A 55,708-nucleotide genomic window follows, 5' to 3' on the forward strand; every position below is an offset into this window, starting at 1 on the left:
CAACCATAGAATCTCCCACATTGGTTTTGCGTTGGCAGTTAGATCAGCGGCTCATCCGGCTTCCTGTTCTTCCAGCCGTCATTGCCCGGCAGCAGCAGATTCAACGCAATCGCTACCACCGCACACAGGGCGATGCCCTTCAGGCCAAAGTCATCCGGGCCAGTGCCGGTGCCTACCAGCACACCGCCAATCCCGAACACCAGGGTCACCGACACAATCACCAGGTTGCGCGCTTCGCCAAGGTCGATCTTGTGGCGGATCAGGGTGTTCATCCCCACTGCGGCAATCGAGCCGAACAGCAGGCACAGAATCCCGCCCATTACCGGGACTGGAATGCTTTGCAGCAGCGCGCCGAACTTGCCGATAAACGCCAGGCTGATGGCAAACACCGCCGCCCAGGTCATGATCTTCGGGTTGTAGTTCTTGGTCAGCATCACCGCGCCCGTCACTTCCGCGTAGGTCGTGTTGGGCGGGCCGCCGAACAGGCCGGCAGCGGTGGTGGCGATCCCGTCACCCAGCAGGGTGCGGTGCAGGCCAGGCTTCTTCAGGTAGTCGCGACCGGTCACGCTGCCCACCGCAATCACACCACCGATGTGTTCGATCGCCGGGGCCAGGGCCACCGGGACGATAAACAGGATCGCCTGCCAGTTGAATTCCGGTGCGGTGAAGTGGGGCAGGGCGAACCACGGTGCGGCGGCGATCTTCGCGGTGTCGACTACGCCGAAGTAGAACGACATGGCGAAACCCACCAGCACGCCGGAGATGATCGGCACCAGGCGGAAAATGCCTTTGCCGAACACCGCCACGATCAGCGTGGTCAGCAGCGCCGGCATCGAGATCAGCATGGCGGTCTGGTAGTGGATCAACTCACTGCCGTCACCGGCCTTGCCCATCGCCATATTGGCCGCAATCGGCGCCATGGCCAGGCCAATGGAAATGATCACCGGCCCGATCACCACCGGCGGCAGCAGCCGGTCGATGAAACCGGTGCCCTTGATCTTCACGGCCAGGCCCAGGAAGGTGTAAACGAAGCCGGCCGCCATCACGCCACCCATGGTCGCCGCGAGGCCGAACTGGCCCTTGGCGAGAATGATCGGGGTGATAAACGCAAAGCTCGACGCCAGGAACACCGGTACCTGGCGCCCGGTAACCACCTGGAACAACAAGGTGCCCAAGCCTGCGGTAAACAGGGCGACGTTTGGATCGAGACCGGTGATCAGCGGCATCAACACCAGCGCGCCAAATGCTACGAAGAGCATCTGTGCGCCAGACAGGATCTGGCGCCAAAGCGGGTCGTTGAACTCATCCTGCATGGTCACGCGTCCTTCTGCTTGGTACCGAAGATCTTGTCGCCGGCATCGCCCAGGCCCGGGATGATGTAGCCATGTTCATTCAGGCGTTCATCGATGGATGCGGTGTAGATCAACACGTCCGGGTGGGCTTTCTCGACGGCGGCGATGCCTTCGGGAGCGGCCACCAGCACCATGGCGCGGATGTCCTTGCAACCGGCTTTTTTCAGCAGGTCGATGGTGGCAACCATGGAGCTGCCGGTGGCGAGCATCGGGTCGATGATCATCGCCAGGCGCTCGTCGATTTCCGGTACCAGTTTTTCCAGGTAGGTGTGGGCCTGCAGCGTCTCTTCGTTGCGGGCCACGCCTACGGCGCTGACCTTGGCACCCGGGATCAGGCTGAGCACGCCTTCGAGCATGCCGATACCGGCACGCAGGATCGGCACCACGGTAATCTTCTTGCCGGCGATTTTCTCGACCTGGACGGGACCACACCAACCGGCGATCTCGTAGTTTTCCAGGGGCAGGTCTTTGGTCGCCTCGTAGGTGAGCAGCGCTCCGACTTCCTGAGCAAGCTCACGGAAGTTCTTCGTGCTAATGTCGGCGCGGCGCATAAGGCCGAGTTTATGTCGGATCAGCGGATGGCGGATCTCACGGATGGGCATGGGGAAAGGCTCCGGCGGCGGGCAAAAAAACCGGCCTAGATTAATCTATCCGAGGGTGTTGTCCTATAGACATCTAGTACGTTAGTCCATTAAGGCTTGAACGTTGCGCCTCACATGCGTACCTTTGCCCGCTTTTCTTGCCACAGCACCCCCTTGGAGAGCGCCATGTCCGCTGATCTCGAGCATATCCGTCAAATCATGCGCGAGGCTGACTGCCTGTACACCGAAGCGCAAGTCGAAGAGGCCATCGCCAAGGTCGGCGCGCACATCTCCCGTGAAATGGCCGACACCAACCCGGTGGTCTTTTGCGTGATGAACGGTGGCCTGATTTTCGCCGGTAAATTGCTCACCCACCTGCAATTCCCGCTGGAAGCGTCCTACCTGCACGCCACTCGCTATCGCAATGAAACCAGTGGCGGCGACCTGTTCTGGAAAGCCAAGCCGGAAGTCTCGTTCATCGACCGCGACGTGCTGATCATTGACGACATCCTCGACGAAGGTCACACCCTGGGCGCGATCATCGACTTCTGCAAACACGCCGGCGCGCGCAAGGTGCACACTGCCGTGCTGATCGACAAGGACCACGACCGCAAGGCCCGTCCGGACCTGAAAGCCGATTACGTGGGTCTGCCGTGCATTGACCGTTACATCTTCGGTTACGGCATGGACTACAAAGGCTACTGGCGCAACGCCAATGGGATTTACGCCGTTAAGGGGATGTAATCAATGGCCAGCTTTCTTGATCAAACGCTGTTTGCGGAGCTGGCCGAGAAAGCGGCTGGCAGCCCTCGTGGCCGGCATCACCACAACTTTCATCAGATGGAAGAGCCATGCCATCGCATGGCTGTCGGCATGCAGCCCAGCACCTATGTGCCGCCTCATTGTCATTTGAGTGCCGATAAGGCGGAAACCTTGCTGGTGCTGAAGGGCAGCCTGGGCTTGTTGATCTTCAGCGAGACCGGCGAGGTGCTGGCCAAGCGCGTGATGCAGGCGGGCGGTGAGTGCCAGGGCGTCGATTTGCCGCCCGGGGTGTTTCACGGCCTGGTGGTGCTGGAGCCAGATACTTTGATGTTCGAATGCAAAGCCGGACCGTATCGACCGGTGGGAGAGGGTGAGCTGGCCAGTTGGGCTCCCCGTGAAGGCGACGCTGAAGTGGCTGAGTATCAGCGCTGGATGCTTGCCCAGTTCGATTGAGCTAAAGTGCTGGGCCATCTTCCACGGAGCGGCCCATGCGCCTTTTGATCCGCAGTTGCGCCGCCCTGGCGCTGACCCTCAGTTTGCCCCTGGCGGCTGCTCCGGTGCCGCTGCACAGCCAATTCCTGCCGCCCGACGACCTGACCCTGCGCGCCGAAACCCCGGACCAGCAGCAATTGCTGCAAGTCACCGAGTATTCGGTGGTGGTGGGTAACCAGCGCCAATCCACCCAGCAGCCGATCCCGGTGACCTCGCCGTTGATGATCCGACTCAAGGGCAAGTCCCTGAACAAAGGCGCGACCATCGCCCAGGTGATCCTCAATTTCGATGCCGAAAGCAAAAGCCTGAAAAAGCCGGTGTTCGACGATAAAAGCAAAACCCTGACCTTGTCGTACCCGATGACCCAGTATCGGGTGATCGTCGATCTGCTGCGCAACGACACGGTCTATGTGCAGTTCCTCAGTTACGCCAACGGCCATATCTGGGCCGATTTGCACACCGGGGCGGTGCGCGCCAAATAATCCAGCCGACGCGCATTCGGCGGTGTAAATACAGTCAATGTGGGAGCTGGCTTGCCTGCGATAGCGGTGGGTCCGTTGGCCCATCTGTTACTGATGCACCGCTATCGCAGGCAAGCCGGCTCCCACATTGGTTCGCGTAGCTTTCGAAGCCGCGGTGCCGCAGGTAAACTGCTTTTCCCGTGTAAATGTCTGCAGGCTGGAGTCGGTAATGCGTAAAGATAAGAAACAGGTGATTGGTGATGAAATCGGCGACGAGCAAATCAAGCTGTTCCTGGATTTCGAGCCGGTAGACGCCACTTCGCCGTCCCTGCACAAACTGATCAAGGCCTACCGCGGCCTGCGTATCGACGACTTCGAACGCTTCCTGGTTTTCTTCAAGGAAGCCGGCCTGGACCTCGATGGCAAGGACGAGCATGGCCTGACCTTCGTTGAAGTGATCAAGGACCAGCGCAACGCCGCCGAGTACATCGAGCTGATCGAACAAGCTCGCGGCTGATTGTTGCGGACGAAAAAAAACGCCCCGTTAGGGGCGTTTTTCGTTCCCACGCTCTGCGTGGGAATGCATCAACTGACGCTCTGCGTCACGACGCTCAAGCGTAGCTTTCGGTCTCGCTGCTCTGCTCAACCAGTTCCAGGCTGATGTTGTTCTGCGTGTTGATCTTGCGATACAGCTCGGCATCGGTCTCCAGGACCTTTTCCCGAGCCGGGAAGATCTCGTGCAGCTTGGCGGCCCACTCACCGGCCGCTTTCGTCGGGAAGCAGCGTTCGATCAGTTCCAGCATGATCGACACGGTCACCGAAGCACCTGGAGACGCGCCGAGCAGGGCGGCCAGCGAACCGTCCTTGGCCGCAACCAGTTCGGTACCGAATTGCAGCACGCCGCCTTTCTTCGGGTCTTTCTTGATGATCTGCACCCGTTGGCCGGCCACTTCCAGGCGCCAGTCTTCGGCTTTTGCCTCAGGGTAGAAGCGACGCAGGGATTCCAGGCGCTGCTCCATGGACTGGCGCACCTCGCTGACCAGGTACTTGGTCAGGTCCATGTTGTCCCGGGCCACGGCCAGCATCGGGCCGATGTTGCCGGCACGAATCGACATGGGCAGGTCAAGGAACGAGCCGTGCTTGAGGAACTTGGTGGTGAAACCGGCGTATGGCCCGAACAGCAGGGATTTCTTGCCGTCGACCACACGGGTGTCGAGGTGCGGCACCGACATCGGTGGCGAACCCACGGCCGCCTGGCTGTAGACCTTGGCCTGGTGGTGCTTGACCACTTCCGGGTTGTCGCAACGCAGCCACTGGCCGCTGACCGGGAAGCCGCCGAAGCCCTTGCTTTCCTCGATGCCCGAGGCTTGCAACAGCGGCAGGGCCGCGCCACCGGCGCCGAGGAACACGAACTTGGCGTCCACATCACGGGAATTGCCGCTGTTGACGTCCTTGATGCTCACGGTCCAGCCGGCGCCGTTGCGCTTGAGGCCGGTGACGCGCTTGCTGTACTTGACCTGGGCATCCGGGGCGCTGGTCAGGTGCGAGAGCAACTGGTTGGTCAGGGCGCCGAAGTTGACGTCGGTGCCGTTCATCACGCGGGTGGCGGCGATTTTTTCGTCCAGCGGGCGGCCGGGCATCATCAGCGGCATCCACTCGGCCATCTCGCTGCGGTCTTCGGTGTAGTGCATGTCCGAGAACGCGTGGTGCTGGCTGAGGGTTTCAAAACGCTTCTTGAGGAACGACACGCCTTTCTCGCCCTGTACGAAGCTCAGGTGCGGCACGGGGCTGATAAAGGATTTGGACGAGCCAAAGGTGCCTTTCTTGGTCAGGTAGGCCCAGAACTGCTTCGACACCTCGAATTGGGTGTTGATGTGCACGGCTTTCTTGATGTCGATGGAGCCGTCGGCGGCCTGCGGTGTGTAGTTCAGCTCACACAGCCCGGCGTGGCCGGTACCGGCGTTGTTCCACGGGTTGGAACTTTCCGCGGCACCCGAATCCATCAGCTCAACGACTTCCAGCTTGAGGCCGGGGTCGAGCTCTTTGAGCAGTACGGCGAGGGTGGCACTCATGATGCCCGCACCTACCAGTACTACGTCGACTGCTTCGTTATGCGCCATTTAACGCGTCTCCAAAATCTGCAGCACCAAATTGACGGCATGGCTGCCAGGAGTGACGGGGCGGTTCACGTGATGCCCCAGGTTACCCATGGCCAGGATCGCCATGTCCGATTCTTCGCAATTTATCGCAAGCGGACGCTGCCGACCGGGCCTGATCTGCGTATGAACGCATTTAAGGGCGCCTGTGGCAATTCGACTTATGGTCAAGCTCGTCCGATCGTGCAACCAAATCCGTAGCGGACAGGCTTCAAGCTCCGGTTCTTGAGGAGTGCTCGGTCCTGTGTGGTGGGGCTGTTCCAGACGCTGATGGTGCTTGTACAAACGCAAAACTATTCATTTGCTCGCCACACTCTTGTGAAGTTGTGAAAACCCGTTTTTTTCACGCTCTTTTGAAGACGTGAACCTCAAAAAAGGGCTGCCCCAGCCTGGCACCTGGCCCGAAATAACTGCCGGCAAGCGGCAAAACGGGCAAACAACTCAAGTGGCCGAGCGCATGGCAGCTCTGGCAGATTCGGGTAAAGACGATGGTTTGCAGAGAAAACAGCAAGCTCGCCAGCTTCACACGATCTGTGTGGGCGGCTCTCTGTGGGCGGTGCGGGGGAGCTAATACAAGTGCATTAGCGATGCTGCGAGGCCCGATCAGGAGACGTCCTTATAATCGGGGGGAGATTGTAGCGAAGAAATGCGCGCAAATGGACGTGTTTAATGACTTTTATTAGCAGTCTGGTCAGGAGGCCAACGCGTGCCGTGCCTGTGGCTGCGAAACCCGGGGGCTGACGCGGGCGCTGGCGGGCAGCGGACGGTGCATCCAGCTCAGGCGGGTCTCTTCGACTTCGACCCAGCCTTCACCGACGGGCGGCAGGCTGCACTGCTTGAAAGCCTGGCAGCAGCCTTGGGCGTCGAGCAGGGCGAAGTGGCGATGGCTGGCGTGGGAAAAGAACAAAGATTTGAGAAGGCGCATGGCTGTGTACCCGGTTCGTTACATGCTGCGAAGGTTGGCAGTCTGGCATGACATTGAGGTGACGGTTCTGTGTGAAAATTGTAATTTCGCCGACAGTTCAGGCGCCGTTCAGGAATTCTGGTGAGTGGCGAGCGCTCACCGTTATACTGGCGCCCTGTTTGCATCTAGTCCTGGAGAAATGAGTATGTTGCAACGCCTGTTGTTCGGTTTGATCACTGTGACCAGTTTGACCCTGGTTGGCTGCGCCCACAGCCCGCAACAACTCAGCCCGCAACCGAAAATCACCACCCAGCTGGCGCCTGTCGGCCATGGCCAGCCGGTGTCGGTGCGTGTGGTTGACGGTCGTCCGTCGCCGACCCTCGGCACCCGTGGCGGCCTGTACCCGGAAACCAGCGCCATTACGGTGACCGGTGCGGACGTGCTGCCCAAGCTGCAAGCCCAGGCCGAAGCGGCCGTGCGCCTGTTGGGCTTCACCCCTTCCAACTCGCCAGGTGCGCCACAACTGACCATCACCCTGGCCGAGCTGAAGTATCAGTCGCCCAAGGAAGGCCTGTACGTGACTGAAGCCACCATCGGCGCGACCTTCAAGTCCGACGTGACTGCCGGTACCCGTCGCTACAGCGGCCGTTACGGCGCATCCCTGGACCAGCGCTTCGGCATGGCGCCGAACCAGGAAACCAACACCAAGCTGGTCAGCGACGTGTTGAGCGATGCCCTGACGCGCCTGTTCAAGGACCCGAGCATCGGTTCGCTGCTCAGCTCGCAGTAACCGTCAGGCGGGCGCGGAGCGCCCCAGTCGGCATTCCTTTGCGGCGCGTGGGAACGATGACCGGGCTCAGCGATGAGCCCGGTTTTTTTACGCCTGCCGTTTTCATGCAGCCGTTTCGACATAAAAGTCCAGCACACTCACGCCAGTGAGCAAGTCCAACTCCGGCAGGTCGGCATGTTGATGCCCGCCGAGGGCGCAATACACCAGCCAGTGGCGGTCCTGCACATTGAACGCGAGGCCGCCCACCAGGGCCTCTTGCTCATCGCTTGGGGCAATCAGATACAGCCGATCCTGGTTCTGCGCGTGCAACATGACAAGCTCCCGGGCTTTCGAAGGGCAACAGAGTGGCTTGTTAAGGTGACGTTCAGGTGACGCTGTAAATTACTGGATACATTAGCCGTCAATGGGGAAGGAGTAATGACGCGCAGGCGGCGCATATCATTCAGGTTTGTATCTGGATTGATACCAAGACACTGATACATCGAGGTTTGCGATGTCGCTGACCGCACTACTGCTCAATTCCCTTGCCCTGTTACTGGCCTGCCCGGCGGCATGGCTGCTGTTTGTCACGCGCCTGCATGAACAGCGCGCGATGGCCCGCCTTGCCGCGCAAAGCGAACTGCGTGCCATTGATCAGCCGATGCTGTATCTGGACGTGTTGACGCAGCGTACCTATCGCCTGTTCTACCGGTTGGGGTTTGCCTGTCTGGGGCTGGCGTTGCTGGTGTCCTTTCTTAGTACCCGATTGTAGGAACACCCTAAAAACAACTGTGGGAGCGGGCTTGCTCGCGAAAGCGCGGTGTCAGTCAATACATGATTGGCTGATCCACCGCCTTCGCGAGCAAGCCCGCTCCCACATTGGGTTTGCGCTGTTGCTGGTACCGGGTTACAGGGCAATCCCGGCCTTGACCCGGTACTGATTCCTCACCGGCGTCGCGTATTGCAATACCAGATACGGCCGATGCTCGGCCGGGCACGCATTCAAGCGCCGCTCCCACTCTGCCTTTGCCTTGGCCAACTCGTCCGCCGGGAATACCTCGGCTGCGGTCGGTACCTGCAATTGCGGATCGGCATCGCTCCATTGGGCGTACGCCAGGTAATGCACCGGGAACAACCGATACCCACCCAGGATCTGCCGGTCCATTTCGATCGCCAACAGCTTGGTGTCTTCGAACGCCTCGGTGATCGGCGGCGCGAAGTTGACGTGTACCCGGCCCTTGTAGCCGGTGATGCCCAGGGCGATGCTCACGTCATCTTCCCCCGGCGCCTTGCTGTAGGTGCCGGTGGTGGCGCGGATGTACAGCTCGCGGGCCTTGGCTGCGTCGCACGGGTCGTATTCGTAGCTGATGGACACCGGCGTCAGGTTCAGTGACTGGATGACTTCGGCGAACGGCTCGTCCTTGCGGCTCATGTGGAACATCTTGAGGATCGCCGACTCGGTGCGATCATCCCCATCCTTGGCGCGGCCTTCGGCCTGGGCGATCCAGATCGACTGGCAGTCGTTGCGAATCGAATGGTTGATGTAGGCCGACAGCAACTGATAGGCCGCCATCTTCTCTTTGCGCCCGGTGATCGAGCGGTGCACGATGAAACTCTTGTTCAGGCGCATCAGGTCGCTGACAAACGGCTTCTGCAGCAGGTTGTCGCCGATGGCGATGCGCGGCGTCGGCAGGCCGGCGTGGTACACGGCGTAGTTGACGAAGGCCGGGTCCATCACGATGTCGCGGTGGTTGGCCAGGAACAGGTAGGCGCTGCCGGACTTGAACTGCTCCACGCCGGTATAGGTCACGCCGTCGGTAGCCCGCTCGATGGTGTGGTCGACGTAAAACTCGACTTTGTCCTGCAGCGTGGCCACGGTGGTGACGCCGGCGAACTCACGGCGCAGTTTATGAGCGATCATCGGCTTGAGCAGCCAGCCGAAGGCGCCGGCAAAGCGCGGGAAGCGAAAGTGGGTCAGGATGTCCAGAAAGGCCTTGTCACTGAACAGTCGGGCCAGCACTGCCGGGACTTCGCTGTCGTTGTAAGGTCGGATGGTATCGAATTCGCCCATCATGCTCTCTTGTTAGAAACGGCTAGGGTAAGTAAAGGTTTGGAACAATAAATATCAGGGCGTGGTCCGGGCAATTGGCCGGGACGAAAAATAGCCCTGTAAATAGACCGGCGATTATACGCACAAGTCACCTTGGAGACCGCGATGGAAGAGGAGTCGTACGAATGTCCTTATTGTGGAGAGGTAGTCACGGCGCTACTGGACCTGTCGGCGGGCGATCAGGAATATATTGAGGACTGCCCGGTGTGCTGCCGGCCTATTGTTTTCGAGCTGCAGGTTCATGACGGCGAATGGATGCTCAACGTACGCAGCGAGAACGAATAAATAAAAGGTACGCCCATGCAGCGAATCTACGAGCCGGAAAACCTGATGGAAGGCGAGCTGCTGCAAGGCATGCTCGAAAGCGAGGGCATCACCGCGCACCTGGTGGGGCGCGATTTGCTCGGGGGTACCGGCGAACTGCCGATCTATGGCCTGCTGGCGCTGGCGGTGGAGAACGACCAGGCCGCCTACGCCCGCGAGCTGATCACCGCCTACAACGGTGCGCAACCACTGCCCGGTGATGAACCCGACAGCTTTCCCGACGTGCTGGTCTGTTAGGCTGTCGGCCAGTTTCTCCAAGAGTCGTGTTGCCCCATGTGTGGACGTTATGCCCTGTTTCGCTGGAACCCCGCGTTTGCTGCCTTGCCGGGCTTCCCGGCCGACCAGCAGGCCCAGTGGAACATCTCTCCCAATGACTCGGTGCTGATCCAGCGCCTGAGTGACGGCCAGCACACCCTGGCGCGGGCGCGCTGGGGCCTGACGCCGCCCTGGCTGACCGATCTCTCTCGTACACCGGCCCATGCCCGGGCGGAAACCCTTGCCGAACAGCCGATGTTTCGCGAAGCGTTTCGCCAGCGCCGCTGCCTGCTGCCGGCCAATGGTTTCTACGAATGGCGCGGCACCCAGCGCAAGCGCCCGTACTGGCTGACGCCGGGGGAGGGCAGCACGCTGTTCTTTGCGGCGATCTGGGAGGCGTATCCGGTGCAGGAGCAGGTGTGGCTGAGTACGGCAGTGGTGACCCAGGCGGCGCAGAGTCAGCGCCGACCGTTGATTCTGGATGCGGCGGGGCAGGCAGCCTGGCTGAACCCCGAGACGCCGCTGCACACCTTGCAGGCCTTGTTGGCCAGTGAACCCACCGCGTTGCGCGAGCGGGTGCTGGCCAATATGGTCAACGATCCGAAGCTGAATGGACCGGAGTGCCTGACGCCGGGTTGAGCGTTGTGTTGAATCGGCCGGCCTCTTCGCGAGCAAGCCCGCTCCCACATTTGATTGCATTTCAACTGAAGGAATGCGATCGAATGTGGGAGCGGGCTTGCTCGCGAAGGCGCCCGAAAGGGCGCCGCTTGACTCAAACCTTGAACTGATTGATCAACCGTCGCTGCTGCTCCGCCAGCTTGGTCAGGTCTGCGCTGGCCGCGCTCGACTCATCCGCTCCGCCGGCCACTTCATTGGCCACCTGTCCGATATTGATCACGTTGCGGTTAATGTCCTCGGCCACCGCGCTCTGTTCCTCGGCGGCGCTGGCGATCTGGGTGTTCATGTCGTTGATCACCGACACCGCCCGGGTAATGGTCTCCAGCGCCTGAGCCGCCTTGGCCGCGTGTTGCACGCTTTCATCGGTGCGGTTCTGGCTGTCTTCCATCACCCGCACCACGTCGCGGGTGCCTTGTTGCAGTTGCTGGATCATGGCCTGGATTTCTTCGGTAGCCTTCTGGGTCTTCTGCGCCAGGTTGCGCACCTCGTCGGCCACCACCGCAAACCCGCGCCCTTGCTCACCGGCCCGTGCGGCTTCGATTGCCGCGTTGAGCGCCAGCAGGTTGGTCTGCTCGGCAATCCCGCGAATCGCTGTGAGGATGGCATTGATGTTCTCGCTGTCCTTGGCCAGCGCCTGCACCACACCGACCGCCTTGCCGATTTCCTCGGCGAGGGCGCCGATGGAGGTGGAGGTGTCGCGCACAATCTGCATGCCCTGGCTCGCCGCTTGATCAGCGTGGCTGGCGGCCTGTGCGGCCTGGGTGGCGTTGCGCGCCACGTCCTGTGCGGTCGCGGTCATCTCGTGCACGGCGGTAGCCACCTGGTCGATCTCGACCATTTGCTTGTGCACGCCCTGGTTGGTGCGAATCGCGATGTCGGCGGTGTGCTCCGACGAGTCGCTGACCTTCTGCACCGAACTCACCACCTGGGTAATCATCCCCTGCAACTTGGCCAGGAATGTATTGAAGCCGCTGGCAATCGCCCCCAGTTCGTCGGCGCGATCACTGGTCAGGCGCCGGGTCAGGTCGCCTTCGCCCTGGGCGATGTCATTGAGCATCGCCACCATTTGCTTGAGCGGCCGGGCAATGCCGTGGCCCACCAGCCAGATCACCAGCAAGCCGATGCCGGCGATCAGCAGCCCGGCCACGGCCATGCCGAAAATATCGGTTTTGCGCTGGGCGTCGAGGTCGTGCTGCATCGCCTGCAGGTCGGCCATTACCGCACTCAGGGGCAGTTGCAGGAGCAGGGTCCAGCGGGCGTCGGTCTGGCCGATGTTGAACGGCAGGAACAGCTCGATATGCCCGTGTTGCTTGTCCACGTCATAGCGCACCTCGCCGATCTTCAGTTGGCCGAGGTTGGCCAGTTCGTTGCTGTCCAGCAGGTCGCTGGCTTTTTCCCCGAGCTTGCTGGCGTCCTTGGTATAGGCCACCAGGCGACCGTTGCTGGAAATCAGCGCCAGTTCGCCAGCACCGTTGTACAAATTCTGATCAGCCTTGGTGAGCATTTCCTGGATGAAGTTCACCGACAGGTCGGCGCCGACGATGCCCTGGAAGGTGCCGTCGATCATGATTGGTTCGATAAACGAGGCGAGCATCACCATCGCATTCCCGACTTTATAAGGGGCCGGATCGATGGCGCAGGGCTTTTTGCTTTCCTTGGAACACAGGTAGTACTCACTGGCGCGCACGCCGGTGGACAGGATGGTCTGGTCGGCCACGTCAGCCAGTTTATCCAGGCCCAGGCTGCCGTCGGCATTGCGGAACCACCACGGCAGGAAGCGGCCGTTGGTTTCGATGCCGACCACCGGGCTGTTGACGTAGGCAGCATCGTTGTGGTCGATGGCGTTGGCTTCCCAGCCTATATAGGCGCCAAGAATCTTCGGGTTACGCACCACGGTTTCGTGGATCAGGTTGATCAGTTGTTCACGGGAGACCGCCAGTTGCGGGTTGCCGTTGGCGTCTTTCATGCCCATCAGGGCGTTGGCGGTGGCCAGGCCCTTGGCCGTCACCAGCGGTGCTTCGAGTTCGCGCTGGATCAGCGTCGCCTGGGTTTGCGCCAGGGCGGTCAGGCGCTGCTCGATGATTTGTTCGAATTGACCCTGGGTGCGTTCCTGCACCATCTCCTGGGTGCGCGCCCCGGCGAACAAGGCATACAGCACCAACACCGCCACCACGCTCAGGACAATGGCCCCGGCCAGTGCCGCGACAGAAAATTGAATCGACTTGAACTTCATGACGGCTCCGAACGCAGGGGGAGATTGGCTGCTTGTGTATATCGGCCGCGGGCGGGGGAGACATGAGGGCCATTACCTCAAAATGGCTGTGCCGGATGGGCGAATGTCGTAAATGGAATGGTTGCCAGCGTTTGTGAATTTTTTGCGGCAGTGTGGGATGTATCTGAAATCAGGTGGCTATACGTCTGTTGTATCTGGCGTCGATACAATTGGCCGACTACGATACGCGCCATGTTTTCAGGGAGCAGGTTGATGAAAAAGACAGTGGCGGTATGTGCGTTGGGCGCGGCTTTGTTGCTCGCCGGTTGTCAGTCGGTCAACACCACCAGCGGCGGCGCCGTGGGCGTTGAGCGCAAGCAGTACATGTTCAGCATGTTGTCGAGCCAGGAAGTCGACCAGATGTATGCGCAGTCCTACCAGCAGACCCTGGGTGAAGCCAGCGGCAAGGGCCTGGTGGACAAGACCAGCGCCAACGCCAAGCGCGTGCAGGCGATTGCCAACCGCCTGATCGCCCAGGCGCCCACCTTCCGCCCGGATGCGGCGCAGTGGAAGTGGGAAGTGAACCTGATCAAAAGTGACGAGATGAACGCCAACTGCGGGCCTGGCGGCAAGATCTTTGTCTACAGCGCGTTGATCGACAATCTCAAGTTGACCGACGACGAACTCGCCGCCGTGATGGGCCATGAAATTGCCCACGCCTTGCGTGAGCACGGCCGCGAAGCCATGTCCAAGGCCTACGGTATCGAAATGGCGAAGCAGGGGGCCGGTGCGTTGTTCGGCCTCGGTCAGGACAGCCTGGCGCTGGCCGATACCGTGGCCAACTACGGCATGACCTTGCCCAACAGCCGCAGCAATGAAAACGAAGCGGACCTGATCGGCCTGGAGTTGTCGGCGCGTGCCGGTTACAACCCGAACGCGGCGATTACCCTGTGGAACAAAATGGCCAAGGCTTCGGAAGGCTCGCCACCTGAATTCATGAGCACCCACCCTGCCTCCGACAGCCGGATCGCCTCGTTGCAGGCGGCGATTCCGAAGGTGATGCCGTTGTATCAGCAGGCGAAAAAATCCTGATTTATAAGGCTGAAATGCAAATCTGAATGTGGGTGCCCGGCTTGTGTGGGCGTCGGGCTTGCCCGCGATGCAGGCACCTCGGTGTGTCAGTTGCACCGAGGTGATGCTGTCGCAGGCAAGCTAGCTCCTTCAAAAGCCCAGCCCCCATATCGGGTTGCGTTTAGATCCAGCCGCTGCTCTGCATGGCCTTGTACACCGCAACAATGGCCAGGATGAAGAATGCCGTAGCCGCCAGTCGACGAATCAGCGTCAGCGGCAGTTTGTCCGCGGCAAAATTACCCGCCAGCACCACCGGCACGTTGGCAATCAACATGCCCAGGGTCGTGCCGATAATCACCAGCCACAGTTCCGGGTATTGCGCCGCGAGCATCACGGTAGCGATCTGGGTCTTGTCGCCGATTTCCGCGAGGAAGAATGCGATCAGCGTGGTCAGGAAGGGCCCGAACTTGCGGGAAGTGCTGGCTTCGTCATCGTCGAGCTTGTCGGGCACCAGGGTCCACAGCGCCGTGGCGCAGAAGCTCGCCGCGAGGATCCAGTGCAGCACCGCATCCGAGAAGAAACTCCCAAACCAGGCCCCCACGGCACCAGCGGCCGCATGGTTGGCCAGGGTCGCGGCAACGATGCCGGCGATGATCGGCCAGGGTTTGCGAAAGCGTGCAGCGAGAATGAGTGCGAGCAGTTGCGTCTTGTCGCCAATTTCGGCCAAGGCAACGATTGCAGTAGGGACGAGCAGAGAATCCAGCATCAGGTAAGTTCCAGGGGCGGGTCGACACGGCTATGACACGTACAGCCTTCCCGCCCCGGGTAAGGTGTTCGTGTCATAGGTCTTGTCAAACCCCGGTCCGTCTGTGCGGACTCCTGGGTCGCATACGCCATGGCCTGTTGACCAAGTATGTTGACGTATGCCGGACGAGCGTGGCGCTCGTGGGAGACTACTCCCCTAGGACGGAGCGGATTCTGCCTAGGCAAAATCCATTCGGCAAGCCTTCTTTTGGAAAAAGACCTCAGCCGCGCTTGGCACGGTAAATGCGAAAACCCTGACCTTCTGCCTTGATTGCGCACACGCCAAGATGCTCTTCGATCAGCGGCTGATACTTCAGGAAACTGTTCGCAACCAAGCGAAGTTCGCCGCCTTTTGCCAGATGTTTGGCCGCTTTTCGTAGCAGGTTCTCGGTGGCGAAATAATCGGTGTGCACCCCGACGTGGAACGGCGGGTTGCTCAGAATCGCGTTCAGATTCATCGGAGCAGCGTCGATGCCATCACCGGTCAACACCTCGGCTTCCAGGCCATTGGCCGCCAGTGTCAGGCGACTGCTGGCAGCGGCAAAGGCGTCCACGTCGAGCATTGTCACCGTGTTATGCGGGTAGCGACGCTTGACCGCTGCCCCGAGCACACCCGCGCCACAACCGAAATCCAGCAAGTGACCGCTCGGCAACTTGTCCAGATGCTCCAGCAGCAATGCGGTACCGCGATCCAGCCGACCGTGGCTGAACACGCCCGGCAGGCTCACCACCTTGAGCGGGCCCTCAGCCAGCGGCACCTCGAACACCTGCGCCAGGCTCTCCAGTTCTACCGGCTCGGGGGCGTTGGCCACCGTCACCAGCCACAACTGGCAGTGCCGCGCGTTGTCGAGCTTGCGCGGCTTGCCGAACGGGTTCAGTTGCTTGGCCGCGCTTTCGATGCCGCCTTTCTTCTCCCCCACCAGGTACAACTCCTTGCCGGGCAAACGCGCCGCCACGGCATTGAGCAGGTAGTCGGTGAGGTCCTTGGACTTGGGCAGGAACACCACCGCGGTCTCGAACGAACGCTCGGGCACGTTCACACCGAACTGGCTGCGCTCGGCAAAACGTGCGTCCAGTGCGGCCTGGTCGCCGGCGTGCCAGCTCCAGCCATGGGCATTGGGCAGGCGGCCCAGCAGGTCGTCGGCGGGCAAGCCCACCAGCAGCACGTCGCCTTGAAAAAGTTCGGCCTGGCGAAGCAGTACTTCACTGCGCGGATCCATGGTCTGCTCCTTGAAAAGGGGCGCAGTTTATCAACTGACGACGCGCAGCGGGGCGCCGCTGAAAAAGCCCTGAGCGTTTTCGATCAATTGGCCGACGATCCGCTGCCGGGCTTCGCGGCTGCCCCAGGCGTTGTGCGGGGTGACGATCAAGCGCGGGATGTCGCCGGCCAGCAACGGGTTGCCGTTCACCGGCGGTTCCACGCTCAATACATCGGTCGCCGCGCCGCCCAGGTGCCCACTGCGCAAGGCATCGGCCAGGGCCTGTTCGTTGATCAAGCCACCACGGGCGGTGTTGACTATAAACGCGCCGGGCTTGAGCAAGGCGAGTTCACGGGCACCGATAAAGTCGCGGGTGTGTTCGTTGAGCGGGCAGTGCAGGGTCAGCGCGTCGACCTGCGCCAGCAACTCGTCCAGCGGCACGCGATCGGCGCGGGCCGGGCGGCCTGGAATCGCACCCAGGATCACGCGCATGCCAAAGGCTTCAGCCAGGCGCGCAACGGCACCGCCCAATTCACCATGGCCCAGCAGCCCGAGGGTTTTGCCTTCCAGTTCGACGATCGGGTAGTCCAGCAGGCAGAACTGCTTGGCTTGTTGCCAGTGCCCCGCCTGCACATCCCGTTGATAGTCGTTCAGGCGCGTCGCCAGGTTCAGCAGCAGCATGATCGTATGCTGCGCCACCGATGGCGTGCCGTAACCCTGGCAATTGCTCACGGTAACGCCGTGGGCGCGGGCGGCGGCGAGGTCGACGTTGTTGGTGCCGGTGGCGGTCACCAGGATCAGCTTCAGCTCGGGGCAGGCCGCCAGGGTCTCGGCATTCAGCGCGATCTTGTTGCTGATGGCCACCTGCGCGCCTTGCAGGCGTTCGATAATGTTTTCGGGTGTGGTCTGCTGGTGCAAGCTCAGCTCGCTGAAGAGTGCCTGCAACCCGCTGAGGTCCAGGTCCCCGAGGTCCAGGGAAGGGTGATCAAGGAAGACGGCGCGGCGATTGTTCGTCATCAACTGTACCTTTTGCGGCGGGATTCGAAGGCGTAATCTGCCGAGCCTATCAGATGAAATAATCAGTTACTTCCTGGAGTGTGCATGTACCTCACCGAGTTCTTGACCGTGGCACTGATTCACCTGTTGGCGGTGGCCAGCCCTGGCCCGGATTTCGCCGTGGTGGTACGTGAAAGCGTGACCCATGGCCGACGTGCCGGCACCTGGACGGCGTTGGGCGTCGGTTCGGCGATTTTCCTGCACGTGGGGTATTCGCTGCTGGGCATCGGCTTGATCGTGTCCCAGTCCATCGTGCTGTTCAATGCGCTGAAATGGGCGGCGGCGGCCTACCTGCTGTACATCGGCTTCAAGGCCCTGCGCGCCCAGCCGGCCAAGCCTGCCAGTGAAGAAGACCTGCACCTGGAAGCGGGCGAGCGCACTGCCCGTGGCGCGTTTACCTCAGGGTTTGTCACCAACGGCTTGAACCCCAAGGCCACGCTGTTCTTCCTGTCGCTGTTCACCGTGGTGATCAATCCCCACACGCCGTTGGCGGTCCAGGCCGGTTACGGCGTGTACCTGGCCGTGGCGACCGCGATCTGGTTTTGCCTGGTGGCCATGCTGTTCAGCCAGCAACGTGTACGCGCCGGTTTTGCACGCATGGGCCACTGGTTCGACCGCACCATGGGCGCGGTGCTGATTGCCATCGGTGTGAAGCTGGCCTTTACCAGCATGAAATAAGCCGGATGCTGGCTCAAAGCTAGCATTCATTGGGTTCTGCAAATCATTCCTTTGGCTGATTTGGCTGAAACATAAGCGCTCTAAAGTGCAGATGTTTCAGCCAAGACCGTGCAGTCAGATAAGGGATTCGTATGTTGCAGACTCGTGTTATCCCGCCCGCCGAAGGCGCCTACCAATACCCGCTGTTGATCAAACGCCTGTTGATGTCCGGGACACGCTACGAGAAGACCCGGGAAATCGTCTACCGCGACCAGTTGCGCTACACCTATCCGACCCTGATCGAGCGCGTCGCCCGCCTGGCCAATGTGCTGACCGAGGCCGGGGTCAAGGCCGGTGATACCGTGGCCGTGATGGACTGGGACAGCCATCGCTACCTGGAATGCATGTTTGCCATCCCGATGATTGGTGCGGTAATCCACACCATCAACGTGCGCCTGTCCCCGGAACAGATTCTGTACACCATGAACCACGCCGAGGACCGCTTTGTGCTGGTCAACAGCGAGTTCGTGGGGCTCTACCAGGCCATCGCCGGCCACCTCACCACCGTCGACAAAACCCTGCTGCTCACCGACGGCGCGGACAAAACCGCCGAGCTGCCCAACCTCGTGGGTGAGTACGAAGCGTTGCTGGCGGCGGCGAGCCCCCGCTACGACTTCGAGGATTTCGACGAAAACTCCGTCGCCACCACCTTCTACACCACGGGCACCACGGGCAATCCCAAGGGCGTGTACTTCACCCACCGTCAACTGGTGCTGCACACCATGGGCGTGGCGACCATCATGGGCAGCGTCGACAGCGTGCGTCTGTTGGGCACCAACGACGTCTACATGCCGATCACTCCGATGTTCCACGTCCACGCCTGGGGCCTGCCGTATGTGGCGACCATGCTCGGCTTGAAGCAGGTTTATCCAGGCCGCTACGACCCCGAATACCTGGTGGAGCTGTGGCGCAAGGAGAAGGTCACCTTCTCCCATTGTGTGCCGACCATCTTGCAAATGGTGCTCAACGCCAAGGCCGGCCAGGGCGTGGATTTCGGCGGATGGAAAATCGTCATCGGTGGCAGCGCCCTCAATCGTTCGCTGTATGAAGCCTCCAAGGCCCGCGGGATTCAGCTGACGGCGGCGTACGGCATGTCCGAGACCGGGCCGCTGGTGTCCTGCGCCCACCTCAATGAAGAACTGATGGCGGGTACCGAAGACGAGCGCACCACCTACCGCATCAAGGCCGGCGTGCCCGGGCCATTGGTGGAAGCGGCGATCATCGACGGCGAGGGCAACTTCCTGCCCGCCGACGGTGAATCCCAGGGCGAGCTGGTGCTGCGCGCGCCATGGCTCAGCGAAGGCTATTTCAACGAGCCGCAGAAGGGCGCTGAGTTGTGGGCCGGCGGCTGGATGCACACCGGCGATGTGGCCACCCTCGATGCCTTCGGCGTGATCGATATTCGCGACCGCATCAAGGACGTGATCAAGACCGGCGGCGAGTGGATCTCCTCGCTGGCCCTTGAGGACCTGGTCAGCCGCCACCCGGCGGTACGCGAAGTAGCGGTGGTGGGGATTGCCGACCCGCAGTGGGGTGAGCGCCCGTTTGCGTTGCTGGTGGTGCGTGATGGCCATGTGATAGGGGCCAAGGAGCTCAAGGAACATCTCAAGCCATTCGTGGAATTGGGCCACCTGAGCAAGTGGGCGATTCCAAGCCAGATCGCCGTTGTTACGGAAATTCCCAAGACCAGTGTCGGCAAGCTCGACAAAAAACGTATCCGTATCGACATCATCGAATGGCAGGCCAACAACAGCACCTTCCTCTCTACCCTCTGACGCTGCTTGCCGTGCCCTCGCGGGCACGGCAGCGCTCTAGTCCAAGCCTTCACTTGTGATTTGCCAATTTTCAGCCATCCTTCCGTCGCTGACCTTCGTCAGCATGGCGAAAAGGACTGTGGCAGACGGGTTGGTGATGCAAATCACACTTTAGAGGGATCAAGCGGTACCCCCTGCTGGCTATAGTTCATCCCAGAGTTTTTCAAGGTGCGGTGCTGTGAGCCCGGCGGGTTCATGTGTTCGCCCGGCATTGGAATCGTTGTATTCCGGCCGTTACAAGCCCTTGGAAACGACTCACTGCCATAACAATAATGCACATGGAGTAGCGTCGATGATCTCAGTACACCAGTTCTGGCGCCGGGCAAAACTGCCCTTGGCCGTCAGCCTCGCCTCTACGCTCGCCGGGCCTGCATTCGGCGTCAGTTTCAACATCGGTGAAATCGAAGGCAGCTTTGACTCGTCCCTGTCGGTCGGGGCCAGTTGGTCGACGGCGGGTCGAAATAAAGACCTGATCGGTGCCAACAACGGTGGCAGGGGGTTGTCGCAAACCTCGGATGACGGTCACCTGAACTTCGACAAAGGTGATTCCTTCTCGAAGATCTTCAAAGGCATTCATGACCTTGAGTTGAAATACGGCGACACCGGCGTGTTTGTCCGGGGCAAGTACTGGTATGACTTCGCGCTGCAAAACGAAGACCTGGACTTCAAGAATGTCAGCAACAACAACCGCAAAGAGGGCGCCAAGTCTTCTGGCGGGCAGATTCTCGATGCATTCATCTATCACAACTACACCATTGCTGATCTGCCAGGTAACGTGCGGTTCGGCAAGCAGGTGGTGAGTTGGGGTGAAAGTACCTTTATTGGTGGCGGTATCAACTCCATCAACCCGATCGACGTGTCCGCATTCCGTCGTCCCGGGGCCGAGATCAAGGAAGGCCTGATCCCGGTCAACATGTTCTATGTGTCGCAGACGCTGACCGATAACTTGTCGGCAGAAGCGTTCTATCAGTTGGAGTGGGACCAGACGGTGACCGACAACTGCGGGACGTTCTTCTCGCAGCCGGATGTGGTTTCCGATGGTTGTAACAACAACCTGCGGGTGCTGAACAAGCGCTCGACCATTCCAGGCGCTGCACTGCCTACCCTCAACGCCCTGGGCGTGGATGTGAACAACGAAGGTGTGCTGGTGCGCCGTGGGCCGGACCGTGACGCCCGCGACAGCGGTCAGTTCGGCGTGGCGATGCACTACAACTTCGAGCCGCTGGATACCGAATTCGGCGCCTACTTCATGAACTACCACAGCCGTGCGCCGATCTTCAGCGCCCAAGGTGCGCCAGCATCGGCCTATACCCGGCCTTTGGGGCCGCTGGGTGCGCTGCGGCCGCTGATTGTTGCGGGCAGTTCCAACTACTTCATTGAGTACCCTGAAGACATCCGCCTGTACGGCTTGAGCTTCTCCACCACGCTGCCTACCGGTACTGCCTGGAGCGGTGAGTTGAGCTATCGGCCAAATGCCCCAGTACAGCTCAGCACCACCGACATTCTTTATGCGGGTGTCACGCCGATTCCGGGCTACGGGAATGCCTCGGTGCTGAAGGGCACGCCAGGCCAGGATCTGCATGGCTACAATCGCAAAGAAGTGACGCAGTTCCAGACCACCTTTACGCACTTCTTTGATCAGGTCATGGGCGCCAGTCGTTTGACCACGGTCGGTGAAATTGGCGTGACCCACGTCGGTGGCCTGGAAAGCAAATCCGACGCACGTTATGGCCGAGATCCGGTCTTCGGTCCTGGCACGCTGCCAGGCGGGTTCTGTAACGCCCTTAACAACTCGACGGCCAACGGCGCCGGTCTGCCGAACGCCGCTGGCCTGAACACCAACTGCAACAACGACGGCTACACCACGGCCACCTCCTGGGGCTATCGCGCTCGTGCCATCTGGGAGTACCCGGACGTCTTCGCCGGTGTAAACCTCAAGCCCAACGTGGCGTGGTCCCATGACGTCAAAGGCTACTCGCCAGGTCCTGGCGGCAACTTTGAAGAGGGGCGCAAGGCCGTCAGCCTGGGTGTCGATGCCGAGTACCAGAACACCTACACCGTCAGCCTCAACTACACCAACTTCTTTGGCGGCAAATTCACCACGGTGGATGACCGTGACTTTATCGCCTTGAGCGCTGGCGTGAACTTCTAAGCACACTCTCTTTAAGCAGTATGTTTTAAGGAAGAACCAGAACATGAAAATAACTAAAAATCTGTTGCAGGTGGGTGTGCTGGGGCTGTCGATCATGGCGGGTAGCGTCATGGCGGCGGTCTCGGCGGATGAAGCCGCCAAGCTCGGCACGACCCTGACCCCGATGGGCGCCGAAATGGCCGGTAACGCGGCCGGCACCATCCCTAAATGGTCGCCGCTGCCCACCAACGCCGGCGCCGTGGATGCCCGTGGCTTCCTCGCCAACCCATACGCCAACGAACAACCGCAATTCACCATCACCGCGCAGAACGTCGAGCAGTACAAGGACAAGCTGGCGCCGGGGCAGTACGCGATGTTCAAGCGCTACCCCGACACCTTCAAGATGCCGGTCTACCCGACCCATCGCGGCGCCACGGTGCCAGCTGATGTGTTCGCCGCCATCAAGAAAAACGCCACCAGCACCAACCTGGTGTCCGGCGGCAACGGCCTGGAAAACTTTGAAACCGCCGTACCGTTCCCGATTCCGAAAAGCGGCGTTGAAGTGATCTGGAACCACATCACCCGCTATCGCGGCGGCAGCGTGACCCGCCTGGTGACCCAGGCCACGCCGCAAACCAACGGCTCGTTCAGCCTGGTGTATTTCCGTGATCAGTTCGTGTTCCGCGACAAGATGAAGGACTACGACCCGAAAAACCCGGGCAACATCCTGTTCTACTTCAAGCAGCAAGTGACTGCGCCGGCACGTCTGGCCGGTGGTGTGCTGCTGGTGCACGAAACCCTCGACCAGGTGAAAGAGCCGCGTTCGGCGTGGGTCTACAACGCCGGCCAGCGTCGTGTGCGCCGGGCACCGCAAGTGTCGTATGACGGCCCGGGTACCGCCGCCGACGGCCTGCGTACCTCCGACAACCTCGACATGTTCAACGGTGCACCGGACCGCTACGACTGGAAACTGGAAGGCAAGAAAGAGCTCTACATCGCCGAAAACAGCTACAAACTTGACGATCCGAAGCTCAAGTATGTCGACATCATCAAGGCCGGCCACATCAACCAGGACCTGGCTCGCTACGAGCTGCGCCGTGTGTGGCATGTGGTTGCAACCCTGAAGGAAGGCCAGCGCCACATTTATGCCAAGCGTGACTTCTTCATCGACGAAGACACCTGGCAAGCCGCGGTCATCGACCACTACGACGGTCGTGGCCAGCTGTGGCGCGTGGCTGAAGCCCATGCCGAGAACTACTACGACAAGCAAGTGCCGTGGTACGCCCTCGAAACCCTCTACGACCTGCAGTCCGGCCGCTACCTGGCACTGGGCATGAAGAACGAAGAGAAACAGGCCTATGACTTCGGCTTCACCGCCACCACCAGCGACTTCACCCCGGCGGCCCTGCGCCAGGATGGTGTTCGCTAACTTGCTGTAAACGAGGCCGCATCCTCGAAGAAGCCCCGACTGGTTCGGGGCTTTTTTTGCCGGACCACTGTGGCGAGGGAGCTTGCTCCCGCAGGGATGCGTAGCAGCCCCAAAAACGGGAGCGCTGCGCACTCCAGCGGGAGCAAGCTCCCTCGCCACAGAGTGTCGGTCGTTACAGAAGAAGTCCGGATATTTTTTGTTGTAGTCTTTTTCAGACAAATGTTGCAAAGATCTACAAAGCTGCCGCTTTTACCGCTAGTCTGCGGACATCTGCAATGCCGACAACAGCCTTCTACAAGAGCCCGGCGATGACTGATCTGTCCCGAATTCAAGGGCCTGCCAGCGCGGTGATTCCGACCCTGGAAGGGCGCTTCTATCGACCCCCACTGCCTGACGGCTATGTGTTGCGACCGCGCCTGTGCGAACGGCTGAGCGAAGGGCTGGCCGGGCGTCTGTTGCTGGTCAGCGCCCCGGCCGGGTTCGGCAAGAGTTCGCTGGCGGTGGAGTTCTGCCAGAGCCTGCCGGCCCACTGGCAAAGCTTGTGGTTGGGGCTAAGTCCCCGGGACAACGACCCGGGACGTTTTCTTGAACGCCTGCTCGATGGCTTGCAGCAATACTTCCCGCAGTTGGGCGCCCAATCCCTGGGCCTGCTGAAAATGCGCCAGCGTCACCAACCCTTCGCCTTTGAAGAATGGCTCGACGGCCTGCTGGATGAACTGACGGTGCACCTGTCGACCCAGGCGCCGCTGTTGCTGGTGCTGGATGACTACCATCTGGCCCAAGGCCCGGTACTCGACCGCTGCCTGCAATTTTTCCTCAATCACCTGCCCGACGGCCTGCTGGTGCTGGTCACCAGCCGCCAGCGTCCCGACTGGCACCTGGCCCGACTGCGCCTGTCCCGGCATTTGCTGGAACTGCACGAGCAGGACCTGCGCCTGACTCACGGCGAATCCCTGGCGCTGCTGGATCGCCACAGCAGTTCATTGCGTGGTGAAGCCCTGGATAACCTGATCCGGCGCAGCGAAGGCTGGGTGGCCGGCCTGCGTTTCTGGCTGCTGGCGGCTTCCGAGGCCGGCAGCGAAGGTACGCTGCCCCAGGGTTTGCACGGCGGGGAAGGGCTGATCCGCGATTACCTGCTCGAAGAGGTCATCGACTGCCTGCCCTCGGAAGTCCAGGCGTTCCTCTACGACACCGCGTCCCAGGAGCGCTTTTGCAGCGAGCTGTGCGACGCCGTGCGCGAGGCCCACGACAGCACGGAAATCCTGCGCTACCTGCAAGCCCACCAGGTATTCCTGGTGCCGCTGGACGAGCAGGGCCATTGGTACCGTTATCACCATCTGTTTTCCGACCTGCTGCGCACCCGGCGCGCGAGCAATGCCGTGTTGCCGGCAGCCAGCCTGCACCTGCGGGCCTGCCGCTGGTTCAATGCCCAGGGCTTGATCGACGAGGCAGTGGAGCAGGCGCTGCGTGCGGGTCACCTGGATGTGGCGGCAAACCTGGTGCAGAACCTGTCCGAAGAGCAACTGCTGGCGGAGCAGAATGTCGGCATGCTGCTGCGCTGGAAAATGGACTTGCCCGACAGTTTGCTGATGAGTACGCCACGCCTGATCGTGCTCTACAGCTGGGCGTTGGGCCTGGCCTGCCAGCTGGATGCGGCGCAGGAACTGGCCAGCCACCTCAGCCGTTTTTTACCGGCCCCGTCGGCCACCGCGCAAAAGTCGATGCTGGCGCAATGGCTGGCCCTCAGCGGGATTATTGCCCGGGGCCGTGGTGATCGTGAGCTGACCCAGTCGTATTGCAGCGAGGCCCTGGAAAGCCTGCCGCACAAACGCTATGGCCAGCGGTTGATGTGCCTGTCGACCCTGTCCAACCTGGCCATTGTCGACGCCGACCTGTGGCGCGCCCGCGGCCTGAACCGCGAATCCCTGGAGTTGGCGCAGCGGGTCGGCAATCCATTGTTCGAAGCGCTGGCCCATTACGACCGAGCGCGTGTACTGCAGGCCCGTGGCGAGATCCTGCGGTCACTGGATGAAGTGCGCCAGGGCCTGCAACGTTTGCAAGGCCTGGCGCCGCAACGGCTGTACGCAGTGCGCGCGCGCCTGGCGTTGTACGAAGGCTATTTGCTGCTGATGCGCTGCCAGCCTGAAGCCGGGCTCGCTCGGCTGCGTGCCGGATTGACGGAGGCGCGAGCCTGTCGGGATATCAGCGTGTTGATCGGCCACTGTGTGATCGCCAGCTTCGAAGGTCGCCGTGGCGACTTCTCCGTGGCCTTTGCCGAATTGGCCGAGGCCGAGCGCTTGATGCATATCTGGGACGTGCCGCCGATTTTCTATCTGGCGATGATCACCCTGGTCAAATGCGAGCTATGGCTGGCTCAGGGGCGCACCGACCTGGCCGATGCCTGGCTGACGCGGCTGGGGCAAACCTACAACGGTGAACAGGCCGCTGCCGCACCGGAGTTCCACCCGCACCTGCCGCAACATATCGAGTTGCAACAGGCGGCACTCGACGCCATCCGTCATCAGCCGGCGGCTTCACTGCAACGGCTCGATGAACTGGCACGCCAGGCCCATAACAGCGGCCGGCAGATGATCAGCCTGATGGCGCTGACCCAGCAGGCACTGTTACTGCTGGACGGTGGCCAGGAAGCCCAGGCCCGCCCGGTGTTTGCCCGCGCACTCGAAGCGGCTGCCGGTGGCGCGATGCAACCTTTCCAGCGCTTGCTGGAGCGTTACCCCGACTGGACGCGGGAGCAGCTGTCGCGGGATCCCCATGGCCTGCTGAACCAAAGCCTGCTGGCACGCTTGCCGAATGTTGCGGTGGTGGAAGCCCCACACACCCTTGAAACCCTGAGCACCCGCGAGCTGGCAGTGCTGCACTTGATCGCCCAGGGTTGCTCGAACCAGGAAATCAGCAATCAGCTGTTTATCTCCCTGCACACCGTGAAAACCCACGCCAGCCATATCAACAGCAAGTTGGGAGTGGAGCGACGCACCCAGGCGGTGGCGCGCGCTCAGGAGATGGGGTTGTTAGGGTAGATTCGCGGGCGGGCATTCACTCGGTGACTTGTCGGCGGCCTGGCTGAGCAGCGCGGCAAACCGCTTGACGTTGTTTTGCTGCGCGATCACCAGGTCATCAATGGTCGGGCCGGATGGCGACTGCACCACCGTGCGACACGTCAGCGGCGTGCGTTCGTCCGTGCCCGTCTGGCGAAGCCGCCATTTGACGTCGAGCAGGGCGTACTGCCCGGGGATCGAGTCAAAGCGCTGGACCTCAATGCGCACCGCCAGGTTTTTCCGGCTGCTGGCGAGTTGATCCACCAGCGCGCTGCGCAACTCATCCACCAGGCTGGCAGCCCACCATTGCGTCTCGAGAATGGCCACGCCGCTGTCACCCTGGCGGATGACAATCTGCGGCCGGTCGACCTGTGGCGGGACCGTGATGCTTTCAATCCGGATCTCGCCCCCCGCGGCCAATGACGCATTGCTGCGCTGCACCGGCGTCAGGGTATGAAATTGAATGGGCTCACTGCGGCACGCCGTCAGCAGCAGCAACCCGGTGAGCAGCGTGATCTTCAGCGGCAAAGCCATGGTGGTTGCTCCTGTGGTCATTTGCGCGGTGGCCCTTGCAGGTCGGAGGGCGCGGCGTTGTCGGGGCGACCGCGAATCAGCGATTCGGGATGGCGTGCCAGGTAGTCCGACAGCTCTCGCAGGGAGCGCGACATGCGGCTCAGTTCGTCCAGGGTCTGGGTCAACTGTTCCCGTTGCGGCGAATCCTCGGCCAGGGTCGAACTGGCGGATTGCAGGGTTTTACTCACGTCGGCCAGCGTGTTTTGCACCCCCGGCAGTGTCTTGGCGTTGAACTGGCCGAGACCCTTGCGCAGTTCCACCAGGCTGCCGTCGAGGTTGCCGGCAATTCGCTCGATCGGCAGCTGGTTGATCTTGTTGACGATGCCTTCGAGTTTTTCCTGCAGTTGTTCCAGGTTGCCGGGGATGGTCGGAATACTGACGGGGCGCAGGTTCGGGTCAAACACGACTTTGTCGGCCTTGGGGAAGAAGTCCAGGGCGATATAGAGCTGGCCAGTGAGCAGGTTGCCGCTGCGGGCCTGGGCGCGCAGGCCGTGTTCGATGAAGCTGCCTATCAGGCGCACACCGCCAGCTTCGTCGTTGGGGTCATGCTTCAAGACCGTGAGCATTTTGGTGTTGGCTTCGCCGAGACGCTGCGGGTAGATCACTATGCCGACGTTGACCGGGAAGCTGCGTTTTTTCTCGTCGAAATCCAGGTTGATCGACACCACTTTGCCGAATTCGATACCCAGGAACTCCACTGGCGCACCCACCGTAAGCCCGCGCAAGGCCTGGTCGAACCGCAGGTTCAGGTATTGCGCCTTGCCATTGGGCGGGGCCAGCGCGGTTTGCTGGTCGGCGAACAGTTCATAGGAGTGTTCTTCGTCGGCCGGCTTGTCGTTGGGGCTGTAGGGCGGGGCGAGGAAGGCGATGCCGCCCACCAGCATGGACGACAAGGATTCGGTTTTCAGCGCAAACCCGTTGGCGCCGACACTCACATCAATCCCGCTGGCGTTCCAGAACCGGGTGTTCTCGGTGACGTAGGCGTCATTGGGTGCATGCACGAACACGTCGATGTTCACGCCCTTGCCATCAGCGTCCAGGGCATAGGCCACCACCTGGCCAACGGGAATCTTGCGGTAGTACACGGGGGAGCCGATATCCAGCGAACCCAGATCCTGGGTGTGCAGCGTGAAGCGCTTGCCCGGTTCGCCATAGGTAATGGGCGGCGGGTTTTCCAGGCCGGTGAACCGGTTGGCGCGGGTATCGGACTGGCCGATATCGGCGCCGATGTAATCCCCGGAGAGCAGCGTGTCGATACCGGAAACGCCACCGGCGCCGATACGTGGGCGCACCACCCAGAACTGCGAGTCTTCACGGGTGAAGCTTTCAGCCTGTTTGGACAGTTTGATCGTGGCGTTGACGCTTTTCTGATCGTCGCTCAACTCCACATCAGTCACCTGGCCGATCACCACGTTGCGGTATTTCACGTCGGTCTTGTTGGCGGTCAGGCCGCTGCCGGTCTTGAAGGTAATGGTAATGCTCGGCCCTTGCTGAAGGATGCTGTGCACCACCAGCGAAATGCCCACCAGCACCGCGACAATCGGCACGATCCACACCAGCGAGACGCTGAAGCGCCGCGTCTTGATCGCAGGCGAGCCCGCAGGCTGCGGTTTGTCAGTGGTTTGCGACGCCATCCGGCATCTCCTCGTTGTGTGGGTTTTCCCAGATCAGGCGCGGGTCGAAACTCATTGCCGAGAGCATGGTGAAAACCACCACCAGGCCAAAGAACAGAATGCCCAGGCGCGGCTCGATGGTGCCCAGGGCCTGGAACCGCACCAGGGCGGCCACCAAGGCCACCACGATCACATCCAGCATCGACCAGTAGCCAATCACTTCGACGAAGCGAAACAGCTTCGAGCGCTCCTTGCGCGCCCACTGGTTATTGCGCTGCACGGTGACCAGCAGCAACGTCAATGCGACGAACTTGATACCCGGCACCGCGATGCTGGCGATGAAAATGATCAGGGCGATGTCCCAGGCGCCGTGCTGCCAGAACTCCAGCACGCCGCTCATGATGGTGCTGTCGGCGCCCGAGCCGAGCATCGAGGTGTTCATCACCGGCAGTAAGTTGGCGGGCACGTAAAACGCCAGCGCCGTCAGCATATAGGCCCAGGTACGGGTCAGCGAATGGACCTTGCGCCGGTGCAGCGGCGCGCCGCAACGCTCGCATTCGTCGGGCGCGGTGCTGACGTCGCAAGCCTGGCCGCAGCTGTGGCACAGGCACAGGTTCAGTTCGCTGGCGGTCGGTGGACGGCTCATAAAATGTCCCACAGGTCGCGAATATCACGCCCGGCAATGCGGATCAGCAACAGGCTGAGAGCGGCCAGGGCAAACAGGCCGGTGCCGGGCAACACATCCAGCATGCCGGCGAGTTTGAACACCGCCACCATGGCGCCCAGCAGGCAGACTTCGAGCATGCTCCAGGGCCGAAGCGCTTCGAGCCAGCGCATGCACAGCTTGAACGCCGGCGAGCGTTGGCCCTTCATCGCAAAGCCCAGCACCCAGATCAACAGCAGCAACTGGAACACCGGCGCGATGATGATGGAAATCGCCGCCACCAGCGCGATGAAGGTGATCGGGCCCTGGGCCAGTGCGACCACCGAATCCCATAACGTGGCGCTGCTTTTCAGGCCTTGCAGGCTGATGCTCATCACCGGGTAGAAGTTGGCGAAAATCCACAGCACGGTGGCGGTCAGGGTCAGGGCCAGGCGTTGTTCCACCGACAGCCCGTTATAACGCTGGAGTACGCCTGCGCAGCGGGTGCAAAGGGTCTTCTGATGTTTGGCGAGCGCGACTTTTTCGTACACGCAATCGCAGTGTTCGCAGATGATCAATGGGCTGAGGGTCGCCATAAGTCCCACTCCATGCGCTATACGTTGCGCGTTGTATGACTGGCGCCAGAGTAGCTTAGCAGTTGCCGGGTTTGACAGCCGTGCGCTCGCGAGCGCTTTCGGATCGGGTGCAGGGTCGAACATACTGTGCGCCGGAATGCAGTACAAAAGAGTTTGCCTTTGAATTTGCAGGAATACCCATGAATATTCAGTCTCCCGCGCTGATCCGCGAAACGTTCCCGGTAGGCCCGTTGCAGTGCAACTGCACGATCATCGGCGACCCCGTCACCAAAAAAGCCATCGTCGTCGACCCGGGCGGCAACCATGAGCTGATCCTGGCGCGCCTCGATGCGCTGGGCCTGAAAGTGGTCAGCATTATTCACACCCACGCCCATCTCGATCACTTCCTGGCCTCCGGGCAGTTGAAGGAAAAAACCGGCGCTACCCTGCACCTGCACAAGGAAGACCAGTTTCTGTGGGACAACCTGGAAATGCAGTGCCAGATGTTCCGCGTGCCTTACACGCCAGTGCCGTCGCCGGATCGTTGGCTGGAGGATGAAGAAGAGCTGGCCTGTGGTTGCGGGGTTGCCTTGCATACACCTGGACACACACCCGGCTCGATGAGTTTCTGGTTCGCCGATGCGAAGTTGCTGATTGCCGGCGACACCCTGTTTCGGCGCGGCGTGGGCCGTACGGATTTGTGGGGCGGTGACCAGGCGACCATCGTGCGCTCGATCAAGCAACGGCTCTACACCCTGGATGAGGCGGCGGTGGTGGTGACAGGGCACGGTCCGGACACGCGCCTGGGAGATGAAATGCGTGAGAATCCGTTTGTCCGCGCGTGAAGCAAAATGTGGGTAGTTTTTCGGATACCAAGTGGCAACTATCAGACGAAACATATAGAGAAAATGACAATCACCGTTCAGGAAGTCTCTGCTAGGGTTTGAGTGTGGCCGGGCTTGTGTGGAGATGGAATTTTTACCGTTTGTCGTGTTCCAAGCTCGGCACAGGTCCAATGCCAATGTCCTCTGCATCACCGAATGCAAAAGTAGGAGCTTCCTTCATGTTCACTTCTCGTCGTCTGCTTGTTGTTGCTACTGCCGTAGCCCTGTTGTCGGGCTGCGCTTCACCTAATCCTTATGACGGCAGCCAGGCACAGGGTGGTGGCTCTTCCGGTGTGAGCAACACCGCCAAGTATGGTGGCCTGGGCGCCCTGGCTGGTGCGTTGGCGGGTGCAGCCATCGACCACAACAACCGCGGCAAGGGTGCGTTGATCGGCGCTGCCGTCGCCGGTATCGGTGGTGCGGGCTACGGCTACTACGCCGACCAGCAGGAAAAGAAACTGCGTGCCAGCATGGCCAACACCGGTGTCGAAGTGCAGCGCCAGGGCGACCAGATCAAGCTGATCATGCCGGGTAACATCACCTTCGCCACCAACTCGGATGCGATTTCCAGCAGCTTCTACACGCCGCTGAACAACCTGGCGAACTCGCTGAAGCAGTTCAACCAGAACACCATCCAGATCGTTGGCTACACCGACAGCACCGGCAGCCGTCAGCTCAACATGGACCTGTCCCAGCGTCGTGCGCAGAGCGTGGCCAATTACCTGACCTCCCAAGGTGTCAGCCCGACCAACCTGAGTGCCCGCGGTGCCGGCCCGGATAACCCGATCGCCAGCAACGCCGACGTCAATGGTCGTGCCCAGAACCGTCGTGTAGAGGTCAACCTGGGTCCGATCCCAGGCCAGCAGTACGGTCAGCCGGCCGCCCAGCAGCAACAGGCGCCACAACAGAACAACCAGTTCCAGGGCAACCCGTACCAGCAGTACCAGTAACCTGTAGTCAATAAAAAGGGCGCCGTGCAATCAATGCACGGCGCCCTTTTTTGTGGCTGACGATAGATCAGTCGATGTATTCGAACAGCTTCACGATCTTCTGTACGCCGGACACACTTTGTACCAGGTTGGCGGCGCGGGTGGCTTCTGCCTGGGTCAGCAGGCCCATCATGTAGACGATGCCGTTGTCGGTGACGATCTTGATCCGAGAGCCGGGAATGGCGCTGTCGGTCAGCATCTGGGTCTTGATCTTGGTGGTCAGCAGGGCGTCGTTGCTGATTGCCAGCAGGGTGATCGGCTCCATCACCTGCAGTTCGTTGTGAACCTTCTTGACCCGCTGCACAGTGGCGGCAGCTTGTTCAGCCTGGGCCTTCAAGTCGGCGCGCGGGGTTTGGCCGGTGAGCAGCACCACGCCGTTGAAGCTGACGACCACGATGCGCGATGCGCCGTTGCCCAGGTCTGGAGCGGCCTTGGACACGTTGACGGAAACCTTGGTCTCGATCAGTGAGTCATCGATTTTGCTGCCGAAAGTGCGGGTGCCTTTATCGTCCTGGATGGGCGTGTCGCGGCTCGCTTCGATTACCGAGCTGCAGCCGCTGATGCCTAGGCACAGCGTGATTGCCAATAGGCTAAGGCGTTTAACGGTCATTCTTCACTCCCGAACAGTTGGCTGTCGATCAGATCGCACAGGCAGTGGATCGCCAGCAGGTGGACTTCCTGGATACGTGCGGTGACATTGGCCGGGACGCGGATTTCCACGTCTTCGGGCAACAGCAGCGAGGCCATGCCGCCGCCGTCGCGTCCGGTCAATGCTACGACAATCATTTCACGATCATGTGCGGCCTGGATCGCTTGAATAATATTCGCCGAGTTACCGCTGGTGGAGATCGCCAGCAGGACGTCCCCCGGCTGGCCAAGGGCGCGGATCTGTTTGGAGAAGATTTCGTTGTAGCTGTAGTCGTTGGCGATCGAGGTGATCGTCGAGGTGTCGGTGGTCAGGGCGATGGCCGGCAGGCTCGGGCGCTCACGCTCGAAGCGGTTGAGCAGCTCGGAGGAGAAATGCTGGGCATCGCCGGCCGAACCGCCGTTGCCGCACGAAAGCATTTTGCCTTCGTTGAGCAAGGCGTTGACCATGACCTGACTGGCTTGCTCGATGTGCGGTGCAAGTACGTCCATCGCCTGTTGCTTGGTATCGATACTGGCCTGGAAAAGCTGGCGAATTCGGGATTGCATGTCCATCTGTGTGACCTTAAGTAGCGCGGCTGTTTGGCACAGGAATGTGCAGCCCGCAAAGCAAAGAGCAAAAGTGTGCGGTGTAGATGTCCGGCGAATCAGCTGTCAAAGGCATCTTGCAGCCAGTTCAGATCGGCTGTTCCCCGGGGAGTGCTTTCTATGGCAACCACATCGAAACGGCAGGGATGATCGGCCCAGCGACGCTCCTTGAGCAGGAAAAACTGCGCGGCGAGTATCAGCTTCTGGCGCTTGCGCCCGTCGATACTGGCGAGCGCGCCACCCCATTGTGCGTGTTTTCTGTAGCGGACTTCGACAAATACTACTGTATCGCCGTCAAGCATGACCAGATCAAGCTCGCCGCGTTTGCATAACCAGTTCTGCGCCAGGAGGCGCAGACCTTGTCGTTGCAGGTACTCGAGAGCTTGAAGTTCGGCGTCCTTGCCGCTTTGTGCGCTTGACCGCTCGGGCATCAGCGCGGGGTATCAGGCAGGCGCTGGATCTCGCCACCGACGAACTTCGCCCATGGCATCTGGCGGTCGACACGCTGGCTGGCGCTGACGCCCAGGTTGCCCGACAGGCCGTCGACACGAGTGTCCGGCAGTGCCTTGAGCTGCCCCAGGCGCGGCGCCAGGCGGTAGGCATCCACACCCATCGCGTACAGGCGGCCAAGGCTGCCGTTGGCTTGTGGCCATTGGGCGGCGACCTGGTTGCGCAGCGGGTCGGTGGTGTTCAGCAGCCAAGGGGTTTCGCAGAACATCACGTTGGTCATGTCCAGGTACTGGTTCTTGTCGCCACTGGCGCTGAACACGTGGGACGTCGCATACACCGGCACGTCGCCAGCGTATTGGAAGTTCAGGGTCGGCTTGATCTGCTGGGCCAGTTGCGGAGTCACGGCCAGGAAGATGAACTCGATGTCCTGGCGGCGCGATGGCTGGGCGGAAACATCCGAACCTACCGTGCTTTGCAGGCTCTTGGCGCGGCCTTCGCTCTTGCGCAGCTGGAACAGGTCGGCAATCTGCTGGGCCAGGGCTACCGGCTGGTCAACGTACTCGACGCCCACCACGGTGCCGCCATTGGCTTCCCAATCCTGACGGAATGCCTTGTAGACGCGCTCGCCCCATTCGCCTTTCGGCACCATGGCGGCGGCGCGGTGCAGGCCATCGGCGCGAGCACGACGGGACACTTCACGGGCTTCGTCTTCAGCGGCCAGGCCAAACTGGAACAGTTGCGCCGGGTTCTGGTCGGCTTCGCTGTAGTTCAGGGCCAGGGTGGTGATCGGCAATTGCGGGCGTGCGCTGAGTTGCTTGACCAGCGGTTTCTCCAGCGGGCCGACCACCAGTTGTACGCCGGCGGCCTGGGCCTTGGCGTAGAAGTCGTCGATGGAGGTCAGGCGCGAGCTGTCGTAGAACTCGATCACCGGCGGCTTCTGCCCGGCTTGTTCAGCCTGGTAGTGCGCGGCCATGAAGCCTTCGCGCAGCGCCTTGGCAACGCCGGCCAGCGGACCTTCCTGCGGCAGCAGCAGGGCGATCTTGTTCAGCGGCTGGCTGGCCAGTTCCTTGAGCTTGGTCAGCGGCTGCGGCAATTGCGAAGCTGCCGGGTGGCCAGGGTTCTGGGCGCGCCAGGTGTCGATGGCCGCCTGCTGTTGCTCCAGAGTACCGGCGCCCTTGACTGCCTGGGCCAGGCTGATCCAGCCGTCCAGCGTCGGGTTGCCGCTGGCTTGCAGTTGATCGGCAGGCAAGGCGGCAATCAGTGCCCAGATGGCTTCGTGGTTGCTGTTGTAGGCATCGCCCGTCAGCAGCGGGGCCATGGCGACGCGCTCGCGGGCGGCGGCCAGGGTCTGGCCGTCGGCCTCATAGGCGCGGGCATGCACGGTGCCCGTGCGGATCTGCTGTTCAGGCGGCAGTTCCTTGAGGCTTTGCAGGCTCGGGTGATTCAAGGCCGTCAACGCTGCCTTGGGCTGGTTGCGGGCCATCGCCAGTTCAGCCGACAGGGTGCTGGCAAATACCTGCGCCGCCGGTTTCAGGACGTCCAGTGGCACCTGGGCAAGAATCTGCGCCGAGCGTCCCGGATTGTTTTGGTGAAACGCCAGGTCAGCCGCACTCAAGCGCAACAGCGCGGCTTTTTCCGGAGTCTTGGCCGAAGTCGCCTGTTCGAGCAGTTGCTCGATGCTGGCATCCGGAGTCCGGGGGAGGTCGCCAAGGCTGGACGAGGGCGAGCTGGCGCAAGCCGCCAACAGGGCAGCGAGGCAGAGGGCAGAGAACAGCCGCAGGCAAGCGATCATGTAAGTGTTCCTGATACCGATCAAATTAGCGTGGAATTGTACCCAAGCACTGGCCGGGGCGCGATGTTACTGGCGTGAAACCGTCTATTTAGGTCGTGTAAATGTTGCAGGACCCTATAGGCGGCTGAAATCGAACCCGCCCCGCGGGCATATATTCAAGGCGTCTACGCGCTACAATGTGGCTTTTGCCAACCATCGAGGTGTGCGTTTTGACTGCTCCAGGTCCTTTGAATTCCACTGCAGGCTCGCTTTTTGTCGTGGCGACGCCCATTGGCAACCTGGACGACATCAGTGCGCGTGCGCTGAAAGTGTTGCGCGACGTAAAACTGATCGCGGCTGAAGACACTCGGCACTCCCAGCGGTTGATGCAGCATTTCGGTATTCCGACCCCCTTGGCCGCCTGTCACGAACACAACGAGCGTGAAGAAGGCAGTCGTTTTATCACTCGTTTGTTGGCGGGTGATGACGTGGCGTTGATCTCGGATGCGGGTACGCCGCTGATTTCCGACCCTGGCTATCATCTGGTTCGCCAGGCGCGGGCGGCTGGTATCAATGTAGTGCCTGTTCCGGGAGCGTGCGCGCTGATTGCTGCATTGTCTGCTGCCGGCTTGCCGTCGGACCGGTTTATCTTCGAAGGCTTCCTGCCCGCCAAGGCCGTCGGGCGCCGGGCGCGCCTGGAACTGGTAAAGGAAGAGCCACGCACGCTGATCTTCTACGAAGCCCCGCACCGCATCCTTGAGTGCCTGCAGGATATGGAGCTGGTGTTCGGCGGCGATCGCCTGGCACTGCTGGCGCGAGAAATCACCAAGACCTTCGAAACCCTCAAGGGCTTGCCGCTGCAGGAACTGCGCGAATTTGTCGAGGGCGACAGCAATCAGCAGCGCGGCGAGTGCGTGGTGCTGGTAGCCGGCTGGTCGGCGCCGGAAAGCGAAGATGCCGTGGGCAGCGAGGCAATGCGCATTCTTGACCTGCTGCTCAAGGAGATGCCATTGAAGCGCGCCGCTGCATTGGCCGCGGAAATAACTGGCGTACGCAAGAACGTCCTGTATCAAGTGGCGCTGGATAAACAAAAGGGCGAATAGTTCCGGGTTCTAACCTGCACTCCGTCTGAACATGATGGCATTAGTGTCTTTTAATACTTGTTCTAACGCCGCCGTGCCGTTAACCTGCGCGGCGGAGAGTCGATTGGACAGTCGCTGCCTTCTATGAAAATTAGAGGGGGGAGGAAAGTCCGGGCTCCATAGGGCGAAGTGCCAGGTAATGCCTGGGAGGCGTGAGCCTACGGAAAGTGCCACAGAAAATAACCGCCTAAGTACTTCGGTACCGGTAAGGGTGAAAAGGTGCGGTAAGAGCGCACCGCACGACTGGCAACAGTTCGTGGCTAGGTAAACCCCACTTGGAGCAAGACCAAATAGGGTCCCAAGGCGTGGCCCGCGCTGGGACCGGGTAGGTTGCTAAAGATGTCCAGTGATGGCCATCGTAGACGAATGACTGTTCAAGACAGAACCCGGCTTACAGATCGACTCTCCACCTTTTTTCCTTCTGTCCGAATCTCGGGCAGGAACCTGGTAGTAACGCGAGAATCCCTCCCTGCTGAATCGTCAGCAGATGCGTCTTCGTAATACCGAAAAAATCTTACTCTTAATAAATTACTTTAACTTTAAGCCTTAGCTCTTTGAGTTATTTGGTGTTGTTGAGTCAAAATCGCCGTCAAACTCTCGTTTCTCCTCCCTTTACCTTCCTAAATCTCCGTTCTGTAAGGCTTTTCCTTGAATCCGCGCCTTGACGGTGTGGTGGGCGCATTCCTATAGTGTGCGCAAGTGGCGGAAAGTGGCACAAAGTGGGTTTTTTGAACGTAAAACGCTAAAATTTGGAGAAACGCATCTGTGTTTCGCGGAGCTAACGCTATCAGTCTCGATGCAAAAGGCCGTCTCGCCATGCCGAGCCGGTATCGTGACGAGCTCATTTCGCGAAGTTCCGGGCAATTAATCATCACCATCGATGCCGTTGATCCCTGTTTATGTGTGTACCCGCTCGATGAGTGGGAGCTGATTGAAACCAAGTTGCGTGCACTGCCTTCACTGCGTGAAGAGAACCGCCGCCTGCAACGCTTGCTGATTGGTAATGCCGTCGACCTCGAACTCGATGGCAGTGGTCGTTTCCTGGTTCCACCGCGTCTGCGCGAATACGCCAAATTGGACAAGCGCGCGATGCTGGTAGGCCAACTGAACAAGTTCCAATTGTGGGACGAAGATGCCTGGGATGCTGTTTCTGCAGCTGACCTGGCTGCTATTCAACAACCGGGCGCCATGCCTGATGAACTGCGTGATTTGATCCTGTGACTATTGATAGCGGCTTTAACCACATCACCGTACTGCTTGACGAAGCCGTTGAGGCTCTCGCCGTACGCGCGGATGGCTGCTATTTGGATGGCACCTTCGGCAGGGGCGGGCACAGTCGGCTGATCCTCAGCCAGCTGGGTCCGGACGGTAAGCTCCTCGGGTTCGACAAAGACCCTCAAGCGATTGCCACCGGGCAAGCGCTAGCGGCCGAAGACGGCCGCTTTGTCGTTGTGCAGCGCAGCTTTGCCGAGCTCGGTGCAGAAGTCGCCGAACGTGGCATGGCGGGCAAGGTGGCCGGGGTTCTGCTGGACCTGGGCGTGTCTTCCCCACAGCTGGACGACCCTGAGCGTGGCTTCAGTTTCATGAACGACGGCCCGCTGGACATGCGCATGGACCCAAGCCGTGGCATCAGCGCCGCGCAGTTCATCGCTACCGCTCCCCACGAAGAAATCACCCGTGTGTTCAAGGAATACGGCGAAGAGCGCTTCGCTGGCCGCATGGCGCGTGCCGTGGTCGAACGCCGGGAAATCCAGCCGTTCGAGCGCACGGCCGACCTGGCTGAGGTGCTGAAAGTCGCCAACCCTGCATGGGAAAAGGGCAAGAACCCGGCAACCCGTGCGTTCCAGGGCCTGCGTATTCACGTCAACAACGAATTGGGCGACCTGGAAGCCGGCCTCGAAGCCGCCCTGGAAGCTCTGGAAGTGGGCGGTCGCCTGGTGGTGATCAGCTTCCACTCCCTGGAAGACCGCATCGTCAAATTGTTCATGCGTCGCCTGGTCAAGGGCGAGTCCGACAACCTGCCGCGCAACCTGCCGGTGCGTTACGAAGCTTTTGTGCCGAAAATCAAAATCCATGGCAAAGCGCAGTTCGCTTCCGAAGCCGAACTCAAGGCCAACCCACGTGCCCGTAGCGCTGTCATGCGCGTTGCGGAGAAGTTGCGGTGAGCAAGCTTTTCGCCAAGCCCCTCCCGGGCGGCAGCTTCTTTATGTTGCTGCTATTTGTTGGCGTGCTGGTGTCCGCGATTGCGGTGTCCTACAGCGCCCATTACAACCGCCAACTGCTCAATACCCTGTACGGGGAGTTGAGCGTGCGCGACAAGGCGCAGGCGGAGTGGGGCCGGTTGATCCTCGAGCAAAGTACCTGGACGGCCCACAGCCGCATCGAAGTGCTGGCCACTGAACAACTGAAGATGCACATCCCGGGCGCTGCAGAAGTTCGCATGGTGGCGCCATGATGAAACTCGAGGGCGCACTCTACCCGTGGCGTTTCCGCGTAGTGCTGGGGTTGCTGGCACTGATGGTGGGCGCGATTGCCTGGCGGATTATCGACCTGCAAGTGGTGGACCGTGACTTCCTGATCGGCCAGGGCGATGCCCGTAGCCTGCGGCATATCCCGATTCCTGCACACCGCGGCCTGATCACCGACCGTAACGGCGAGCCCCTGGCCGTCAGTACCCCGGTGACCACCCTGTGGGCCAACGCCAAGGAAATGCAGACCGCCAAGGACAAATGGCCGGAACTCGCTGCTGCCCTGGGCCAGGACCCGAAAGCCCTGAGCGAACGCCTCGAAGCCCAGGCCAATAAAGAATTCATCTACCTGGTTCGCGGGCTCACCCCCGAACAAGGCCAGCAAGTACTCGACCTTAAAGTCCCCGGTGTCTACGGCATCGAGGAATTTCGGCGTTTCTACCCGGCCGGCGAAACCACTGCCCATATGGTGGGTTTCACCGACATTGATGATCACGGTCGCGAAGGCGTGGAACTCGCCTACGACGAATGGCTGGCCGGGGTTCCCGGCAAGCGACAGGTCATCAAGGATCGGCGCGGCAGACTGATCAAGGATGTCCAGGTCACCAAAAACGCCAAGGCCGGTAAGCCCTTGGCGTTGTCGATTGACCTGCGCCTGCAATACCTGGCCAACCGTGAGCTGCGTAACGCGATCATCGAGAACGGTGCGAAAGCCGGCAGCCTGGTGATCATGGACGTGAAGACCGGCGAGATTCTCGCCATGGTCAACCAGCCGACCTACAACCCCAACAACCGTCGCAACCTGCAACCGGCGATGATGCGCAACCGCGCCATGATCGACGTGTTCGAGCCGGGTTCGACCATGAAAGCCATTTCCATGAGTGCCGCCCTGGAAACCGGGCGCTGGAAACCGGCCGACAAGGTCGAGGTTTACCCGGGCACATTGCAGCTGGGCAAATACACCATTCGTGACGTGTCGCGCACCGAAGGTCCGGTGCTGGATTTGACAGGTATCCTGATCAACTCCAGTAACGTGGGCATGAGTAAAGTCGCCTTCGATATCGGCGGCGAAGCCATCTACCACCTCGCGCAGAAAGTCGGCCTGGGGCAACCCACTGGCCTGGACTTCCCGGGCGAACGTGTGGGCAACCTGCCGAACTACCGTGACTGGAAAAAGGCCGAAACCGCCACGCTTTCCTATGGTTATGGCCTGTCGGTGACAGCCATCCAGCTGGCCCACGCCTTCTCGGTGCTGGCCAACAACGGCCGCATGGTGCCGCTGAGCCTGATCCACCTGGACGAGGCGCCGCCTGCGACCCAGGTGATCCCGGAAAACGTCGCGAAGACCATGCAAGGCATGCTGCAACAAGTGATCGAAGCACCGCGTGGCGTGTTCCGTGCCCAGGTGCCGGCGTATCACGTGGCAGGCAAGTCCGGTACCGCGCGTAAAACCGCCGTGGGTACCAAGGGCTACGCCGAAAACTCCTACCGCTCGCTGTTCGCAGGCTTCGGCCCGATGAGCGATCCGCGCTACGCCATCGTCGTGGTGATCGATGAGCCGAGCAAAGCCGGTTACTTCGGTGGCCTGGTATCGGCGCCGGTGTTCAGCAAGGTGATGTCCGGGACGTTGCGCCTGATGAACATCACGCCGGACAACCTGCCGGCTACCCAACAAGCGAACGCCGGCCCGCCGGCCGCTGCTGTAAAAGCCAATGGAGGGCGCGGCTGATGTCTCTGAGCCTGAACAAGATTTTTGCCCACGCCGGCCGCGATCTGCTGATTCGCGAGTTGACCCTGGACAGCCGTAATGTGCGTGCCGGCGACCTGTTCCTGGCAGTGCCGGGTGGCAAGTTCGACGGCCGTGACCATATCGCCGACGCGCTGCAACGCGGCGCTGCGGCAGTAGCCTATGAAGTGGAAGGCGCCACCGTGCTGCCGATCACCGACGTGCCTTTGATTCCGGTCAAGGGCCTGGCTGCGCAATTGTCGGACATCGCCGGGCGCTTTTATGGCGACCCGAGCCGCACCCTGAACCTGGTGGGCGTGACCGGTACCAACGGCAAGACCAGCGTGACCCAACTGGTCGCCCAGGCGCTTGACCTGCTGGGTCAGCATTGCGGCATCGTGGGCACCCTGGGCACCGGTTTCTACGGAGCGCTGCAAAGCGGGCTGCACACCACGCCTAACCCGATTGCCGTGCAAGCGACCCTGGCCGACCTGAAAAAGGCCGGTGCCAAGGCGGTTGCCATGGAAGTCTCGTCCCACGGTCTGGACCAGGGGCGCGTGACTGCCCTGGCGTTCGACGTGGCGGTGATGACCAACCTGTCCCGCGATCACCTGGATTACCACGGGACCATGGAGGCCTACGCCGCCACCAAGGCCCGGCTGTTTGCCTGGAATGACCTGAAGTGCCGGGTGGTCAACCTGGACGACGAATTCGGTCGCCAACTGGCCGCCGCCCAAGGCGACGGCCGCCTGATCAGCTACAGCCTGGAAGACTCCAGCGCCTACCTGTATTGCCGTGAAGCCACCTTTGATGACGAAGGCGTGCGCGCCACGCTGGTTACGCCGCAGGGCGAGCACCATTTGCGCAGCACCTTGCTCGGGCGTTTCAACCTGAGCAACGTATTGGCCGCTGTGGGTGCCTTGCTCGGCCTGGATTACGCCCTCGACGAAATCCTGCGGGTGTTGCCGAAGCTCGAAGGCCCGGCCGGTCGCATGCAGCGCCTCGGCGGCGGCACCCAGCCGCTGGTGGTGGTCGATTACGCCCACACGCCGGACGCCCTGGAAAAAATCCTGCAGGCCCTGCGCCCCCACGCCAAGGGTAAATTGCTGTGCCTGTTCGGCTGTGGCGGTGACCGCGATCGCGGCAAGCGCCCGCTGATGGCGGAAATCGTCGAGCGCCTGGCCGACGGTGTGCTCGTCACTGACGACAACCCGCGCAGCGAAGACCCAAGCCAGATTTTCGATGACATTCGTGTCGGCTTTAAAGATGCGTCCAAGGCGACGTTCGTCGCCGGTCGCGGTGCAGCCATCGCCCAATTGATCGCCGGCGCAAGTGCTGACGACGTGGTGGTGCTGGCCGGTAAAGGTCACGAGGACTATCAGGAAATCAACGGCGAACGCCACGCCTTCTCCGATCTGGTCGAGGCTGATCACGCCTTGACCGCGTGGGAGGTGGCCCATGCTTAAGCCGCTTAAATTCAGCGAACTGACCCAGGCCTTGTCGGCGCGCGTGCTGTCGGCTGATTGCAGCTTTGATGGCGTCAGCATCGACAGCCGGACGATCAAGCCCGGGCAACTGTTTGTCGCCTTGGCCGGCCCGAGTTTCGATGGCCATGACTACCTGAATGACGTCGCTGCCAAAGGCGCTGTCGGCGCTCTGGTGCAGCGCGAAGTCGCTGACTCGACGCTGCCACAATTGCTGGTCGCCGACACCCGCCTGGCCCTCGGCCAACTGGGGGCGCTGAACCGTGCCGCCTTCACCAAGCCTGTTGCGGCGATCACCGGTTCCAGCGGCAAGACCACGGTCAAGGAACTGCTGGCCGGCATCCTGCGCACGCGCGGCCCGGTCCTGGCGACCCGTGGCAACCTGAACAATGACTTCGGCGCTCCGCTGACCCTGCTCGAACTGGCCCCGGAACACACGGCGGCCGTCATTGAGCTGGGTGCTTCGCGCATCGGCGAAATCGCCTACACCGTGGCCATGACCAAGCCTCATGTCGCGGTGATCAGCAACGCCGGTACTGCCCACGTCGGCGAGTTTGGCGGCCCTGAAAAGATCGTCGAAGCCAAGGGCGAAATCATCGAAGGCCTCGACGCATCCGGCACTGCCGTGCTGAACCTCGATGACAAGGCCTTCGAAACCTGGCGCGTACGTGCCGCCGGTCGCAAGGTCTTGAGCTTCGCGGTGCACAACGCCGCTGCCGATTTCCATGCCTCGAATATCAAGGCCGACGCCCGTGGCTGCCCGTCCTTCACCCTGCATACCCCGCAAGGTGACGAGCACGTACAGCTGAACCTGCTGGGCAACCACAACGTCGCCAATGCCCTGGCTGCCGCCGCCGCCGCCCACGTGCTGGGCGTGTCGTTGTTTGGCATCGCCACCGGCCTTGGCGCCGTGCAACCGGTCAAGGGCCGCACCGTCGCGCAACTGGCCAGCAACGGCATGCGCGTGATTGATGACACCTACAACGCCAACCAGTCCTCGATCTGTGCCGCCATCGACCTGCTGACCAGCTTCGACGGTCGCAAGGTGCTGGTGCTGGGAGATATTGCCGAGCTGGGCGAGTGGGCCGAACAGTCTCACCGTGAAGTCGGCGCGTACGCCGCCGGCAAGGTCGATGCCCTTTACGCCGTTGGCCCGAACATGCTGCACGCCGTTGACACCTTCGGGCCGGGCGCCAGGCATTTCGCCAGCCAGGCCGAACTGATCCAGGCACTGAGTGCGGCTGAACAAGACAAACACACCACTATTTTGATCAAGGGATCGCGCAGCGCGGTGATGGAAAACGTCGTCGCGGCCTTGTGTGGCTCAAGTACGGAGAAACATTAATGCTGCTGCTGCTGGCTGAGTATCTGCAACAGTTCCACAAAGGCTTCGCGGTCTTTCAGTACCTGACCCTGCGCGGGATCCTGGGTGTGCTGACCGCGCTGTCGTTGTCGCTGTTCCTCGGGCCATGGATGATCCGTACCCTGCAAAACCTGCAGATTGGCCAGTCGGTACGCAACGACGGCCCGCAGTCGCACCTGTCCAAATCCGGCACCCCGACCATGGGCGGTGCGTTGATCCTGTCGTCCATCGGCATCAGTACGCTGCTGTGGGCTGACCTGCATAACCGTTATGTCTGGACCGTGCTGCTGGTGACCCTGCTGTTCGGCGCCATCGGTTGGGTAGATGACTACCGCAAGGTGATCGAGAAGAACTCCAAGGGGCTGCCTAGCCGCTGGAAGTATTTCTGGCAGTCGGTGTTCGGCCTCGGCGCGGCGATCTTCCTGTTCATGACTGCGCCAAGCGCGGTGGAAACCACCCTGATCATCCCGATGCTCAAGGACGCCAGCATTCCACTGGGCGTCGGCTTCGTGGTGCTGACCTACTTCGTGATCGTCGGCTCCAGCAACGCGGTCAACCTGACGGACGGCCTCGACGGCCTGGCGATCATGCCGACGGTGATGGTGGGCGGCGCCCTAGGCATCTTCTGCTATCTGTCGGGTAACGTGAAATTCGCTGAATACCTGCTGATCCCGTATGTACCGGGCGCAGGCGAACTGATTGTGTTCTGCGGCGCGTTGATCGGTGCGGGCCTGGGCTTCCTGTGGTTCAACACCTACCCCGCACAAGTCTTCATGGGCGACGTCGGCGCACTGGCGCTGGGCGCGGCCCTGGGCACCATCGCGGTGATCGTCCGCCAGGAAATCGTCCTGTTCATCATGGGCGGTGTGTTCGTGATGGAAACCCTGTCGGTGGTGATCCAGGTTGCCTCCTTCAAATTGACCGGGCGCCGCGTATTCCGCATGGCGCCGATTCACCACCACTTTGAACTCAAGGGCTGGCCTGAGCCGCGGGTGATTGTCCGTTTCTGGATTATCACCGTGATTCTGGTTCTGTTCGGCCTTGCCACCCTGAAACTGAGGTAGAAACGAGTGTCCCTGATCGCTTCAGACCACTTCCGCATCGTTGTCGGCCTCGGCAAGAGCGGCATGTCCCTGGTTCGCTTCCTGGCGAACCGGGGCACGTCGTTTGCCGTGGCCGATACGCGGGAAAATCCACCGGAGCTGGTCACGCTGCGCCGTGACTACCCGCACGTGGAAGTGCGTTGTGGCGAGCTGGATGTCGAGTTTCTGTGCCGTGCCGATGAGCTCTACGTGAGCCCTGGCCTGGCCCTGGCGACCCCGGCCCTGCAAGCGGCGGCGGCCCGTGGCGTGAAGTTGTCCGGCGACATCGAGCTGTTCGCGCGTAACGCGAAGGCGCCGATCGTGGCCATCAGCGGTTCCAATGCCAAAAGCACCGTCACCACCCTGGTGGGCGAGATGGCGGCTGCGGCCGGCAAGCGCGTGGCCGTGGGCGGCAACCTCGGCACGCCGGCGCTGGACCTGCTCAACGACGACGTCGAGCTGTACGTGATGGAGCTGTCGAGCTTCCAGCTGGAAACCACTGACCAGCTCAACGCCGAAGTGGCCACCGTGCTCAACGTCAGCGAAGACCACATGGACCGCTACAGCGGCCTGCCGGCGTATCACCTGGCCAAGCACCGGATCTTCCGTGGCGCGCGGCAAGTGGTGGTGAACCGTCAGGATGCCCTGAGCCGTCCGCTGATCGGCGAAGGTCTGCCGTGCTGGACCTTCGGCCTGAACAAGCCTGACTTCAAGGCCTTCGGCCTTCGGGAAGAGAACGGCGAGAAATACCTGGCCTTCGAATTCCAGAACCTGATGCCGGTGCGCGAACTGAAAATCCGTGGTGCCCACAACCAGGCCAACGCCCTGGCGGCGCTGGCGCTCGGTCACGCAGTTGGCTTGCCGTTCGACGCCATGCTCTCGGCCCTGCGCAGCTTTGCCGGCCTTGAGCATCGCTGCCAATGGGTTCGCGAGCTGGCTGGTGTTGGCTATTACAACGATTCCAAGGCCACCAACGTCGGTGCGGCACTCGCTGCCATCGAAGGCTTGGGTGCCGACATTCAGGGCAAGGTCGTGCTGATCGCCGGTGGCGACGGCAAGGGTGCCGACTTCAAGGACCTTAAAGGCCCGGTCGCCGCCAACTGCCGCGCCGTGGTGTTGATGGGCCGTGATTCCGGCCTGATCGCCGATGCCCTGGGCGACGCCGTACCGCAGGTGCGCGCGCAGTCCCTGGACGATGCCATCGCCCAATCCAAAGCCTTGGCTCAGCCGGGCGACGTGGTGCTGCTGTCGCCTGCCTGCGCCAGTTTCGACATGTTCAAGAACTACGAAGAGCGCGGCCAGCTGTTCGCCCGCGCCGTGGAGGCCTTGGCATGAGTATCAATTTCCGTAACATCATCAAGCCGTACCCGTCGCCGATCATTACCGGGCGCGGTATCGACCTTGATTTCCCGATGCTTGCCGGTTGCCTCGCGCTGCTGGGCCTGGGCCTGGTGATGATCACCTCGGCCTCCTCGGAAGTGGCTGCGGTGCAATCGGGCAACACCCTGTACATGATGATCCGTCACCTGGTGTACCTGGTGATTGGCCTTGGCGCATGCATCGTCACCATGATGATCCCGATTGCCACCTGGCAGCGCCTGGGTTGGCTGATGCTGGTGGGCGCCTTCGGCCTGTTGGTGATGGTGATCCTGCCCGGCATCGGGCGTGAGGTGAACGGTTCGATGCGCTGGATCGGCTTCGGTGCGTTCAACGTGCAGCCCTCGGAAATCGCCAAGGTGTTCGTGGTGATCTACCTCGCCGGCTACCTGGTGCGGCGCCAGAAAGAAGTACGCGAAAGCTGGATGGGCTTCTTCAAGCCGTTCATCGTGCTGCTGCCCATGGCCGGCCTGTTGCTGATGGAGCCGGACTTCGGTGCCACCGTTGTAATGATGGGCGCGGCGGCGGCGATGCTGTTCCTCGGTGGCGTCGGCCTGTTCCGCTTCACCCTGATGGTGGTGCTGGCGGTGGCCGCCGTGACCATTCTGGTGCAGGCGCAACCCTACCGGATGGCCCGTCTGATTACCTTTACCGACCCGTGGTCCGATCAGTTCGGTTCCGGCTACCAGTTGACCCAGGCGTTGATCGCCTTCGGTCGCGGCGAGTGGCTGGGCGTGGGCCTGGGCAACAGCGTGCAGAAGCAGTTCTACCTGCCGGAAGCCCACACCGACTTCGTGTTCTCGGTACTCGCCGAAGAGCTGGGTGTGGTCGGTTCGCTGTGCACCGTCGCGCTGTTCGTGTTCGTGTGTGTTCGCGGCATGTACATCGGCTTGTGGGCCGAAAAGGCCAAGCAATATTTCGCCGCCTACGTGGCGTACGGCTTGTCGTTCCTGTGGATCGGCCAGTTCCTGATCAACATCGGGGTGAACGTCGGCCTGCTGCCGACCAAGGGCCTGACCTTGCCGTTCCTCAGTTACGGCGGCAGCTCGTTGGTGATTTGCTGCGCCTGTCTCGGGTTGTTGCTGCGTATCGAGTGGGAGAGTCGGACCCACCTGGGCAGCGAAGAGATGGAGTTCAGCGAAAGCGACTTCGCCGAGGAGCCGAACCATGGGCGCTAACGTGCTGATCATGGCAGGCGGCACCGGTGGCCACGTGTTCCCGGCGCTGGCCTGTGCCCGTGAGTTCCAGAACCGTGGCTACAGCGTGCATTGGCTCGGTACGCCGCGGGGCATCGAAAACGATCTGGTACCGAATGCCGGCTTGCCGCTGCATTTGATCAACGTCACCGGCTTGCGTGGCAAGGGCAAATTGTCTCTGCTGAAGGCGCCGTTCGTGTTGCTCAAGGCCGTGTGGCAGGCGCGCAAGGTGATCCGCGAAGTGAAGCCGGTATGCGTGCTGGGCTTTGGTGGCTACGTGACCGGCCCGGGCGGTGTTGCGGCAAGACTCGCCGGCGTGCCAGTGATCGTCCACGAGCAGAATGCCGTGGCCGGCACTGCCAACCGCCTGCTGGTGCCCTTGGCTGCACGGGTATGCGAGGCGTTTCCGAAGACCTTTGGTGCCGCGGACAAGCTGCGTACCACCGGCAACCCGGTGCGTACCGAACTGTTCATGGACATCGCCCGCCAGCCATTGGCCGGTCGCAAGGCGCACCTGTTGATCCTGGGCGGAAGCCTGGGCGCCGAACCGTTGAACAAATTGCTGCCTGAAGCGGTGTCGCAACTCCCCGTGGAGCTGCGCCCCGAGATCTTCCATCAGGCCGGCAAGAACCACGATGAAGTGACCGCCACGCGCTACCGCGATGCGGGTGTGGAGGCGAATGTGCAGCCCTTCATCAAAGACATGGCCCAAGCCTATGGCTGGGCCGACCTGGTGGTCTGTCGCGCAGGTGCGTTGACCGTCAGTGAACTGGCTGCCGCCGGTCTGCCGTCCTTGCTGGTGCCTTTGCCCCACGCGATCGACGATCACCAGACCCGCAACGCCGAATATTTGGCCGGGGAGGGCGCTGCCTTCCTGCTGCCGCAAAGAACGACTGGCGCCGCCGATTTGGCCGCACGCCTGACCGAGGTTTTGATGCAACCGGAACGACTGAACAGCATGGCGAGCACCGCAAGCCGCCTGGCCAAACCTGACGCAACCCGCACCGTGGTCGATATCTGCCTGGAGGTGGCCCATGGTTGAGAATCAGAAAGCCATGCCGCAACCGGAAATGCGCCGCATCCGTCGCATCCACTTCGTCGGTATCGGCGGCGTGGGCATGTGCGGGATCGCCGAAGTGTTGCTGAACCTGGGTTATCAGGTGTCCGGCTCCGACCTGAAAATGTCGCCGGTCACCGAGCGCCTGGAATCGTTTGGCGCAAAAATCTTTATCGGCCACCGCGCCGAGAACGCCGCCGAAGCCGATGTGCTGGTGGTCTCCAGTGCCGTGAACACCTCCAACCCGGAAGTGGCCACAGCCCTTGAGCGCCGCATTCCCGTAGTGCCGCGTGCCGAAATGCTGGCTGAGCTGATGCGCTACCGCCACGGCATCGCCGTCGCCGGTACCCACGGCAAGACGACCACCACCAGCCTGATCGCCTCGGTATTCGCCGCCGGTGGCCTGGACCCGACGTTCGTCATCGGTGGCCGCCTGAATGCAGCCGGCACCAATGCACAACTGGGGACCAGCCGTTACCTGATCGCCGAAGCCGATGAAAGCGACGCCAGCTTCCTGCACCTGCAACCGCTGGTGGCCGTGGTGACCAACATCGACGCCGACCACATGGCGACCTACGACGGTGACTTCAACAAACTGAAGAAAACCTTCGTCGAGTTCCTGCACAACCTGCCGTTCTACGGTCTGGCCGTGGTGTGCCTGGACGATCCGGTGGTGCGCGAAATCCTGCCGCTGGTGAAGCGTCCGACCGTGACCTACGGCTTCAGCGAAGACTGCGACGTGCGCGCGATCAATGTGCGCCAGCAAGGCATGCAGACTTTCTTCACCGTGCTGCGTCCTGACCGCGAGCCGCTGGATGTCTCGGTGAACATGCCGGGCAACCACAACGTACTCAACTCCCTGGCGACCATCTGCATCGCCTCCGACGAAGGCGTCAGCGATGAAGCCATCGTCGAAGGCCTGTCGGGTTTTGCCGGCGTGGGTCGTCGCTTCCAGGTCTACGGCGAACTGCCGGTGGACGGCGGCAACGTGATGCTGGTGGACGACTACGGTCACCACCCGACCGAAGTGGCAGCGGTGATCAAGGCCGTACGCGGTGGCTGGCCGGAACGCCGCCTGGTGATGGTGTACCAGCCGCACCGCTACAGCCGTACCCGCGACCTGTACGACGATTTCGTCAATGTACTGGCGGATGCCAACGTGTTGCTGCTGATGGAAGTCTACCCGGCCGGTGAAGAACCGATCCCGGGTGCCGACAGCCGCAAGCTGTGCAACAGCATCCGTCAACGCGGCCAGTTGGACCCGATCTACATCGAGCGTGGTGTGGACCTGGCGCCGATCGTCAAGCCGCTGCTGCGTGCCGGCGACATCCTGCTGTGCCAGGGTGCCGGTGACATCGGTGGCCTCGCCCCTAAATTGCTGGCAAGCCCGCTGTTTGCCGCCGCACAGGGGAAGTCGAAATGACCACTGACTACGGCTCCCTGTTCTCGACCATTCAACCTGCCGACTTCGGCCGGGTTGCGGTGCTGTTCGGTGGCAAGAGCGCTGAGCGTGAAGTGTCGCTGAAGTCCGGCAATGCCGTGCTGGAAGCGCTGCAAAGTGCCGGTGTGAATGCGTTCGGCATCGACGTGGGTGATGACTTCCTGTCGCGCCTGCAGGCCGAGAAGATCGACCGCGCCTTCATCATTCTTCACGGCCGTGGCGGTGAAGACGGCAGCATGCAGGGCCTGCTGGAGTGCCTGGGCATTCCGTATACCGGCAGCGGCATCCTCGCTTCGGCCCTGGCCATGGACAAGTTGCGCACCAAGCAGGTGTGGCACAGCCTGGGTATTCCGACCCCGCGTCACAGCGTGCTGTGCAGCGAAGACGATTGTATTTCTGCAGCCAAGGAACTGGGCCTGCCTTTGATCGTCAAACCAGCCCATGAAGGCTCCAGTATCGGCATGGCTAAAGTGAACTCAGCCGCCGAATTGATTGACGCATGGAAAGCGGCCAGTACCTACGATTCGCAAGTGTTGGTGGAACAGTGGATTCAAGGTCCCGAGTTCACCATCGCTACTCTGCGTGGCCAGGTATTGCCGCCCATCGCATTGGGCACGCCCCACACCTTTTACGACTACGACGCCAAGTATGTGGCCTCCGATACCCAGTACCGGATCCCGTGCGGCCTCGACGCAGCCAAGGAACAGGAATTGATGGACCTCACGGCGAAAGCCTGTGAGGCGCTGGGTATCGCCGGTTGGGCGCGGGCAGACGTGATGCAGGATGACCAGGGGAACTTCTGGTTCCTGGAAGTCAACACTGCACCCGGGATGACCGACCACAGCCTGGTACCCATGGCCGCTCGTGCCGCCGGCCTGGATTTCCAGCAGTTGGTGCTGGCGATCCTGGCAGCAAGCATAGAGCCACGAGGCTAAGACCATGAACGGCGCATCGCTTCGTCATCAGCAACCCGCTCCCGGCCGCAAGCCGGTGCCGCGTGGTGCCAGCCGAATGGTGGCTAAAGAGCCGATGTCGGCGCGCATGCCGAAAGCCAACTTTGGTTTTCTCAAGGCGCTGTTCTGGCCGGTGATCCTGGTGGCCCTGGGGTTCGGTACGTATGAAGGCGCCCAGCGCCTGCTGCCGTATGCCGACCGGCCGATCACCAAGATCAGCGTGCAGGGTGACTTGAGCTACATCAGCCAGCAAGCCGTGCAGCAGCGAATCGCCCCGTTTGTGGCGTCGAGCTTCTTCACCATCGACCTGGCAGGCATGCGCTCCGAGCTGGAACAGATGCCATGGATTGCCCACGCCGAAGTACGTCGCGTGTGGCCGGATCAAGTGACGATCCGCCTGGAAGAACAACTGCCCGTGGCCCGTTGGGGTGATGGTGCGCTGTTGAACAACCAGGGCCAGGCGTTTGCACCTCGCGAAGTGGCGAATTACGAGCACCTGCCGCAGTTGTTCGGGCCGCAGCGGGCGCAGCAGCAAGTGATGCAGCAGTACCAGGCGTTGAGCCAGATGCTGCGGCCGTTGGGCTTCTCGATTGCGCGACTGGAATTGCGCGAGCGGGGCAGCTGGTTTTTGACCACGGGTGCAGGCAGTTCCGGCCCGGGCATCGAGTTGTTGCTGGGACGCGGCAACCTGGTGGAAAAGATGCGCCGTTTTATCGCCATCTATGAAAAGACCTTGAAAGAACAGATTACGAACATTGCGAGCATCGACCTGCGTTACGCCAACGGCCTTGCCGTCGGCTGGCGGGCCCCTGCGGCGCCCACGGCAGCGCAACCTGCTGTCGCGAAGAATTAAGAAGAGGCAGGACCCATGGCAAACGTGCAAAGCGGCAAAATGATCGTCGGTCTGGATATCGGCACCTCCAAGGTGGTGGCGCTGGTAGGCGAGGTCGCGGACGACGGCACGCTGGAAATCGTCGGAATCGGCACGCATCCGTCCCGGGGCCTGAAGAAGGGCGTGGTGGTGAATATTGAATCCACCGTGCAATCGATCCAGCGCGCCATCGAAGAAGCGCAGCTGATGGCCGGTTGCCGGATTCACTCGGCATTTGTCGGCGTTGCCGGCAACCACATCCGCAGCCTGAATTCCCACGGCATCGTGGCGATTCGCGACCGCGAAGTCAGCTCGGCCGACCTGGAGCGGGTACTCGACGCAGCGCAAGCCGTGGCGATCCCGGCTGACCAGCGCGTGCTGCACACCCTGCCGCAGGACTACGTGATCGATAACCAGGAAGGCGTTCGCGAGCCCCTGGGCATGTCGGGCGTACGTCTGGAAGCCAAGGTTCACGTAGTGACCTGCGCCGTCAACGCTGCACAGAACATTGAAAAATGCGTGCGCCGCTGCGGCCTGGAAATCGACGACATCATTCTCGAGCAGTTGGCTTCGGCTTACTCGGTACTGACCGACGACGAAAAAGAACTGGGCGTGTGCCTGGTGGACATCGGCGGCGGCACCACGGACATCGCGATCTTCACCGAGGGTGCGATTCGTCACACCGCGGTGATCCCGATTGCCGGTGACCAGGTGACCAACGACATCGCCATGGCGTTGCGCACACCGACCCAGTACGCCGAAGAAATCAAGATCCGTTACGCCTGCGCCCTGGCCAAGCTGGCCGGTGCTGGTGAAACCATCAAGGTGCCAAGCGTGGGCGACCGTCCACCGCGCGAACTGTCGCGCCAGGCATTGGCCGAAGTGGTCGAGCCGCGCTACGACGAACTGTTCACCCTGATCCAGGCTGAACTGCGTCGCAGCGGCTACGAAGATTTGATCCCGGCCGGCATCGTGCTGACCGGTGGCACCTCGAAGATGGAAGGCGCGGTCGAACTGGCCGAGGAAATCTTCCACATGCCGGTCCGCTTGGGCGTGCCCCATGGCGTGAAAGGCCTGGGCGACGTAGTGCGCAACCCGATTTATTCCACCGGTGTGGGCTTGCTGTTGTACGGGCTGCAAAAGCAGACCGACGGCATTTCCCTGTCGGGCCCGAGCAACCGCGACAGCTACAGAAGCGACGACGAAGCGAAAGCGCCGTTGTTCGAGCGGTTGCAGGCTTGGGTGAAAGGCAATTTCTAAAGATTTACCGCAACACCGTTTCAAGTAGTAGGCGAAAAAACTAGAGAAATGAAAGGAGAGGGAAAATGTTCGAACTCGTAGACAACATCCCCGCAAGCCCGGTCATCAAAGTGATCGGCGTCGGCGGTGGCGGCGGCAACGCTGTCAACCACATGGTCAAGAGCAACATTGAAGGCGTTGAATTCATCTGCGCCAACACTGACGCCCAGGCCCTCAAAAGCATCGGTGCACGCACCATCCTGCAATTGGGCACAGCCGTGACCAAGGGCCTGGGTGCCGGCGCGAATCCGGAAGTCGGCCGTCAAGCCGCCCTGGAAGACCGCGAGCGCATCGCTGAAGTGCTGCAAGGCACCAACATGGTGTTCATCACCACGGGCATGGGCGGTGGTACCGGTACCGGTGCTGCGCCGATCATTGCCGAAGTGGCCAAGGAAATGGGGATCCTGACGGTTGCCGTCGTGACCCGTCCATTCCCGTTCGAAGGTCGCAAGCGCATGCAGATCGCCGATGAAGGCATCCGTCTGCTGTCCGAAAGCGTCGACTCGTTGATCACCATTCCCAACGAGAAGCTGCTGACCATCCTCGGCAAGGACGCAAGCCTGCTGTCTGCGTTTGCCAAGGCTGACGATGTACTGGCCGGTGCCGTTCGCGGTATCTCCGACATCATCAAGCGTCCGGGCATGATCAACGTCGACTTTGCCGACGTACGTACCGTGATGAGCGAAATGGGCATGGCGATGATGGGCACTGGCTGCGCCAGCGGTCCGAACCGTGCACGTGAAGCTACCGAAGCGGCCATCCGCAACCCGTTGCTGGAAGACGTGAACCTGCAAGGCGCACGCGGCATCCTGGTGAACATCACCGCCGGTCCTGACCTGTCCCTGGGTGAGTACTCCGACGTGGGTAGCATCATCGAAGCCTTCGCTTCCGAGCACGCCATGGTCAAGGTCGGTACCGTTATCGATCCGGACATGCGCGACGAACTGCACGTGACCGTTGTTGCGACCGGCCTGGGTGCGAAAATCGAGAAGCCTGTAAAGGTCATCGACAACACCGTCCATACCAGCCACGCCAGCCAGCAAGCTGCCGCTCCAGCGCCTTCGCGCCAGGAACTGCCGTCTGTGAACTATCGTGACCTGGATCGTCCGACCGTGATGCGCAACCAGGCTCAGGCCGGTGCTGCTGCATCCCGCAGCCCGAATCCGCAAGATGACCTGGACTACCTGGACATCCCGGCTTTCCTGCGTCGTCAGGCCGATTAATGGAATGTATCAGGGCTATGAAGGTGATTGGTGTTCAGCAAAGGTCTGGTCTGCTATTATCGCCAGCCTTTGTTGATACCAGTTCGCAATTTGCGCTGAAGCGGTCCAAGCCATGATTAAACAACGCACCCTGAAGAATATTATCCGTGCCACAGGTGTAGGTCTGCACTCCGGGGAGAAGGTATACCTGACCCTCAAGCCCGCACCTGTCGACACCGGCATCGTGTTTGTTCGTGCCGACCTGGACCCTGTGGTGCAGATACCTGCTCGCGCGGAAAATGTTGGCGAAACCACGATGTCGACCACGTTGGTCAACGGTGACGTCAAAGTGGACACGGTGGAGCACTTGCTCTCGGCCATGGCCGGTCTGGGCATCGATAACGCCTACGTCGAGCTCTCCGCGTCCGAAGTCCCGATCATGGATGGCAGCGCCGGACCCTTCGTATTCTTGATTCAATCTGCCGGCCTGGAAGAACAGGACGCAGCCAAGAAGTTCATTCGCATTCTGCGGGAAGTGACAGTAGAAGACGGCGACAAGCGCGCCACCTTCGTCCCGTTCGAAGGCTTTAAAGTGAGCTTTGAGATCGATTTCGATCACCCGGTATTCCGTGACCGCACCCAAAGTGCAAGCGTGGATTTTTCCAGCACTTCGTTCGTAAAAGAAGTCAGCCGCGCCCGTACCTTTGGTTTCATGAGTGACATCGAGTACCTGCGCAAGCACAACCTCGCACTCGGCGGCAGCGTTGAAAACGCCATTGTGGTCGACGCGGATGGTGTACTGAACGAAGACGGCCTTCGCTATGAAGACGAATTCGTGAAGCACAAGATCCTCGATGCAATCGGTGACCTCTACCTGCTGGGCAATAGCCTGATAGGCGAGTTCAAAGGCTTCAAGTCTGGCCACGCCCTGAACAACCAACTGCTGCGCAAGCTGATTGCACAGACAGATGCCTGGGAAGTCGTGACCTTCGAAGATGCCAGCACCGCACCGATCTCTTACATGCGTCCCGTCGCGGCGGTGTAAGTAACAACTCTCTTTCCTTTTGTTTTTAAAGGCCGCCTTCGGGTGGCCTTTTTTTTTATCGTTCCCACGCTCTGCGTGGTAACGCCTCCTGTGACGCTTCGCGTCACGGCTTTAAAGCGCCGGCATCAACAACGCGATTACGCCCGGTATGCTTGGCCTCATACAGCGCCTGGTCGGCGTTGAGCAGTAATTCCTCCAGCGTGGTGCGGCTGTTTTTGGTCCAGGTACTGAGGCCGATGCTGACGGTAATTGGCACCGTATCCCCGCTCACTCGCGGCAGGTGTTCGACACTGCTGCGGATATGTTCAGCAATCACGCGTGCACCCTGGCTGTCGGTATGCGGCAGCACCACTGCAAATTCTTCCCCACCATAGCGAGCCGCGAGGTCGGCCGGGCGGCGGATATTGCCCTCGATCACCTGCGCCACCGTGCGCAGTGCCTCGTCACCACCTTGATGGCCATGTCGGTCGTTGAACGCCTTGAAGTGGTCCACGTCAATCATCAGCACCGTCAACGGCTCGGCCGAACGCTGGGCGCGGTCCCATTCCAGGCGCAGGCGCTGGTCCAGGGTGCGGCGGTTGGCCAGGCCGGTAAGCGCGTCGGTGGCTGCCAGTTCTGACAGCACCTGTTCGGCACGGTGGCGCCTGCGCAGTTCCATGCAGAGCATCCAGGTCAGCCACAAAAGGCCGATGCACAAAATCCCGGTGGCGCCGCTGATCACCAGTGCTGCGCGCTTCCAGGGGGCGAATATGTCATTCGTGGACAGCCCCACGACGACGATCAGCGGTAAATCGCCCACCGTTGAGAAGGTATACAGGCGGTGCTCCTCATCCACACTGGAGGTGCCGCGAAAGTTGCCGTCGCGCTCGTGCAATATGCGCGCGACGTTGGGCCGCTGGCTGAGGTCCTTGTCGATCATGTCCCGTTCCAGCAGCGGC

General features: G+C 61.2%; 53 protein-coding genes, 1 other RNA gene, 1 pseudogene and 1 riboswitch (1 of these 56 cut by a window edge). Of the genes and pseudogenes, 35 read left to right on the top strand and 20 right to left on the bottom strand.

The annotated features are described in order from the left end of the window. Positions 1 to 38: 38 nt before the first annotated feature. Together HX807_RS00465 and upp are read right to left on the bottom strand one after the other, a co-directional pair. The gene (locus HX807_RS00465) at positions 39 to 1,313 is read right to left on the bottom strand and encodes a uracil-xanthine permease family protein (RefSeq protein WP_087692860.1); all 1,275 of its coding nucleotides are present in this window, start codon (positions 1,311 to 1,313) and stop codon (positions 39 to 41) included. A gap of 2 nt (positions 1,314 to 1,315) precedes the next feature. Then, positions 1,316 to 1,954, bottom strand: a complete 639-nt coding sequence (gene upp, locus HX807_RS00470) for a uracil phosphoribosyltransferase (protein ID WP_003216149.1) — start codon at positions 1,952 to 1,954, stop codon at positions 1,316 to 1,318. Positions 1,955 to 2,119: 165 nt separating this feature from the next. Here upp and HX807_RS00475 point away from each other — a divergent pair, with 165 nt between their 5' ends. From HX807_RS00475 to HX807_RS00490, 4 genes are all read left to right on the top strand, one after another. Next, positions 2,120 to 2,677, top strand: a complete 558-nt coding sequence (locus HX807_RS00475; RefSeq protein ID WP_003216150.1) for a hypoxanthine-guanine phosphoribosyltransferase — start codon at positions 2,120 to 2,122, stop codon at positions 2,675 to 2,677. A 3-nt stretch (positions 2,678 to 2,680) separates the two neighbouring features. After that, positions 2,681 to 3,148, top strand: a complete 468-nt coding sequence (locus HX807_RS00480) for a WbuC family cupin fold metalloprotein (RefSeq protein WP_102604701.1) — start codon at positions 2,681 to 2,683, stop codon at positions 3,146 to 3,148. A 35-nt stretch (positions 3,149 to 3,183) separates the two neighbouring features. Beyond that, positions 3,184 to 3,669 (top strand): hypothetical protein, encoded by a 486-nt coding sequence (locus tag HX807_RS00485; RefSeq protein ID WP_003216152.1) that lies wholly within the window; start codon positions 3,184 to 3,186, stop codon positions 3,667 to 3,669. Between the two features lie 208 nt (positions 3,670 to 3,877). Next, positions 3,878 to 4,165 (top strand): PA4642 family protein, encoded by a 288-nt coding sequence (locus tag HX807_RS00490; RefSeq protein WP_003216153.1) that lies wholly within the window; start codon positions 3,878 to 3,880, stop codon positions 4,163 to 4,165. Between the two features lie 94 nt (positions 4,166 to 4,259). Here HX807_RS00490 and mqo read toward each other — a convergent pair whose 3' ends face one another. Both mqo and HX807_RS00500 read right to left on the bottom strand, forming a co-directional pair. Beyond that, the gene (mqo, locus tag HX807_RS00495) at positions 4,260 to 5,768 is read right to left on the bottom strand and encodes a malate dehydrogenase (quinone) (protein ID WP_003216154.1); all 1,509 of its coding nucleotides are present in this window, start codon (positions 5,766 to 5,768) and stop codon (positions 4,260 to 4,262) included. 727 nt (positions 5,769 to 6,495) lie between these two features. After that, positions 6,496 to 6,729 (bottom strand): hypothetical protein, encoded by a 234-nt coding sequence (locus HX807_RS00500; protein ID WP_003216156.1) that lies wholly within the window; start codon positions 6,727 to 6,729, stop codon positions 6,496 to 6,498. Positions 6,730 to 6,913: 184 nt separating this feature from the next. Here HX807_RS00500 and HX807_RS00505 point away from each other — a divergent pair, with 184 nt between their 5' ends. Continuing rightward, positions 6,914 to 7,498, top strand: coding sequence for a YajG family lipoprotein (locus tag HX807_RS00505; protein WP_003216157.1), 585 nt, complete (start codon positions 6,914 to 6,916; stop codon positions 7,496 to 7,498). Between the two features lie 102 nt (positions 7,499 to 7,600). On the opposite strand, the gene HX807_RS00510 is transcribed toward HX807_RS00505, so the two are convergent. After that, positions 7,601 to 7,810 carry a hypothetical protein gene (locus HX807_RS00510; RefSeq protein WP_008434269.1) on the bottom strand — a complete coding sequence of 70 codons (210 nt, stop codon included), beginning with the start codon at positions 7,808 to 7,810 and terminating at the stop codon, positions 7,601 to 7,603. A gap of 181 nt (positions 7,811 to 7,991) precedes the next feature. On the opposite strand from HX807_RS00510, the gene HX807_RS00515 reads away from it, so the two are divergent. After that, positions 7,992 to 8,249: a hypothetical protein gene (locus tag HX807_RS00515; protein ID WP_003216159.1), complete on the top strand. Its 258-nt coding sequence runs from the start codon at positions 7,992 to 7,994 to the stop codon at positions 8,247 to 8,249. A gap of 135 nt (positions 8,250 to 8,384) precedes the next feature. Here the strand turns inward: HX807_RS00515 and HX807_RS00520 are convergent, their stop codons facing one another. Then, positions 8,385 to 9,548, bottom strand: coding sequence for a 1-acyl-sn-glycerol-3-phosphate acyltransferase (locus HX807_RS00520; RefSeq protein WP_029615884.1), 1,164 nt, complete (start codon positions 9,546 to 9,548; stop codon positions 8,385 to 8,387). A gap of 144 nt (positions 9,549 to 9,692) precedes the next feature. Here HX807_RS00520 and HX807_RS00525 point away from each other — a divergent pair, with 144 nt between their 5' ends. From HX807_RS00525 to HX807_RS00535, 3 genes are read left to right on the top strand one after another with little or no spacing between them, the layout of a single operon-like run. Next, complete coding sequence (locus tag HX807_RS00525; RefSeq protein ID WP_003216161.1) at positions 9,693 to 9,872, top strand: CPXCG motif-containing cysteine-rich protein; 180 nt, start codon at positions 9,693 to 9,695, stop codon at positions 9,870 to 9,872. A 15-nt stretch (positions 9,873 to 9,887) separates the two neighbouring features. Next, a complete protein-coding gene (locus tag HX807_RS00530) occupies positions 9,888 to 10,148 on the top strand; it encodes a putative signal transducing protein (RefSeq protein ID WP_017477710.1) in 261 nt (86 codons plus the stop codon). 36 nt (positions 10,149 to 10,184) lie between these two features. Continuing rightward, complete coding sequence (locus HX807_RS00535; RefSeq protein ID WP_003216163.1) at positions 10,185 to 10,805, top strand: SOS response-associated peptidase; 621 nt, start codon at positions 10,185 to 10,187, stop codon at positions 10,803 to 10,805. Positions 10,806 to 10,938: 133 nt separating this feature from the next. Here HX807_RS00535 and HX807_RS31870 read toward each other — a convergent pair whose 3' ends face one another. After that, positions 10,939 to 11,781: a methyl-accepting chemotaxis protein gene (locus HX807_RS31870; protein ID WP_371132336.1), complete on the bottom strand. Its 843-nt coding sequence runs from the start codon at positions 11,779 to 11,781 to the stop codon at positions 10,939 to 10,941. A gap of 15 nt (positions 11,782 to 11,796) precedes the next feature. Continuing rightward, positions 11,797 to 13,077: pseudogene (locus tag HX807_RS31875) on the bottom strand (HAMP domain-containing protein); the annotation flags it as partial. Between the two features lie 252 nt (positions 13,078 to 13,329). On the opposite strand from HX807_RS31875, the gene HX807_RS00545 reads away from it, so the two are divergent. After that, entirely contained in the window at positions 13,330 to 14,148 is an 819-nt protein-coding gene (locus HX807_RS00545; protein ID WP_003216165.1) for a M48 family metallopeptidase, read from the top strand. 160 nt (positions 14,149 to 14,308) lie between these two features. Here the strand turns inward: HX807_RS00545 and HX807_RS00550 are convergent, their stop codons facing one another. The 3 genes from HX807_RS00550 to HX807_RS00560 all read right to left on the bottom strand — a co-directional run bounded on the left by HX807_RS00550 (position 14,309) and on the right by HX807_RS00560 (position 17,147). Further along, positions 14,309 to 14,893 (bottom strand): TMEM165/GDT1 family protein, encoded by a 585-nt coding sequence (locus HX807_RS00550; RefSeq protein WP_003216166.1) that lies wholly within the window; start codon positions 14,891 to 14,893, stop codon positions 14,309 to 14,311. 88 nt (positions 14,894 to 14,981) lie between these two features. Next, positions 14,982 to 15,101: riboswitch (yybP-ykoY riboswitch) on the bottom strand. A 51-nt stretch (positions 15,102 to 15,152) separates the two neighbouring features. Further along, complete coding sequence (locus tag HX807_RS00555) at positions 15,153 to 16,151, bottom strand: class I SAM-dependent methyltransferase (RefSeq protein WP_008434258.1); 999 nt, start codon at positions 16,149 to 16,151, stop codon at positions 15,153 to 15,155. 30 nt (positions 16,152 to 16,181) lie between these two features. Next, the gene (locus HX807_RS00560; RefSeq protein ID WP_003216168.1) at positions 16,182 to 17,147 is read right to left on the bottom strand and encodes a 2-hydroxyacid dehydrogenase; all 966 of its coding nucleotides are present in this window, start codon (positions 17,145 to 17,147) and stop codon (positions 16,182 to 16,184) included. A gap of 84 nt (positions 17,148 to 17,231) precedes the next feature. Between HX807_RS00560 and HX807_RS00565 the strand changes: the two genes are divergently transcribed. The 5 genes from HX807_RS00565 to HX807_RS00585 all read left to right on the top strand — a co-directional run bounded on the left by HX807_RS00565 (position 17,232) and on the right by HX807_RS00585 (position 26,315). Then, entirely contained in the window at positions 17,232 to 17,864 is a 633-nt protein-coding gene (locus tag HX807_RS00565; RefSeq protein ID WP_003216169.1) for a LysE family translocator, read from the top strand. 131 nt (positions 17,865 to 17,995) lie between these two features. After that, positions 17,996 to 19,678 (top strand): fatty acid--CoA ligase, encoded by a 1,683-nt coding sequence (locus HX807_RS00570; RefSeq protein ID WP_177049038.1) that lies wholly within the window; start codon positions 17,996 to 17,998, stop codon positions 19,676 to 19,678. Positions 19,679 to 20,009: 331 nt separating this feature from the next. After that, positions 20,010 to 21,869 (top strand): DUF1302 domain-containing protein, encoded by a 1,860-nt coding sequence (locus tag HX807_RS00575; RefSeq protein ID WP_177049039.1) that lies wholly within the window; start codon positions 20,010 to 20,012, stop codon positions 21,867 to 21,869. Positions 21,870 to 21,912: 43 nt separating this feature from the next. Then, a complete protein-coding gene (locus HX807_RS00580) occupies positions 21,913 to 23,277 on the top strand; it encodes a DUF1329 domain-containing protein (protein WP_003216172.1) in 1,365 nt (454 codons plus the stop codon). Between the two features lie 308 nt (positions 23,278 to 23,585). Beyond that, entirely contained in the window at positions 23,586 to 26,315 is a 2,730-nt protein-coding gene (locus HX807_RS00585; protein WP_134327310.1) for a LuxR C-terminal-related transcriptional regulator, read from the top strand. On the opposite strand, the gene HX807_RS00590 is transcribed toward HX807_RS00585, so the two are convergent. The 4 genes from HX807_RS00590 to HX807_RS00605 are packed head-to-tail and all read right to left on the bottom strand — an operon-like array spanning position 26,307 to position 29,758. Further along, positions 26,307 to 26,867: a membrane integrity-associated transporter subunit PqiC gene (locus HX807_RS00590; RefSeq protein WP_134327309.1), complete on the bottom strand. Its 561-nt coding sequence runs from the start codon at positions 26,865 to 26,867 to the stop codon at positions 26,307 to 26,309. The two genes, HX807_RS00585 and HX807_RS00590, sit on opposite strands and share 9 nt — an antisense overlap. 17 nt (positions 26,868 to 26,884) lie before the next feature. Continuing rightward, positions 26,885 to 28,540: an intermembrane transport protein PqiB gene (locus tag HX807_RS00595; RefSeq protein ID WP_003216179.1), complete on the bottom strand. Its 1,656-nt coding sequence runs from the start codon at positions 28,538 to 28,540 to the stop codon at positions 26,885 to 26,887. After that, positions 28,521 to 29,165, bottom strand: a complete 645-nt coding sequence (locus HX807_RS00600) for a paraquat-inducible protein A (RefSeq protein WP_003216181.1) — start codon at positions 29,163 to 29,165, stop codon at positions 28,521 to 28,523. Before HX807_RS00600 ends, HX807_RS00595 begins: the two co-directional genes overlap by 20 nt. Further along, positions 29,162 to 29,758: a paraquat-inducible protein A gene (locus HX807_RS00605; protein WP_008434242.1), complete on the bottom strand. Its 597-nt coding sequence runs from the start codon at positions 29,756 to 29,758 to the stop codon at positions 29,162 to 29,164. The genes HX807_RS00600 and HX807_RS00605 overlap by 4 nt, the downstream gene beginning before the upstream one ends. 179 nt (positions 29,759 to 29,937) lie before the next feature. On the opposite strand from HX807_RS00605, the gene HX807_RS00610 reads away from it, so the two are divergent. Both HX807_RS00610 and HX807_RS00615 read left to right on the top strand, forming a co-directional pair. After that, entirely contained in the window at positions 29,938 to 30,582 is a 645-nt protein-coding gene (locus HX807_RS00610) for an MBL fold metallo-hydrolase (RefSeq protein WP_003216184.1), read from the top strand. A 218-nt stretch (positions 30,583 to 30,800) separates the two neighbouring features. Then, positions 30,801 to 31,571 carry an OmpA family protein gene (locus tag HX807_RS00615; RefSeq protein WP_032899265.1) on the top strand — a complete coding sequence of 257 codons (771 nt, stop codon included), beginning with the start codon at positions 30,801 to 30,803 and terminating at the stop codon, positions 31,569 to 31,571. Between the two features lie 67 nt (positions 31,572 to 31,638). Here the strand turns inward: HX807_RS00615 and HX807_RS00620 are convergent, their stop codons facing one another. The 4 genes from HX807_RS00620 to HX807_RS00635 all read right to left on the bottom strand — a co-directional run bounded on the left by HX807_RS00620 (position 31,639) and on the right by HX807_RS00635 (position 35,085). Further along, positions 31,639 to 32,220 carry a BON domain-containing protein gene (locus HX807_RS00620; protein ID WP_087692852.1) on the bottom strand — a complete coding sequence of 194 codons (582 nt, stop codon included), beginning with the start codon at positions 32,218 to 32,220 and terminating at the stop codon, positions 31,639 to 31,641. Then, the gene (locus tag HX807_RS00625; protein ID WP_003216190.1) at positions 32,217 to 32,810 is read right to left on the bottom strand and encodes a phosphoheptose isomerase; all 594 of its coding nucleotides are present in this window, start codon (positions 32,808 to 32,810) and stop codon (positions 32,217 to 32,219) included. Before HX807_RS00625 ends, HX807_RS00620 begins: the two co-directional genes overlap by 4 nt. 92 nt (positions 32,811 to 32,902) lie before the next feature. Next, entirely contained in the window at positions 32,903 to 33,274 is a 372-nt protein-coding gene (locus HX807_RS00630; protein WP_003216193.1) for a YraN family protein, read from the bottom strand. Next, positions 33,274 to 35,085, bottom strand: coding sequence for a penicillin-binding protein activator (locus HX807_RS00635; protein ID WP_008434234.1), 1,812 nt, complete (start codon positions 35,083 to 35,085; stop codon positions 33,274 to 33,276). Before HX807_RS00635 ends, HX807_RS00630 begins: the two co-directional genes overlap by 1 nt. 176 nt (positions 35,086 to 35,261) lie before the next feature. Between HX807_RS00635 and rsmI the strand changes: the two genes are divergently transcribed. The 18 genes from rsmI to lpxC all read left to right on the top strand — a co-directional run bounded on the left by rsmI (position 35,262) and on the right by lpxC (position 54,770). After that, a complete protein-coding gene (gene rsmI, locus HX807_RS00640) occupies positions 35,262 to 36,167 on the top strand; it encodes a 16S rRNA (cytidine(1402)-2'-O)-methyltransferase (protein ID WP_161635740.1) in 906 nt (301 codons plus the stop codon). 95 nt (positions 36,168 to 36,262) lie between these two features. Further along, positions 36,263 to 36,616, top strand: an RNA gene (gene rnpB, locus HX807_RS00645) — RNase P RNA component class A. A gap of 355 nt (positions 36,617 to 36,971) precedes the next feature. Further along, on the top strand, positions 36,972 to 37,427 hold the full coding sequence (gene mraZ / locus HX807_RS00650; RefSeq protein WP_003171868.1) for a division/cell wall cluster transcriptional repressor MraZ: 456 nt from the start codon (positions 36,972 to 36,974) through the stop codon (positions 37,425 to 37,427). Next, on the top strand, positions 37,424 to 38,371 hold the full coding sequence (gene rsmH, locus HX807_RS00655; protein WP_003216201.1) for a 16S rRNA (cytosine(1402)-N(4))-methyltransferase RsmH: 948 nt from the start codon (positions 37,424 to 37,426) through the stop codon (positions 38,369 to 38,371). The genes mraZ and rsmH overlap by 4 nt, the downstream gene beginning before the upstream one ends. Next, positions 38,368 to 38,661, top strand: a complete 294-nt coding sequence (gene ftsL / locus HX807_RS00660; RefSeq protein ID WP_003216203.1) for a cell division protein FtsL — start codon at positions 38,368 to 38,370, stop codon at positions 38,659 to 38,661. Before rsmH ends, ftsL begins: the two co-directional genes overlap by 4 nt. Further along, positions 38,661 to 40,403, top strand: coding sequence for a penicillin-binding protein 2 (locus HX807_RS00665; protein ID WP_166742205.1), 1,743 nt, complete (start codon positions 38,661 to 38,663; stop codon positions 40,401 to 40,403). Before ftsL ends, HX807_RS00665 begins: the two co-directional genes overlap by 1 nt. After that, positions 40,403 to 41,866 carry a UDP-N-acetylmuramoyl-L-alanyl-D-glutamate--2,6-diaminopimelate ligase gene (locus tag HX807_RS00670; RefSeq protein WP_003216207.1) on the top strand — a complete coding sequence of 488 codons (1,464 nt, stop codon included), beginning with the start codon at positions 40,403 to 40,405 and terminating at the stop codon, positions 41,864 to 41,866. Before HX807_RS00665 ends, HX807_RS00670 begins: the two co-directional genes overlap by 1 nt. Further along, a complete protein-coding gene (gene murF / locus HX807_RS00675) occupies positions 41,859 to 43,229 on the top strand; it encodes a UDP-N-acetylmuramoyl-tripeptide--D-alanyl-D-alanine ligase (RefSeq protein WP_177008739.1) in 1,371 nt (456 codons plus the stop codon). Before HX807_RS00670 ends, murF begins: the two co-directional genes overlap by 8 nt. Further along, the gene (gene mraY / locus HX807_RS00680; RefSeq protein WP_008434230.1) at positions 43,229 to 44,311 is read left to right on the top strand and encodes a phospho-N-acetylmuramoyl-pentapeptide-transferase; all 1,083 of its coding nucleotides are present in this window, start codon (positions 43,229 to 43,231) and stop codon (positions 44,309 to 44,311) included. Before murF ends, mraY begins: the two co-directional genes overlap by 1 nt. Before the next feature lie 6 nt (positions 44,312 to 44,317). Then, entirely contained in the window at positions 44,318 to 45,664 is a 1,347-nt protein-coding gene (murD, locus tag HX807_RS00685; protein WP_003216212.1) for a UDP-N-acetylmuramoyl-L-alanine--D-glutamate ligase, read from the top strand. Beyond that, complete coding sequence (gene ftsW / locus HX807_RS00690) at positions 45,661 to 46,884, top strand: putative lipid II flippase FtsW (RefSeq protein ID WP_003216215.1); 1,224 nt, start codon at positions 45,661 to 45,663, stop codon at positions 46,882 to 46,884. Before murD ends, ftsW begins: the two co-directional genes overlap by 4 nt. Next, positions 46,874 to 47,944, top strand: coding sequence for an undecaprenyldiphospho-muramoylpentapeptide beta-N-acetylglucosaminyltransferase (murG, locus tag HX807_RS00695; protein WP_134327307.1), 1,071 nt, complete (start codon positions 46,874 to 46,876; stop codon positions 47,942 to 47,944). Before ftsW ends, murG begins: the two co-directional genes overlap by 11 nt. Beyond that, entirely contained in the window at positions 47,937 to 49,382 is a 1,446-nt protein-coding gene (gene murC, locus HX807_RS00700; protein WP_003216219.1) for a UDP-N-acetylmuramate--L-alanine ligase, read from the top strand. The genes murG and murC overlap by 8 nt, the downstream gene beginning before the upstream one ends. After that, the gene (locus HX807_RS00705; protein ID WP_003216220.1) at positions 49,379 to 50,335 is read left to right on the top strand and encodes a D-alanine--D-alanine ligase; all 957 of its coding nucleotides are present in this window, start codon (positions 49,379 to 49,381) and stop codon (positions 50,333 to 50,335) included. Before murC ends, HX807_RS00705 begins: the two co-directional genes overlap by 4 nt. A gap of 4 nt (positions 50,336 to 50,339) precedes the next feature. Beyond that, positions 50,340 to 51,206: a cell division protein FtsQ/DivIB gene (locus tag HX807_RS00710; RefSeq protein WP_023659197.1), complete on the top strand. Its 867-nt coding sequence runs from the start codon at positions 50,340 to 50,342 to the stop codon at positions 51,204 to 51,206. A 15-nt stretch (positions 51,207 to 51,221) separates the two neighbouring features. Beyond that, positions 51,222 to 52,484: a cell division protein FtsA gene (gene ftsA, locus HX807_RS00715; RefSeq protein WP_003216224.1), complete on the top strand. Its 1,263-nt coding sequence runs from the start codon at positions 51,222 to 51,224 to the stop codon at positions 52,482 to 52,484. A gap of 65 nt (positions 52,485 to 52,549) precedes the next feature. Then, positions 52,550 to 53,746, top strand: a complete 1,197-nt coding sequence (ftsZ, locus tag HX807_RS00720; RefSeq protein ID WP_003216225.1) for a cell division protein FtsZ — start codon at positions 52,550 to 52,552, stop codon at positions 53,744 to 53,746. A gap of 112 nt (positions 53,747 to 53,858) precedes the next feature. Further along, positions 53,859 to 54,770 carry a UDP-3-O-acyl-N-acetylglucosamine deacetylase gene (gene lpxC / locus HX807_RS00725; protein ID WP_003216227.1) on the top strand — a complete coding sequence of 304 codons (912 nt, stop codon included), beginning with the start codon at positions 53,859 to 53,861 and terminating at the stop codon, positions 54,768 to 54,770. Between the two features lie 103 nt (positions 54,771 to 54,873). On the opposite strand, the gene HX807_RS00730 is transcribed toward lpxC, so the two are convergent. Further along, positions 54,874 to 55,708: the 3' portion of a diguanylate cyclase gene (locus HX807_RS00730; RefSeq protein WP_177049040.1), read on the bottom strand. It continues 671 nt past the right edge of the window; only the last 835 of its 1,506 coding nucleotides appear in the window; its start codon lies off the right edge, out of view; its stop codon occupies positions 54,874 to 54,876.

Source organism: Pseudomonas sp. D8002 (assembly GCF_013385695.1).
Classification (GTDB): domain Bacteria; phylum Pseudomonadota; class Gammaproteobacteria; order Pseudomonadales; family Pseudomonadaceae; genus Aquipseudomonas.

What these genes read in the sequence shown, in the direction of transcription:
- HX807_RS00580 (WP_003216172.1), top strand. Translation starts at nt 21,913, where the DNA reads ATGAAAATAACTAAAAATCTGTTGCAGGTGGGTGTGCTGGGGCTGTCG.
- HX807_RS00475 (WP_003216150.1), top strand. Translation starts at nt 2,120, where the DNA reads ATGTCCGCTGATCTCGAGCATATCCGTCAAATCATGCGCGAGGCTGAC.
- HX807_RS31870 (WP_371132336.1), bottom strand. Translation starts at nt 11,781, where the DNA reads ATGATTACCCAGGTGGTGAGTTCGGTGCAGAAGGTCAGCGACTCGTCG.
- HX807_RS00520 (WP_029615884.1), bottom strand. Translation starts at nt 9,548, where the DNA reads ATGGGCGAATTCGATACCATCCGACCTTACAACGACAGCGAAGTCCCG.
- HX807_RS00545 (WP_003216165.1), top strand. Translation starts at nt 13,330, where the DNA reads ATGAAAAAGACAGTGGCGGTATGTGCGTTGGGCGCGGCTTTGTTGCTC.
- HX807_RS00465 (WP_087692860.1), bottom strand. Translation starts at nt 1,313, where the DNA reads ATGCAGGATGAGTTCAACGACCCGCTTTGGCGCCAGATCCTGTCTGGC.
- ftsA (WP_003216224.1), top strand. Translation starts at nt 51,222, where the DNA reads ATGGCAAACGTGCAAAGCGGCAAAATGATCGTCGGTCTGGATATCGGC.
- HX807_RS00575 (WP_177049039.1), top strand. Translation starts at nt 20,010, where the DNA reads ATGATCTCAGTACACCAGTTCTGGCGCCGGGCAAAACTGCCCTTGGCC.
- HX807_RS00670 (WP_003216207.1), top strand. Translation starts at nt 40,403, where the DNA reads ATGTCTCTGAGCCTGAACAAGATTTTTGCCCACGCCGGCCGCGATCTG.
- HX807_RS00590 (WP_134327309.1), bottom strand. Translation starts at nt 26,867, where the DNA reads ATGGCTTTGCCGCTGAAGATCACGCTGCTCACCGGGTTGCTGCTGCTG.
- murG (WP_134327307.1), top strand. Translation starts at nt 46,874, where the DNA reads ATGGGCGCTAACGTGCTGATCATGGCAGGCGGCACCGGTGGCCACGTG.
- HX807_RS00500 (WP_003216156.1), bottom strand. Translation starts at nt 6,729, where the DNA reads ATGCGCCTTCTCAAATCTTTGTTCTTTTCCCACGCCAGCCATCGCCAC.
- HX807_RS00610 (WP_003216184.1), top strand. Translation starts at nt 29,938, where the DNA reads ATGAATATTCAGTCTCCCGCGCTGATCCGCGAAACGTTCCCGGTAGGC.
- HX807_RS00510 (WP_008434269.1), bottom strand. Translation starts at nt 7,810, where the DNA reads ATGTTGCACGCGCAGAACCAGGATCGGCTGTATCTGATTGCCCCAAGC.
- HX807_RS00625 (WP_003216190.1), bottom strand. Translation starts at nt 32,810, where the DNA reads ATGGACATGCAATCCCGAATTCGCCAGCTTTTCCAGGCCAGTATCGAT.
- murF (WP_177008739.1), top strand. Translation starts at nt 41,859, where the DNA reads ATGCTTAAGCCGCTTAAATTCAGCGAACTGACCCAGGCCTTGTCGGCG.
- murC (WP_003216219.1), top strand. Translation starts at nt 47,937, where the DNA reads ATGGTTGAGAATCAGAAAGCCATGCCGCAACCGGAAATGCGCCGCATC.
- HX807_RS00595 (WP_003216179.1), bottom strand. Translation starts at nt 28,540, where the DNA reads ATGGCGTCGCAAACCACTGACAAACCGCAGCCTGCGGGCTCGCCTGCG.
- HX807_RS00490 (WP_003216153.1), top strand. Translation starts at nt 3,878, where the DNA reads ATGCGTAAAGATAAGAAACAGGTGATTGGTGATGAAATCGGCGACGAG.
- HX807_RS00555 (WP_008434258.1), bottom strand. Translation starts at nt 16,151, where the DNA reads ATGGATCCGCGCAGTGAAGTACTGCTTCGCCAGGCCGAACTTTTTCAA.
- HX807_RS00505 (WP_003216157.1), top strand. Translation starts at nt 6,914, where the DNA reads ATGTTGCAACGCCTGTTGTTCGGTTTGATCACTGTGACCAGTTTGACC.
- HX807_RS00705 (WP_003216220.1), top strand. Translation starts at nt 49,379, where the DNA reads ATGACCACTGACTACGGCTCCCTGTTCTCGACCATTCAACCTGCCGAC.
- mqo (WP_003216154.1), bottom strand. Translation starts at nt 5,768, where the DNA reads ATGGCGCATAACGAAGCAGTCGACGTAGTACTGGTAGGTGCGGGCATC.
- HX807_RS00620 (WP_087692852.1), bottom strand. Translation starts at nt 32,220, where the DNA reads ATGACCGTTAAACGCCTTAGCCTATTGGCAATCACGCTGTGCCTAGGC.
- HX807_RS00600 (WP_003216181.1), bottom strand. Translation starts at nt 29,165, where the DNA reads ATGAGCCGTCCACCGACCGCCAGCGAACTGAACCTGTGCCTGTGCCAC.
- upp (WP_003216149.1), bottom strand. Translation starts at nt 1,954, where the DNA reads ATGCCCATCCGTGAGATCCGCCATCCGCTGATCCGACATAAACTCGGC.
- mraY (WP_008434230.1), top strand. Translation starts at nt 43,229, where the DNA reads ATGCTGCTGCTGCTGGCTGAGTATCTGCAACAGTTCCACAAAGGCTTC.
- HX807_RS00635 (WP_008434234.1), bottom strand. Translation starts at nt 35,085, where the DNA reads ATGATCGCTTGCCTGCGGCTGTTCTCTGCCCTCTGCCTCGCTGCCCTG.
- HX807_RS00570 (WP_177049038.1), top strand. Translation starts at nt 17,996, where the DNA reads ATGTTGCAGACTCGTGTTATCCCGCCCGCCGAAGGCGCCTACCAATAC.
- ftsZ (WP_003216225.1), top strand. Translation starts at nt 52,550, where the DNA reads ATGTTCGAACTCGTAGACAACATCCCCGCAAGCCCGGTCATCAAAGTG.
- lpxC (WP_003216227.1), top strand. Translation starts at nt 53,859, where the DNA reads ATGATTAAACAACGCACCCTGAAGAATATTATCCGTGCCACAGGTGTA.
- HX807_RS00615 (WP_032899265.1), top strand. Translation starts at nt 30,801, where the DNA reads ATGTTCACTTCTCGTCGTCTGCTTGTTGTTGCTACTGCCGTAGCCCTG.
- HX807_RS00710 (WP_023659197.1), top strand. Translation starts at nt 50,340, where the DNA reads ATGAACGGCGCATCGCTTCGTCATCAGCAACCCGCTCCCGGCCGCAAG.
- HX807_RS00665 (WP_166742205.1), top strand. Translation starts at nt 38,661, where the DNA reads ATGAAACTCGAGGGCGCACTCTACCCGTGGCGTTTCCGCGTAGTGCTG.
- rsmI (WP_161635740.1), top strand. Translation starts at nt 35,262, where the DNA reads ATGTGGCTTTTGCCAACCATCGAGGTGTGCGTTTTGACTGCTCCAGGT.
- HX807_RS00560 (WP_003216168.1), bottom strand. Translation starts at nt 17,147, where the DNA reads ATGACGAACAATCGCCGCGCCGTCTTCCTTGATCACCCTTCCCTGGAC.
- HX807_RS00605 (WP_008434242.1), bottom strand. Translation starts at nt 29,758, where the DNA reads ATGGCGACCCTCAGCCCATTGATCATCTGCGAACACTGCGATTGCGTG.
- HX807_RS00585 (WP_134327310.1), top strand. Translation starts at nt 23,586, where the DNA reads ATGACTGATCTGTCCCGAATTCAAGGGCCTGCCAGCGCGGTGATTCCG.
- HX807_RS00535 (WP_003216163.1), top strand. Translation starts at nt 10,185, where the DNA reads ATGTGTGGACGTTATGCCCTGTTTCGCTGGAACCCCGCGTTTGCTGCC.
- HX807_RS00565 (WP_003216169.1), top strand. Translation starts at nt 17,232, where the DNA reads ATGTACCTCACCGAGTTCTTGACCGTGGCACTGATTCACCTGTTGGCG.
- HX807_RS00485 (WP_003216152.1), top strand. Translation starts at nt 3,184, where the DNA reads ATGCGCCTTTTGATCCGCAGTTGCGCCGCCCTGGCGCTGACCCTCAGT.
- HX807_RS00630 (WP_003216193.1), bottom strand. Translation starts at nt 33,274, where the DNA reads ATGCCCGAGCGGTCAAGCGCACAAAGCGGCAAGGACGCCGAACTTCAA.
- HX807_RS00530 (WP_017477710.1), top strand. Translation starts at nt 9,888, where the DNA reads ATGCAGCGAATCTACGAGCCGGAAAACCTGATGGAAGGCGAGCTGCTG.
- ftsW (WP_003216215.1), top strand. Translation starts at nt 45,661, where the DNA reads ATGAGTATCAATTTCCGTAACATCATCAAGCCGTACCCGTCGCCGATC.
- HX807_RS00550 (WP_003216166.1), bottom strand. Translation starts at nt 14,893, where the DNA reads ATGCTGGATTCTCTGCTCGTCCCTACTGCAATCGTTGCCTTGGCCGAA.
- HX807_RS00515 (WP_003216159.1), top strand. Translation starts at nt 7,992, where the DNA reads ATGTCGCTGACCGCACTACTGCTCAATTCCCTTGCCCTGTTACTGGCC.
- HX807_RS00525 (WP_003216161.1), top strand. Translation starts at nt 9,693, where the DNA reads ATGGAAGAGGAGTCGTACGAATGTCCTTATTGTGGAGAGGTAGTCACG.
- HX807_RS00480 (WP_102604701.1), top strand. Translation starts at nt 2,681, where the DNA reads ATGGCCAGCTTTCTTGATCAAACGCTGTTTGCGGAGCTGGCCGAGAAA.